Origin of the sequence: Paraburkholderia bannensis NBRC 103871 (genome assembly GCF_000685015.1) — a bacterium.
Taxonomy (GTDB): Bacteria; Pseudomonadota; Gammaproteobacteria; order Burkholderiales; family Burkholderiaceae; genus Paraburkholderia; species Paraburkholderia bannensis.
On sequence record NZ_BAYA01000010.1, the window covers coordinates 115,344 to 173,014 of the forward strand.

50 protein-coding genes (2 of these 50 cut by a window edge) are annotated in these 57,671 nt (G+C 64.5%); 27 read left to right on the forward strand and 23 right to left on the reverse strand.

Going from position 1 to position 57,671, the window contains the following annotated elements; translation table 11 throughout:
• The 3 genes from BBA01S_RS17640 to BBA01S_RS17650 all read left to right on the forward strand — a co-directional run.
• Window positions 1–187, forward strand: partial view of a glycosyltransferase family 2 protein gene (locus BBA01S_RS17640; RefSeq protein WP_027817618.1) — the 3' portion only. It extends 875 nt beyond the left edge of the window; only the last 187 of its 1,062 coding nucleotides appear in the window; its start codon lies off the left edge, out of view; it ends in the stop codon at window positions 185–187.
• Window positions 188–383: 196 nt separating this feature from the next.
• A complete protein-coding gene (locus tag BBA01S_RS41605; protein WP_052391774.1) occupies window positions 384–1,718 on the forward strand; it encodes a sigma-54 dependent transcriptional regulator in 1,335 nt (444 codons plus the stop codon).
• Between the two features lie 134 nt (window positions 1,719–1,852).
• Window positions 1,853–2,374 carry a MarR family winged helix-turn-helix transcriptional regulator gene (locus BBA01S_RS17650; protein WP_027817619.1) on the forward strand — a complete coding sequence of 174 codons (522 nt, stop codon included), beginning with the start codon at window positions 1,853–1,855 and terminating at the stop codon, window positions 2,372–2,374.
• 95 nt (window positions 2,375–2,469) lie between these two features.
• Here BBA01S_RS17650 and mhpT read toward each other — a convergent pair whose 3' ends face one another.
• From mhpT to BBA01S_RS17675, 5 genes are all read right to left on the reverse strand, one after another.
• Entirely contained in the window at window positions 2,470–3,696 is a 1,227-nt protein-coding gene (gene mhpT, locus BBA01S_RS17655) for a 3-(3-hydroxy-phenyl)propionate transporter MhpT (protein WP_407668322.1), read from the reverse strand.
• 41 nt (window positions 3,697–3,737) lie between these two features.
• Window positions 3,738–4,256: a DUF3237 domain-containing protein gene (locus BBA01S_RS17660; RefSeq protein WP_042297458.1), complete on the reverse strand. Its 519-nt coding sequence runs from the start codon at window positions 4,254–4,256 to the stop codon at window positions 3,738–3,740.
• An 18-nt stretch (window positions 4,257–4,274) separates the two neighbouring features.
• Window positions 4,275–5,819 (reverse strand): tannase/feruloyl esterase family alpha/beta hydrolase, encoded by a 1,545-nt coding sequence (locus tag BBA01S_RS41610; RefSeq protein WP_322787830.1) that lies wholly within the window; start codon window positions 5,817–5,819, stop codon window positions 4,275–4,277.
• Between the two features lie 154 nt (window positions 5,820–5,973).
• Window positions 5,974–7,065, reverse strand: a complete 1,092-nt coding sequence (locus tag BBA01S_RS45190; RefSeq protein ID WP_052391776.1) for a porin — start codon at window positions 7,063–7,065, stop codon at window positions 5,974–5,976.
• Between the two features lie 354 nt (window positions 7,066–7,419).
• Window positions 7,420–8,340, reverse strand: a complete 921-nt coding sequence (locus BBA01S_RS17675; protein ID WP_156965974.1) for a LysR family transcriptional regulator — start codon at window positions 8,338–8,340, stop codon at window positions 7,420–7,422.
• A 93-nt stretch (window positions 8,341–8,433) separates the two neighbouring features.
• On the opposite strand from BBA01S_RS17675, the gene BBA01S_RS41620 reads away from it, so the two are divergent.
• The gene (locus BBA01S_RS41620) at window positions 8,434–9,063 is read left to right on the forward strand and encodes a GNAT family N-acetyltransferase (RefSeq protein WP_084162254.1); all 630 of its coding nucleotides are present in this window, start codon (window positions 8,434–8,436) and stop codon (window positions 9,061–9,063) included.
• Between the two features lie 187 nt (window positions 9,064–9,250).
• Here the strand turns inward: BBA01S_RS41620 and infA are convergent, their stop codons facing one another.
• From infA to BBA01S_RS17700, 4 genes are all read right to left on the reverse strand, one after another.
• The gene (gene infA, locus BBA01S_RS17685) at window positions 9,251–9,514 is read right to left on the reverse strand and encodes a translation initiation factor IF-1 (RefSeq protein WP_027817623.1); all 264 of its coding nucleotides are present in this window, start codon (window positions 9,512–9,514) and stop codon (window positions 9,251–9,253) included.
• A gap of 454 nt (window positions 9,515–9,968) precedes the next feature.
• Entirely contained in the window at window positions 9,969–10,172 is a 204-nt protein-coding gene (locus BBA01S_RS17690) for a cold-shock protein (RefSeq protein ID WP_027817624.1), read from the reverse strand.
• Between the two features lie 210 nt (window positions 10,173–10,382).
• Complete coding sequence (locus BBA01S_RS17695; RefSeq protein WP_027817625.1) at window positions 10,383–11,264, reverse strand: NAD(P)H-binding protein; 882 nt, start codon at window positions 11,262–11,264, stop codon at window positions 10,383–10,385.
• Between the two features lie 130 nt (window positions 11,265–11,394).
• Window positions 11,395–12,012, reverse strand: coding sequence for a TetR/AcrR family transcriptional regulator (locus tag BBA01S_RS17700; protein WP_027817626.1), 618 nt, complete (start codon window positions 12,010–12,012; stop codon window positions 11,395–11,397).
• A 204-nt stretch (window positions 12,013–12,216) separates the two neighbouring features.
• Here BBA01S_RS17700 and BBA01S_RS17705 point away from each other — a divergent pair, with 204 nt between their 5' ends.
• The 4 genes from BBA01S_RS17705 (at window position 12,217) to BBA01S_RS17720 (ending at window position 16,635) form a co-directional block, all read left to right on the forward strand.
• Window positions 12,217–13,539, forward strand: coding sequence for a sensor domain-containing diguanylate cyclase (locus BBA01S_RS17705; RefSeq protein WP_027817627.1), 1,323 nt, complete (start codon window positions 12,217–12,219; stop codon window positions 13,537–13,539).
• Between the two features lie 147 nt (window positions 13,540–13,686).
• Window positions 13,687–15,738 carry a transketolase gene (tkt, locus tag BBA01S_RS17710; RefSeq protein ID WP_027817628.1) on the forward strand — a complete coding sequence of 684 codons (2,052 nt, stop codon included), beginning with the start codon at window positions 13,687–13,689 and terminating at the stop codon, window positions 15,736–15,738.
• 48 nt (window positions 15,739–15,786) lie between these two features.
• Window positions 15,787–16,197 (forward strand): hypothetical protein, encoded by a 411-nt coding sequence (locus BBA01S_RS17715; protein WP_027817629.1) that lies wholly within the window; start codon window positions 15,787–15,789, stop codon window positions 16,195–16,197.
• Between the two features lie 108 nt (window positions 16,198–16,305).
• On the forward strand, window positions 16,306–16,635 hold the full coding sequence (locus BBA01S_RS17720) for a DHCW motif cupin fold protein (protein WP_027817630.1): 330 nt from the start codon (window positions 16,306–16,308) through the stop codon (window positions 16,633–16,635).
• Here the strand turns inward: BBA01S_RS17720 and BBA01S_RS17725 are convergent.
• Complete coding sequence (locus tag BBA01S_RS17725) at window positions 16,622–18,196, reverse strand: FAD-dependent monooxygenase (protein ID WP_027817631.1); 1,575 nt, start codon at window positions 18,194–18,196, stop codon at window positions 16,622–16,624. The genes BBA01S_RS17720 and BBA01S_RS17725 overlap by 14 nt on opposite strands.
• 768 nt (window positions 18,197–18,964) lie before the next feature.
• Here BBA01S_RS17725 and BBA01S_RS17730 point away from each other — a divergent pair.
• Entirely contained in the window at window positions 18,965–20,437 is a 1,473-nt protein-coding gene (locus BBA01S_RS17730; RefSeq protein WP_027817632.1) for a circularly permuted type 2 ATP-grasp protein, read from the forward strand.
• Window positions 20,438–20,507: 70 nt separating this feature from the next.
• Entirely contained in the window at window positions 20,508–21,473 is a 966-nt protein-coding gene (locus BBA01S_RS17735; protein ID WP_027817633.1) for an alpha-E domain-containing protein, read from the forward strand.
• A gap of 24 nt (window positions 21,474–21,497) precedes the next feature.
• On the opposite strand, the gene BBA01S_RS17740 is transcribed toward BBA01S_RS17735, so the two are convergent.
• Complete coding sequence (locus BBA01S_RS17740) at window positions 21,498–22,568, reverse strand: zinc-binding metallopeptidase family protein (protein ID WP_027817634.1); 1,071 nt, start codon at window positions 22,566–22,568, stop codon at window positions 21,498–21,500.
• 173 nt (window positions 22,569–22,741) lie between these two features.
• Here BBA01S_RS17740 and BBA01S_RS17745 point away from each other — a divergent pair, with 173 nt between their 5' ends.
• The 4 genes from BBA01S_RS17745 (at window position 22,742) to BBA01S_RS17760 (ending at window position 30,439) form a co-directional block, all read left to right on the forward strand.
• Window positions 22,742–26,224 (forward strand): transglutaminase family protein, encoded by a 3,483-nt coding sequence (locus BBA01S_RS17745; RefSeq protein ID WP_027817635.1) that lies wholly within the window; start codon window positions 22,742–22,744, stop codon window positions 26,222–26,224.
• 120 nt (window positions 26,225–26,344) lie between these two features.
• Complete coding sequence (locus BBA01S_RS17750) at window positions 26,345–29,005, forward strand: circularly permuted type 2 ATP-grasp protein (protein WP_027817636.1); 2,661 nt, start codon at window positions 26,345–26,347, stop codon at window positions 29,003–29,005.
• Window positions 29,002–29,886 carry a transglutaminase family protein gene (locus tag BBA01S_RS17755; protein ID WP_027817637.1) on the forward strand — a complete coding sequence of 295 codons (885 nt, stop codon included), beginning with the start codon at window positions 29,002–29,004 and terminating at the stop codon, window positions 29,884–29,886. The genes BBA01S_RS17750 and BBA01S_RS17755 overlap by 4 nt, the downstream gene beginning before the upstream one ends.
• 64 nt (window positions 29,887–29,950) lie before the next feature.
• On the forward strand, window positions 29,951–30,439 hold the full coding sequence (locus BBA01S_RS17760; protein WP_027817638.1) for a cupin domain-containing protein: 489 nt from the start codon (window positions 29,951–29,953) through the stop codon (window positions 30,437–30,439).
• 31 nt (window positions 30,440–30,470) lie between these two features.
• Here BBA01S_RS17760 and katG read toward each other — a convergent pair whose 3' ends face one another.
• The 7 genes from katG to BBA01S_RS17795 form a co-directional block, all read right to left on the reverse strand.
• On the reverse strand, window positions 30,471–32,645 hold the full coding sequence (katG, locus tag BBA01S_RS17765) for a catalase/peroxidase HPI (protein ID WP_027817639.1): 2,175 nt from the start codon (window positions 32,643–32,645) through the stop codon (window positions 30,471–30,473).
• Window positions 32,646–32,744: 99 nt separating this feature from the next.
• Window positions 32,745–33,035 (reverse strand): hypothetical protein, encoded by a 291-nt coding sequence (locus tag BBA01S_RS17770; protein WP_027817640.1) that lies wholly within the window; start codon window positions 33,033–33,035, stop codon window positions 32,745–32,747.
• 63 nt (window positions 33,036–33,098) lie between these two features.
• Window positions 33,099–33,257 (reverse strand): hypothetical protein, encoded by a 159-nt coding sequence (locus BBA01S_RS47580; RefSeq protein ID WP_167336022.1) that lies wholly within the window; start codon window positions 33,255–33,257, stop codon window positions 33,099–33,101.
• Between the two features lie 86 nt (window positions 33,258–33,343).
• The gene (locus tag BBA01S_RS17780; protein ID WP_027817641.1) at window positions 33,344–33,541 is read right to left on the reverse strand and encodes a hypothetical protein; all 198 of its coding nucleotides are present in this window, start codon (window positions 33,539–33,541) and stop codon (window positions 33,344–33,346) included.
• A 444-nt stretch (window positions 33,542–33,985) separates the two neighbouring features.
• Window positions 33,986–35,155: an EmrA/EmrK family multidrug efflux transporter periplasmic adaptor subunit gene (locus BBA01S_RS41625; RefSeq protein ID WP_042297460.1), complete on the reverse strand. Its 1,170-nt coding sequence runs from the start codon at window positions 35,153–35,155 to the stop codon at window positions 33,986–33,988.
• Window positions 35,156–35,180: 25 nt separating this feature from the next.
• A complete protein-coding gene (locus BBA01S_RS41630; RefSeq protein ID WP_042297498.1) occupies window positions 35,181–36,743 on the reverse strand; it encodes an efflux transporter outer membrane subunit in 1,563 nt (520 codons plus the stop codon).
• 40 nt (window positions 36,744–36,783) lie between these two features.
• A complete protein-coding gene (locus tag BBA01S_RS17795) occupies window positions 36,784–38,343 on the reverse strand; it encodes a DHA2 family efflux MFS transporter permease subunit (protein WP_027817642.1) in 1,560 nt (519 codons plus the stop codon).
• A gap of 336 nt (window positions 38,344–38,679) precedes the next feature.
• On the opposite strand from BBA01S_RS17795, the gene BBA01S_RS17800 reads away from it, so the two are divergent.
• From BBA01S_RS17800 to BBA01S_RS17830, 6 genes are all read left to right on the forward strand, one after another.
• Window positions 38,680–39,357 (forward strand): TetR/AcrR family transcriptional regulator, encoded by a 678-nt coding sequence (locus BBA01S_RS17800; protein WP_084162256.1) that lies wholly within the window; start codon window positions 38,680–38,682, stop codon window positions 39,355–39,357.
• A 56-nt stretch (window positions 39,358–39,413) separates the two neighbouring features.
• Entirely contained in the window at window positions 39,414–39,983 is a 570-nt protein-coding gene (locus BBA01S_RS17805) for a DsbA family protein (RefSeq protein WP_027817644.1), read from the forward strand.
• 355 nt (window positions 39,984–40,338) lie between these two features.
• On the forward strand, window positions 40,339–41,487 hold the full coding sequence (locus tag BBA01S_RS17815) for a porin (RefSeq protein ID WP_027817645.1): 1,149 nt from the start codon (window positions 40,339–40,341) through the stop codon (window positions 41,485–41,487).
• A gap of 172 nt (window positions 41,488–41,659) precedes the next feature.
• The gene (locus tag BBA01S_RS17820) at window positions 41,660–42,439 is read left to right on the forward strand and encodes an amino acid ABC transporter substrate-binding protein (protein ID WP_027817646.1); all 780 of its coding nucleotides are present in this window, start codon (window positions 41,660–41,662) and stop codon (window positions 42,437–42,439) included.
• 13 nt (window positions 42,440–42,452) lie between these two features.
• Window positions 42,453–43,130 carry an amino acid ABC transporter permease gene (locus BBA01S_RS17825; RefSeq protein ID WP_027817647.1) on the forward strand — a complete coding sequence of 226 codons (678 nt, stop codon included), beginning with the start codon at window positions 42,453–42,455 and terminating at the stop codon, window positions 43,128–43,130.
• The gene (locus BBA01S_RS17830) at window positions 43,130–43,888 is read left to right on the forward strand and encodes an amino acid ABC transporter ATP-binding protein (RefSeq protein ID WP_027817648.1); all 759 of its coding nucleotides are present in this window, start codon (window positions 43,130–43,132) and stop codon (window positions 43,886–43,888) included. Before BBA01S_RS17825 ends, BBA01S_RS17830 begins: the two co-directional genes overlap by 1 nt.
• Window positions 43,889–43,892: 4 nt before the next feature.
• Here the strand turns inward: BBA01S_RS17830 and BBA01S_RS17835 are convergent, their stop codons facing one another.
• Window positions 43,893–44,768, reverse strand: coding sequence for a LysR family transcriptional regulator (locus BBA01S_RS17835; protein WP_027817649.1), 876 nt, complete (start codon window positions 44,766–44,768; stop codon window positions 43,893–43,895).
• Between the two features lie 106 nt (window positions 44,769–44,874).
• Here BBA01S_RS17835 and BBA01S_RS17840 point away from each other — a divergent pair, with 106 nt between their 5' ends.
• Window positions 44,875–45,948 carry an alkene reductase gene (locus BBA01S_RS17840; RefSeq protein ID WP_027817650.1) on the forward strand — a complete coding sequence of 358 codons (1,074 nt, stop codon included), beginning with the start codon at window positions 44,875–44,877 and terminating at the stop codon, window positions 45,946–45,948.
• A gap of 53 nt (window positions 45,949–46,001) precedes the next feature.
• Here the strand turns inward: BBA01S_RS17840 and BBA01S_RS41635 are convergent, their stop codons facing one another.
• Entirely contained in the window at window positions 46,002–46,790 is a 789-nt protein-coding gene (locus BBA01S_RS41635; RefSeq protein ID WP_245641515.1) for a TetR/AcrR family transcriptional regulator, read from the reverse strand.
• A gap of 116 nt (window positions 46,791–46,906) precedes the next feature.
• Between BBA01S_RS41635 and BBA01S_RS17850 the strand changes: the two genes are divergently transcribed.
• The 3 genes from BBA01S_RS17850 (at window position 46,907) to mhpA (ending at window position 50,512) form a co-directional block, all read left to right on the forward strand.
• Window positions 46,907–47,755 carry a fumarylacetoacetate hydrolase family protein gene (locus BBA01S_RS17850; RefSeq protein WP_027817651.1) on the forward strand — a complete coding sequence of 283 codons (849 nt, stop codon included), beginning with the start codon at window positions 46,907–46,909 and terminating at the stop codon, window positions 47,753–47,755.
• 94 nt (window positions 47,756–47,849) lie between these two features.
• Window positions 47,850–48,788 carry a VOC family protein gene (locus tag BBA01S_RS17855; RefSeq protein ID WP_027817652.1) on the forward strand — a complete coding sequence of 313 codons (939 nt, stop codon included), beginning with the start codon at window positions 47,850–47,852 and terminating at the stop codon, window positions 48,786–48,788.
• Between the two features lie 92 nt (window positions 48,789–48,880).
• Complete coding sequence (gene mhpA, locus BBA01S_RS41640) at window positions 48,881–50,512, forward strand: bifunctional 3-(3-hydroxy-phenyl)propionate/3-hydroxycinnamic acid hydroxylase MhpA (protein ID WP_042297462.1); 1,632 nt, start codon at window positions 48,881–48,883, stop codon at window positions 50,510–50,512.
• Window positions 50,513–50,559: 47 nt separating this feature from the next.
• Here mhpA and BBA01S_RS17865 read toward each other — a convergent pair whose 3' ends face one another.
• Window positions 50,560–51,690, reverse strand: coding sequence for an MFS transporter (locus tag BBA01S_RS17865; RefSeq protein WP_322787828.1), 1,131 nt, complete (start codon window positions 51,688–51,690; stop codon window positions 50,560–50,562).
• Between the two features lie 335 nt (window positions 51,691–52,025).
• On the opposite strand from BBA01S_RS17865, the gene BBA01S_RS41645 reads away from it, so the two are divergent.
• Both BBA01S_RS41645 and BBA01S_RS17875 read left to right on the forward strand, forming a co-directional pair.
• Window positions 52,026–53,258: an MFS transporter gene (locus tag BBA01S_RS41645; RefSeq protein ID WP_052391777.1), complete on the forward strand. Its 1,233-nt coding sequence runs from the start codon at window positions 52,026–52,028 to the stop codon at window positions 53,256–53,258.
• Window positions 53,259–53,409: 151 nt separating this feature from the next.
• Window positions 53,410–54,840: a hypothetical protein gene (locus tag BBA01S_RS17875; RefSeq protein WP_027817654.1), complete on the forward strand. Its 1,431-nt coding sequence runs from the start codon at window positions 53,410–53,412 to the stop codon at window positions 54,838–54,840.
• Between the two features lie 104 nt (window positions 54,841–54,944).
• Here the strand turns inward: BBA01S_RS17875 and BBA01S_RS17880 are convergent, their stop codons facing one another.
• Window positions 54,945–55,325, reverse strand: coding sequence for a hypothetical protein (locus tag BBA01S_RS17880; RefSeq protein WP_156965976.1), 381 nt, complete (start codon window positions 55,323–55,325; stop codon window positions 54,945–54,947).
• 759 nt (window positions 55,326–56,084) lie between these two features.
• Here BBA01S_RS17880 and BBA01S_RS17885 point away from each other — a divergent pair.
• On the forward strand, window positions 56,085–57,497 hold the full coding sequence (locus BBA01S_RS17885) for an undecaprenyl-phosphate glucose phosphotransferase (protein WP_027817656.1): 1,413 nt from the start codon (window positions 56,085–56,087) through the stop codon (window positions 57,495–57,497).
• Between the two features lie 103 nt (window positions 57,498–57,600).
• On the opposite strand, the gene BBA01S_RS17890 is transcribed toward BBA01S_RS17885, so the two are convergent.
• On the reverse strand, window positions 57,601–57,671 hold the 3' portion of the coding sequence (locus tag BBA01S_RS17890) for a WecB/TagA/CpsF family glycosyltransferase (RefSeq protein ID WP_084162258.1). 760 nt of this gene lie beyond the right edge of the window; only the last 71 of its 831 coding nucleotides appear in the window; the start codon falls outside the window, past its right edge — the gene reads right to left on this strand; it ends in the stop codon at window positions 57,601–57,603.

A 57,671-nucleotide genomic window follows, 5' to 3' on the forward strand; every position in this document is an offset into this window, starting at 1 on the left:
ATATGTCGGGCGCATTTACCACGAAACCAAGGGCCGTCCGGTCTATCTGGTGCGGCGGCGCTATCAGGCGAGAAAAAAGGTCAGCGCGCTGCCGATCAGCCGTTCCCCTTCGCGCACCGCGCAAGTCGTCAAGCTGGACTTCGCACTGCGCCGCACAACGCCGCGCATACGCGCAGCGGGACGCTAGTGTCGATTAAATTTAGTGCCACTTCAGCGAGATCCCCCAAAACCACTACGCAAAAACTTGATGCGGTATTGATCTGATTGAAAGTGCAGCAAGCATGAATTAAGGTAGTTCTATGTATGGCGCTGCAGCATTTAGATATCACGGGTAAACACGGTGAATTGCTGTTCGCAGGCGTCAAATAGGGTTGGGGGGATACATGGATACCTTATCGGCTTCGTTGGCGACGGAGCGCCCGGTTCTTTACGTCTCGGATAATCCGAATCGGCATATTGTCGATTTGCTTACGGCGGCCGCATGGCACGTCGTGGCGGCGACCCCTGCGGAACTGGCCGGCGACGCGACCGCGAATGCTGCGTCGCGCGTCGGCCTGATCGAGTTGCCGCACGACGTCTCGCCGGAGCAGTTGAGTGCACTGCAAAAGTGCACGCGGCGCGCGAAAGTCACGTGGATTGCGCTCGTTCATCCCGGCCAGGCCAGTGCGGCCGCGACGCGTCAATTCATCGTCGATCACTGCTACGACTTCATCACAGCGCCCTACCCCGAACAAAGCCTGTTGTTCGCAATCGGCCACGCCTATGGGCTGGCGACGCTGCGCGACGCATCGAGCACCGCTCATGACGAACCCAGGCGCATCAGCAGCCGCCGCGCGCACGGCCAGTTCGACATGATCGGCGAATGCGAATCGATGCAGGAGCTCTACCGCGGCATTCAAAAATGTGCGCGCACGGCCGCTCCGGTTTTTATCTCCGGCGAATCAGGCACCGGCAAGGAACTCGCAGCGCGCGCGATTCACAATCGTTCGTCACGCGCGCGCCAGAGCTATGTCGCCATCAATTGCGCGGCCATTCCGACCACCCTGCTGCAAGCCGAATTGTTCGGCCACGAACGTGGCGCATTCACGGGCGCGATGCAGCAGAAGATCGGCCGCATCGAATCGGCCGCGCACGGCACGCTGTTTCTCGACGAAATCGGCGACATGCCTTATTCGTGCCAGGCGGTCTTGCTACGGTTCCTGCAGGAAGGCACCTTCGAGCGTCTCGGCAGCAATACGCCTATCAAGGTAGACGTGCGCATTATTTCGGCGACCCATGTCGACCTGGAAGCCGCCGTGGCGCAGGGCAAGTTTCGCGCCGACCTCTATCATCGGCTGTGCGTGCTGAAGGTCACGAATCCGCCGCTGCGCGAGCGCGATACCGATATCGAACTGCTCGCCCAGCACGCGCTCGCGCTCTACAAAAAAGAAGCGCAGTGCAAGATTCGCGGCTTTTCCGAAGATGCCCTGGCGGCGCTGCATCAATACGATTGGCCCGGCAATGTGCGCGAACTCTTCAATTGCATCCGGCGCACGCTCGTGATGGCGGAAAACCCGCTCATTACTGCCGCCGATCTCGGCCTGCATACCCTGCCCGAATCGCTAGGCGACGCATTGAACGTGGCGCAGGCAGAGACGCATGCGAGCGCAACGACCGCTCCGGCTGCGGCGGCCAGCGCGAACAGGACGGCACGTTCCAGCACTACCGCGCACGCTTAGGAAGATCAGCCGGATAGATTGTCCGGCGCAGGCCGATCAGTGTGAATGGGCGACTGCAATGCCATCAGGTTTCCTGATACATGCAGTAGAATGAGATTTGACGCCCACACACTTCAGATCGGCTTCGATCTCCAATGGCCAGAAAATCCTCAACTGTCGAATCCGCCTCCACGCCGGCCAACCAACCGGCCAACGAGCCGGCATTGTCCAGCGCCGACGCAACGCAGCGCGCCGTTCCCTCCATGCGCCTGAGCTACCTGATTGGGCAACTGGATCGCGTCATTTCGCGGCGCCTGACCGAGGCACTCGTGCTGCATGGCCTGACACTTCCGCAATACACCGCGCTTTCCGTGCTGCGGGCGCGCGGCCGTTCGTCGAATGCGCAGATCGCCGAGCGCTCCTTCATCACGCCGCAATCCGCCAATGAAGTCGTGAAGACGATGGAAGCCAATGGCTGGGTCGCACGCGAGCCCGATCCCATGAACCGGCGTGTGGTGCTGCTGTCCTTGACCGATGCCGGCAAGACGCTGCTTGACGCCTGCGATCAGGCTGTCGATCGGGTCGAACACGCGATGCTCGACGATGTCGCGCCCGCCACTGCACAAACGCTGCAAACGCTGCTGCATACCTGCGTGCGCAATTTGCGCGCAGTGTAACGGTGCAATGTGAAACACCCATCGCAGGGCAGGCCTTGCGATGGGTGTTCGACGAAGCAAGCGCGTATAGCCCTCAACCCTGGTTGTCAGCATCCCTAATTTTTTGTCCGCCGTACAGCGAGCAATGCCCCGATGGCCGCGATTGCCGTGACGGGAATACTCGCCGCAATCACAGTAGTCGCGCTGGCGCCGCCAGCCAGGAGCTGTCCTGCCGCGAGCGGGCCCACAATCGACCCGATACGCCCCGCCGCCACCGCGGCGCCTACCCCCGTCCCGCGCATGACCGTCTCATAGCTCGCAGCGGACAGCGCATAGAGCATCGATTGCGCACCCACAACGCTCATGCCCGCCAGCAGCACCGACAATGAAAGCCACAGCATGTTGCCGGCTCCCGCCAGCATGAACAGCGACACGGCAATGCCTGCGTAGACGGCTCCCACGACTCGCACGGGGCGCACTCGATCCATCAGTGTCCCGGTCGCGAGCACGCCCACCACGCTGCCCGCATTGAACAGGATCTGTGTGATACCCGCCTGACTACGCGTGAGGCCACGCCCGACGATCAGCGAAGGCAGCCAGTTCAGCAGGAAATACAGCACGATCAGCGTGCAGAAGAAACTGATCCATATTTGCGCCGTGACCGCGGCCCGGCCATCGCCGAACAGCACGCGCAGCGTCGAGGGCGGCCCGCCGCGAAGCGCCTGCGCATTCGAACTCGCTGCGGCGTAAGCGCGCGATTCCGGCAGCCACGCGAGGATCGCCGGGGCGATCAGCAGCGGCCCGAAGCCGCCAGCGTAAAAGATATGCCGCCATTCGGTGTCGCCCGCGCTGAGTACGCCGATCAACGCAGCGAGTGCGCCGCCCAGCGGCATGCCGCAGTACATCACGCTGACCGCCGTATTGCGCAACCGTTGCGGCACCGCTTCAGCGGAAAGCGCGATCAGGTTCGGCATTGCGCCCCCCAAACCCAGGCCGGTCAACAGGCGCGCAATCAGCAGGGTCGCGAATGTCGACGTCTGGGCAGTCAGCAGCGAGAACGCGCCAAACGCCACCATCGAGATCAGCAGCACGCGCTTGCGGCCAATGAGATCGGCAAGCCGCCCTCCCAGCATCGCCCCCGGCAGCAACCCGAACACGCCCGCGCTGAACGCGATGCCCAGTTGCCTCACGGAAAGCCCGAATTCGCGGGCCATGCGCGGCGCGGCCACTCCGGTAGACTGCAAATCGAGGCCTTCCAGCACCGCTACGACCAGACACAGACCCAGCACCCACACCGTACTCGCCGTCCGGCTGGACGGCACCTGAGTTGTCGATGACGACACGATATCTCCTTGTTTTATTTCGTTATGCTACGCATAGCGGACTACTGGAGCCTGTAGATACGGATAAGCACCGCGTCGCGCGCTGGCCGCAGACTGTCGAGCGTCCCCACATACACGTTGTCGTTGATCCAGCCGTACTTGCCCTCCGGCGCGACCAGGTCGATATTCGAGAACACCGCCTGGCCGGGCGCCCTTTGCGCGGGCGCCAGCACGTGATTCGACACGCTGATGACCGCGCCATCGTCTGTCTTGAGCTCGTAGGTCGCAGACAGCTGCTTGAAGCCGTCCTGCCTCACGAGTTGACGATCGGCTCCGCCAGCCAGCACCACGCCGTGAATGCCGGGCCCGCTAAAGCTCCCGCCGACGATCGGCACCATGCGTCTTTCCCCGATCGGCGAATTGCCGAGCGACATCGTTGGCGCAAGGTCGCAGGTGACCTCCATGACGAGTTGCGCGACGGGCACATGCTGCGCAGGCGCTTCAGCCGCCGCCCCGTTCACGCAGGCAACGATCAACGGCACCGCTGCAACAAGGCGCCTGGCGTAATTACCGATATTCATGACGCGTCTCCATGCGATTCATTGGCCTGCGCAAACAAAGCTGTTTGCGTCGTTTTTATCGCCCTTCAGGTATTGGGCTCGCTGCGGATAAGGACAGAGCGGGTGCGTCATTCCAGCGGGCAGTTTCGCTCCGGCGGAAGCGCCAGCATGCGCAACGATGGATTGCGGCGCCTGCCCTTGTTCGACCCACTTGACCATCGCATCGAGCGAATCGAAGCTGTCGAGCGCGTAGTCGCCGCCGGAACAGTGATTCATGCCCGGGACGACGTAGAGGCGTGCGAAGTCCGCCGTGTGCTGGCCGTAGGCGCTTTGCAGACGCTTGAAATAGTCGATCGTGTCGAGCACCGAAAAGACCGGATCGCTGCCGCCGTGATAAATCAGCAGCTTCCCGCCGTGCGATTTGAAACTGCCTAGATCGACCGAGTCGGCATCCATGAATTCAGCCGCAGACTGGCCATATTGCGCGGTCTTTCTGTGAATCGACTGTTCGAGATCCGGCAGCGATGCGGTAAAGATGTCGAACGAACTGCGCGGCGGTGTCGAAAACACATATTGCATCGAGCCCGCACCCAGCGTTTCCGCGCGCGACGGATGTTGGTCGTCGCCCAGTTTCCATTCGCGCCAGTTCGCGCTCGCAATACCGCTGTCATAAGGCCACGGCGTATATAGCGGGTGACCGTCCGCTGTTTTCGCGCCATCGAATACGGCGTGCAAGGCCTGCACCTGAACTGCGCTCAGGCACTGATCTGTCTTTCCGGCTTTGCATTGCAAGACCACGGGGTCGAATTTGCACTCATCGGGGCGATCATTGAAACCCTCGTCTGCACCGCCGCATTGATGACGTACCGCGTCGGCCACCAGGTCGAGGTCGCCTTGAGAAAATGCGTGCGCAAGCTGTATGCGTCCGTCCTCAGAGCGCGGAGCGGCGCGGCTAAAAGCCTGCGTGTCGGCCACCTGTGCAATTGCGGCATGCGGAAGGCGGTAACCCGGATCGCCCGAAATAATGCCGTCAAATTCAGCGCCATACCGTTGCATCGCTTGCAGCGCTTCCTGGCCGCCTTTCGAGCATCCGGCGAAATAAGACCACTTTGGATTCTCGCCGTAAAAGTCGCGAATCACGCGCTTCGCAATCTCAGCGACGCGACCGATGGAAGCGTAGCCGTAATCGATGCGCGCTTTCGGGTCGACGCCAAAACCTGCGTTCTGATCCTGCGTATGACCGGCATCGGAGCTCACAACGGCGAAGCCGCGCGCCAATGCACGCGGGCCGTCGCGCCATGAAGGAATTATGCCCGTGGCGGGATTGACAGTGCCGTCGCTGCCACCGCCTCCTTGATAAAAGAAACGCCCCGCCCATTCGAGCGGCAGGCGCAGCTCGAAATGAATCGCATATTGATCGTTCGATGCGGCGTGGCCAGTACCATTCGTTGGCGCAGGCTGCCCGGTGCGTCGATCGAGTACGCCTTCGACGAGACAATGTGCCGGAAGGGCCTTGGCTGCACTTGCATCGTCGTGCGGCACCGCCTCCTGCCACTGCGCTGAAGTGATGACGCCGTTGGGCACATGGAGCCCGGTTAAACGTGCGCAGCGGTTTGCGTCAGCCGCCTGGGCCTGCGAACTGATTGCGAGAGCGAACAGCAACGCGCTGGCGCATCCACGCGAATGGATCTTGCGCTGATTGAAGAGCGACAATCGAATGTCTCCTGCGAGAGGAATGCTAGAAGCGGTGCGAAATCCCTACGCCGACCGCAACGGTATTGGTGTCCGGCACGCCGCCGGTGAGCGACGCGGTCATCAGGTTCGTCAACCCGTTCGCTTTTTTCTTCGCGTTCATCAGGCCGACGAAACCATAGACCTCCGTGGACTTCGACAGAAAATAGTCTTCGCTCAGCACGTAAGCGTTGGTCGCGTTCTGTGTATCCTTGCGATCCTCTGCCCAGTACCAGGCCAGGGTGAGCATGCTGGCCGGCGTGACGTACCAGTTCGCGCCCGCCTGGATCACGCGGATATCCGACGGCCCGGTGACGCCGAACTGGCTGATCGCATTGCCCTCGGGCTGGTTGTAGTCTGTCCACGCCGCCTTCAGCGTGACCGTGCCGAACTTGTATCCGCCGCCCAGCGACCAGACGGTCAGGTCGCGGTTGCCGTACTGATCGTTCTTCTGTACGAATGCGCCTTCGCCGATGAGGTGCGCGTCTTCGTACGCGGCGCCGACGGAAACAGTTCGGCCCTGGGCCAGGCTGCCCGCCTCATTGCCGAAGTGATAGAGCGCGCCCAGATAGACCGTGTCGGTCTTGTAGGTGTAGCCGACCGAATTGGCTTCATAGACCGTGACGCCCGAGGTCGTGCTTTTTCCTTCCAGGAAATTCCAGTAACCCGCTGCGCTGAAAGCCTGCTTGAGGGAGCGCGGATCGGCACGGCCAAAGGCGTAGTAAGCCGGATCCTGCTGGAGGCCCGCTGTGAGCTGGCCGTAGCTCGAACGCACGAATACGTTCGCGTAATGGCCGAAAATCGTATTGGACGGCGACATCGCACCGCTGCCGATGCTGAATTGCCCTTCGAGCTGAAAGCCCGCACGCACGCCACCACCCAGGTCTTCCAGGCCGAGCAAGCCCCAACGGTTGCTGCTGTTGCCGCCCGAGCTGAAGAGGAAATTGCTGTGCGACGAAGGGCCGCCGGCACCGGGGCCGCCATTCTTGTTCTGGTACAGGAGACTCGCATCGACGAGGCCATAAAGCGTAACGCTGCTCTGGGCGTGTGCAATGCTGGCTCCGACTGCACATGCCGCCATACAGGCAAACTTCTTCATTGGATCTCCGTGTTTTTTATTCAGTATTCCTACTTTATGACGAGGCAATGGCAAGTCTCGTTGGCCTCCTGGGCGTGCGCTGGCTCTTGTCCGGATCGGCTCCGCGTGACCGCCAGCGTTCAGGTTTTTAACAATCTTATTATCAGGTAGCCTGATTTGCAATCGACGTTGCCGAGTTTACGTGCAAACACCTAGAACGTCTGGCCGAACGTTCGTTCGATGGTTGAGCAGGGATTCGAACATGACAAAGGCCGCTGTCCTCACCGACAGCGGTCTTCGTTATTGAGTGATTGCAGCTTTAGCCGCACTGATGCGGTTTGAACGATCTGGTTAGCAACCGCGTACCAGCCGCGTTCATCGACGCTGGATCGCGGCCTCGATCTGGTCTCGCATCCAGCGGTGCCACGGACTGTGCAGATTGCGGCGCTGAAAGAAAATCCGGAACGTGAAGCGCGGCGTATCGAACGGCGCGTCGTAGACGCTGATGCGCGCGCTGGCGGCAAGCTGGCGCGCGGCACGCCGAGGCAACGTGATGAGCAGGTCGGAACTGGCGACAATGAACGGCGCGGCCATCACGTCGGGCAACTCGACCGCCACGTTGCGCGCCACGCCCAGTTTCGCGAGCGACATATCGATCACGCTGCGCTCCTCGGGCCACTGCGCGACGACCACATGGCGCTCGGCCAGATACGCGCTCAGGGACAGCGGCACGCGGATGCGTGCATGCCTGCTGCGCGCGACCACGACATAGTCGTCCTCACCGGCGTCGAGCGACTCGATCCCCTCGGCGGCGGCATGAAACTCATCGGAGAAACCCAGCACGAAATCGGCGCGGCCCGAGTTGAGGTCTTCCTGCGCATCGCGGTTGCGCGAAGGCACGACCTTGACGCGCACATGGGGCGCGCGCTTTTCGAGCCGGCCCACGATGCCCGGCAACAGCGCAAACGCCGTGAAATCGGTAGCGGCAAACGTCACAGTGCGTGTACTGCTTGCGGGATCGAAGCGCTCCATTTCGCCCAGACGCTCGGACAGGACGTCGAGTGCTTCGGCGACACCCTCTGCAATCAGGTCGGCACGCGGCGTCGGCTGCATGCCGGCACCGGCGCGAATAAATAATTCGTCATGCCAGGCATCCCGCAGGCGACCCAGCGCGTGACTGCATGCCGATGGGCTCATCGCCAGCTCGTCGGCGGCGGCAACAACACTGCGCCGACGATAGACAGCGTCGAAAACGAGTAGCAGGTTCAGGTCGAGACGGCGCAGAGTATCGTGCATGCGGTGCAGTATAGTCTGAACAGAATGCAGCGCCGACATTTCCCGATTTCGGTAGCATGCCGGCTCGACCTTACTTCCTTCTGTTCCTGAATCATGAGTGCAACTGCTTCGCCCCAATCAACGCCGCAGCCGACGCTTCACGACACCGCCACCACCGCCGTCGCGCGCTCGCTCGCGCAGGCGCTAATCGAAGACCCGTTCTATCTGGCGGTCACGGTCGAGGCGCAAGCCGACGACGCACAGCGACTGGAGATGCTCGCCCGCTATTGCGAACTGGCAATCGACGAGGCCAACGCGGTCGGCGAGGTTCACTACGCCGGCACCGATGGCGCGGCGATCTGGGTGATGCCGGAAGCCGGCGCAGAAGCCATCGCCCATCATGGCCGGGTGCGCGGCACGGCGCTCAAGACGCTGCTCGGCGAGCGCGGCTATGCGAACTACAACGGGATTTGCGAAGCGATGGCGCAGCATGTCCCCGCGTCGCTGGACGACGCATGGTATCTGTCGATTCTGGGGGTGCAGCCGGCAGCAAGAGGACGGCGACTTGCGCACGATCTGCTGCAATTGACGCTAGGCCGTGCCGATCAAGCCGGCGCGACCTGCTTTCTGGAAACGTTCAATCCCCTGAGCCTGCCGTTCTATCGGCGGCTGGGTTTCGAAGCGGAGCTGCATTGCGTCGAGCCCGTGACGGGCAGCGACTACTGGCTGATGGCCCGCCGATAAAGGTGACGAGCCTACGCCGTGCGCACAATGTCCAGCCGTCGAGCCGGATGCGGCCGACGGCTGGACATTGCATGACAGCCAGTGAATGGTCACGGTGCGCGGCGCGCAGCGGCACCGAGGTGACACCTAAGCGGCACCCGAATGGCGCGCCCGGGGCGCATCGTGAACACTCCAGCCGGACGGAGTATTACCGGCGGCGCGCGGCTGCAGGGCGCGGGCCACTGCTGCTCGCATCCTTGTGGCGGAAATTGATCCGACCCTTGGTCAGATCGTAGACCGACAACTCGAGCGTGACCCGGTCGCCAGCGATAATGCGAATATGATTCTTGCGCATGCGGCCCGAAGCGTAGGCGTTCACGACAACGCCGTTTTCGAGCGTCACGCGATACTTGCTGTCCGGCAGCACTTCGTCGACGACACCGTCGAGTTCAAGCAGTTCTTCCTTCGCCAAATCCAATCCTCCTGAAATACACAATGCCGCGCTTACGCGCAGCGCAGATAGTGACCCCGCGCGAACGCCATCGGCCCGATCCTGATGCACCATCGGCGACCCTGAAGGCCGGCCAGATCAGCAGATACAGTCGGGAACAGGAAACGACATGGCCCTCGGCGCGCCAGAGTCAAGCGATCCGACACCGCGACAAGCAATGTGCCAACGCACAGGGCAATTCGTGCTCTTGATGAGCCAATCGGAGACACGGATCGTCGGCGTTCGCCTGGTCAATCCGCAGAGACGAACCTCGAACGCGCATGCCCGCAGGATGTCCGGTCTGCGAGCGCAGTGAACACCAATGCGGGACACACGAGATACGCGTGGCGTACGACTGCCACGGTATGAGACAGGGCATTCGCGCCGCCCGTTGAGCTAGTGAACTAGCCCCAGAGGCGGCTGCGGTGCAAACAGCTTACAGCGGGGTGATGTTCGAAGCCTGGAGGCCCTTCGGACCACGCTTGACTTCGTAGCTGACCTTCTGGCCTTCAGCCAGCGTCTTGAAGCCCGTGCCACGCACTTCCGAGAAGTGAGCGAACAGATCGTCGCCACCCTTGTCCGGAGTGATGAAGCCAAAGCCCTTGCTGTCGTTAAACCATTTGACGGTACCGGTTTCCACTAAAAAATCCTCAAAACAAATAAAAACACACGCGCCCAGGAAAAGGGCGAATACAAAAATCGAGCGGGAGAGGTCAACGAAAGCCGTGAATCACGGCAATTGATGAGCAGACACAGCTAGAAAATTAGCAGATTGAACTTACGCGCTATTTCGAAGCACGTCAAGCACTTTCGTTCCAACCGGCCTCAAAACCCGTCCCGCCGCCCCCAATCAGCGCCCGAACAGGGAGCGATGCGCCTGGACAAACTCCGCGACGGTTTGCGGCGCCCTGCCCGTCACCTGCTCGATCACCTGATCCGTGCCCTTGAACACCCCGTTCCGATAGTCGATGGCGACTTCGATGAAGTGCTGGATGGCGAAATCGGGCTGATCGTATTTTTGCAGATGCGCGCGGTACTCGTCGAGCGTGGACGGACTGTAGACGATCTTGCGGTCGATCACCCTGCTGATTTCGTCCGCAATGCCGTGGTGATCCATTTCGACGGGGCCGCACAGCTCGTACGATTTGCCGATATGCCCCTGCGGCTGCGTGAGCACAGCGGCGATGAACCGGGCCTGATCCTGTCCCGTAATCGGCGCGTGACGCCCCTCGCCATATGGCAGCGTGATCCTGCCCTCCTTGACGATGGTGTCGAGCACCCACGGAAAGACCAGCCATTCGGCGAAGAATGTCGGGCGGATATGGACGGTCGGCACACCCGACCAGTCCAACACGCGTTCTGCAATCCAGTGGTCGCGCGCGGCGTGGCTCTTCGCGTCCTCGCGAGCGGAGATCTGCGACATTTCGACCACCACTTCCAGCCCGGCGCGGCGCGCAGCATCGGCGAAATAGGCCGTGCCCTGAATAAAGCCCGGACGCACCGGATAGCAGAGATACGCGCCCGTCACGCCTTCCGTGGCGCGAAGCAGGTCGTCGTGATCGAGCAGGTCGCCGACCACCACTTCCGCGCCCGCCGCCCGCAGCGCCGCGCTGCGCGCGTCTTCGGTGCGCACCATGGCGCGCACGGCGTGCCCCGCTTCGAGCAGATAGTTGACGGTATGAACGCCGGTCTTGCCGGTGGCGCCGGTGATGAGGTATTTGCGCTGTTGCATGACGATTCTCCGTTACATGGGTTCAAAGGCACTGCGTTTGGGTCTTCGGGCGGGGCGATTTCAAGCGCCATCGCTTACTGTGCATATGCACTTATGCGGACAAACGGCGAAGGTACTCGATGCCTTGCTTTTAAACTTCGATAGCGGCAAGTTGCTGGCGCACGTCGGCCAGCAGCGATGCGGACGTCTGCGGATCGGTCGAGATGCGCGCCAGCGTGAGCGCACCGACCATCGCCGATAACGCGAACACCGCGCGCGATCGCACTGTGTCACCCTGCGCGTCGTTCAGCGGATCGGCAGGCTCGGCGGGATCAGAGGGACTGGCGAGGCGCCGCGCCAGCATCGCGATCAAATCATCGGCGCTCTGCGACGCGACGGCGCGCGTGCCTTCGTCCGCGCGGGCGAGTTCGCTGCCCATGCTCGCGAGCGGGCAGCCGTTTCCTGGTGCGTCGCGATGGGCAGGGGAAAGATAGGCCTCGACGAGCGCACGAAATCCGTCCCGCCCCGCGCAGCCACCGGCGGCCGCTTCGAGCGCTGCGAGAATGTCGGCCGTGCCCGCCTCGCACGCCTCGGCCACCAGTTGATCCTTGGATTCGAAATGGCGGTAGAAACCGCCATGCGACAACCCCGCGGCGGCCATGACATCGGCCAGCCCTGTCGCGTGTATGCCATTGGCGCGGAACATGCCAGCCGCGACCTCCACGATGCGGCGGCGCGTTTCGGCGGTTTCGGCTTTCGACTTCCTCATGATGGCCTGCGTCCGGTAGTTCGTCGTTGATTAGATGGTAGTCATCATCTAAATGGAAAGCAAGCAGCGCGTTCAAATATTCTTTGCCCCGTCTTTCAGCCTCTGCAGGCGCAAAATGTGCTGAAAAACAGGCTGTGCAACAATGCGCCACGAACATCGGATACATCTGATGAATTTCGTGTAACGCTTTTGTAGGGTTAGCGTATGGCCGAATCGCCCCTCACAACGCATGAACGTGTGGCAAGCAGCGCAATCGGCGTCGCCGTCGTCCGGCGCGACGAGCACGGCGAGTGGATCGCGACTGCTGCGAACCGGCACTTCTTCAAGCCGTTGCAGGCACAACGAATCGAATCCCCCGCGCCTGCGGTTCCCGTCAAAACGCTGGTGCCCCCCGCCGCATGGCCGGGCTTTCAGGAGGCGCTTGAGGCATGTTTCACCGATGCCGATGCAAACGCAGCAGAGCGCGTCGGCATCGCGCATGGAAGCGGCGACCTCAACTGGCGCTATTCGCTCACCGCGCTCACCCCGCTCGCTTGTGTCAGCTATGTCAGCGGCACGGCGACGCCGCTGGACATTCTCGCTACCACGGTCGCAATCGGCCCGGCCCCGTCCAGCAGCACGCACACGCAAGCCAGCAACGCCTCGCGCTACCGCGCAGTGGTCGATTCCGCCTACGACGCCATCGTCACCATCGATCAGTCGCACAACATCACGCTGTTCAATCGCGCGGCGGAAAACCTGTTTGGCTATTCAGCCGCCGAGGTACTGGGCCAGCGCATCGAAACCCTGTTGCCCGAATCGGTGCGCGCGCATCATTCCCAGAACGTGCGCAAGTTCGCCGATTCGCCGCTCACCGACCTGCGCCCGATGAGCCCGCCGCGCATGGACGAAAGCAACAGCGTGTTTGGGCGGCATCGCGACGGTTCGATCATCCCGGTCGAGATCGCGATTTCCAGAATCGACGTCGACGGCCAGATCGAATTCACGGCGGTCGTGCGCGATATCACGAATCGCGCGCAACTCATGGACAGCCTGAAAAAGCAGGCCGTCACCGATGCGTTGACGGGCCTGCCCAACCGTCGCGAATTTCTGGCGTTCGTCGACAAAGTGCAGCACACGCAGGATGCGCTATCGGTGTTCATTCTCGACATCGATTTTTTCAAGGAGATCAACGACAACTACGGGCACCATGTCGGCGACGAAGTGCTGTGCGTGCTCGCGAATGTCGGCGTGAGCCAGACCGGCGAGCCGAGTCTCTTTGCACGCTGGGGCGGCGAGGAGTTCGTCGCGGCGCTGCCTGGCGCCGATGCCGCGACGGCGCACCGGATCGCCGAACAGTTGCGCCTGCGCTTCGAGCATCAGGACTTCGAACACGCGTGGCGTCTCCAGCCCGTTCCGTTCACGGTCAGCATCGGCGTGGTCACGCGCGAGGCCGGCGAACATGACGTGGAAGCGTTGATGAAGCGGGCCGACCGCGCGCTCTATCGCGCGAAAAATTCGGGCCGAAATCGCGTCGAAATCGGCTAGCGCAAGCTGCCGAAGCCACCTGGCCGATCCTGATTTCGCCGTTGCGCTACGGTATGGGGATTGCGCCTCAACGAGCTGTCACGCGTTGTCGTCCAACGGCAAGCCCGTGCGCCACCCAAGTCTGCCCACACGGAACAAGGAAGCCCCATGACCGAGCAAGCGACCCAAGCCCCTTCGCCATCGCACCCCGTACCGGCGCCCCGCGACCCGCATCTGCGCGCCATGGCGAACTGTATCCGCTTCCTTTCGATGGACGCGGTGCAGCAAGCCAATAGCGGCCACCCTGGCGCTCCAATGGGCCTCGCCGATGTCGCGACGGTGCTCTTCAAGGAGTTCATGAAGTTCGACGCGTCCGATTCCCATTGGCACGATCGCGACCGCTTCGTGCTCTCCAACGGACATGCATCGATGCTGCTGTACAGCCTGCTTTACCTCACAGGCTATCGGGACATGACCCTCGACGAGATCAAGCGTTTCCGGCAGGTCGGCAGCAAAGCCGCCGGCCACCCTGAATATTCGCATGCCGAAGGAATCGAAACGACCACGGGGCCGCTAGGGCAAGGCATCGCCAACTCGGTCGGCATGGCGCTTGCCGAGCGCATCATGAACGCGCATTTCGGCGACGACCTGGTCAATCACCATACCTATGTTTTTCTCGGCGACGGCTGCCTGATGGAAGGCATCAGCCAGGAAGCCATTTCGCTGGCAGGCCACCTCAAGCTCGGGCGCCTGATCGCGTTCTGGGACAACAACTCCATTTCCATCGACGGCGCGACGAGTCTCGCCGTATCGGACAACGAGATCGAACGCTTCCATGCCTCGGGCTGGCGTGTGCTCGAAATCGACGGCCACGATACCGATGCGATCCGCCAGGCCATCGAGACCGCCCGCGCAACGGAAGACCGTCCCACGCTGATCGCCTGCAAGACCATCATCGGCTTTGGCTTTCCGACTAAATCGGGCACGCAGAAAGCGCATAGCGACGCGCCCGGCGAGGCCGAGATCGCGGGCGCGCGCCAGATCCTCGACTGGCCTTCGCCGCCGTTCGAGATTCCCGACGACCTGATGAAAGCCTGGCGCGAAGTCGGCGCACGCGGGCGCGATGCGCGGCTCGCCTGGGCCGATCGCGTCAAGCAGGCACCGCAGCCCTTGCGCGCCGAATTCGAGCGCCGCACCGCGGGCAAGCTGCCGGAGAACTGGAAACAGGCGATCGTGGCGGCACGTCGCGCCTTTGTCGCCGATGGCAAGGCGACGGCCACGCGCAAGGCCAGCGGCGACGTGCTCAATCACCTGTTCGACGCGATTCCGGAATTGCTGGGCGGCTCAGCCGATCTCACGCCGTCGAACAACACGAAAACCAGACAACAGGTCGAAATCAAGCCGGGCCAATACGACGGCTCCTACGTTCACTACGGCGTGCGCGAACACGGCATGGCGGCCGCGATGAACGGCATCGCGTTGCACGGCGGCCTGGTTCCCTACGGCGGCACTTTCCTGTGTTTTTCGGACTATTGCCGCCCCGCGATCCGCCTGAGCGCGCTGATGCGGGTGCGCACGATCTACGTGATGACGCACGATTCGATCGGCCTTGGCGAAGACGGGCCGACGCACCAGCCCGTCGAGCAACTGGCGGCGTTACGCGCCATCCCGCAGCTAGCGGTCTTCCGGCCCGGCGATGCCATCGAAACGGCCGAATGCTGGGAGTTGGTGCTGGACGCGCCGCACCGCGCTGCATTGCTGGCGCTTTCGCGCCAGCCCTTGCCGCTGCTGCGCAACGAAGCCGAGGGCGAGAACCGCAGCGCGCGCGGCGCGTACATCCTGCACGATGCCGAAGGCGGCCCGCGCCAGGTGACGTTGCTGGCAACGGGATCGGAGCTGCAACTGGCTGTCGAGGCACGCGCGATCCTGCAAAGCGAAAGCGTGCCCACCGCGGTCGTTTCCATGCCCTGCCGCCTGTTGTTCGAAGAGCAGGACAAGGCTTACAAGCGCGCGGTGCTGGGCGAGTCGCCCGTGCGGGTGGCCGTGGAAGCCGCGGTCGAACTCGGCTGGGATCGCTATATCGGCCCGGAAGGCAAGTTCATCGGCATGCACAGCTTCGGCGAGTCCGGGAAGATCCAGGACGTCTACGACAAGTTCGGCATCACGACGGATGCGGTCGTACGCGCCGCACGCGAGATCCTGAAGGACATCGCGGTGTGATGCTTGCTGTCGCGAAGATAAGCCAACGGCACGAGCAGGAGGACGGCGATGTTGCTGACCGATGACGAAATCGCTCACATCCGGGCGTTCGAGCCGTTCCTGCTGAACGAGGCGCGCGCGGCGCTGCACAATGCGCCGCGCTACGACCTGTCGCTCGAACTGGCGACGGATCTCGAACCGGGGCTGCGCATTCGTGCGCCGCATGCACCGTCGCAAGGCGACGCTCCCGCTGAGCCGCCCTTCCCGCTCAACCTCTACGTCGCGCTTCCCGCCGACGAATTGCGCGAATTAACGACGCTGGAAGACTCGTCACGCGCGACGGCGATCGCGCATTTCGGCAAGACCCTGGTTTCGCGTTTGCGACACGCGATCCAGTCGCAACTGGCGCATGAGGTCGATCTTTACGCGGGCGTGCAGGGAGAGTCCGGCACGCTCACGGTCACGCTGGGCGAAGTGTGAGCGAAGGCGGCTGTATCGGTCGAACCAGGTGGCGGCTGCCTCTGTCGTCGAACGTTTCGAGTCGTTACGCTCCCTGCAACGAGAGACCGACAACGCAGGGAACAGAACATGCACATCGCCGCCTTACCTTTCGAAACTACGCAGTGGGACGCTGTGGAGCGCACGACGCACGCGGGTGCGACCGGCACGGCCTCGTGGCACACGCAACGATTCGGCGAGATTCGCGTGCGCTTCGTGGAATACAGCGCGGGCTATGTCGCCGATCATTGGTGCTCGAAAGGGCATGCGTTGATGTGCCTGTCCGGCGCACTGATCACGGAACTCGCTGATGGACGTCGCTTTACGCTCACGCCAGGCATGAGCTACCAGGTCGGCGATGACGCCGAAGCGCACCGCTCGTCCTCGCCGCAAGGTGCGACGCTCTTTATCGTCGACTAGACAGATTCCCTGGCATCCCAAACCATCTCACCAGAGCCTGCTCTGCGCCTGCGAAGTCATTTACGGCCTCACTGGCCCACGCGACGATGCCGTCCGGACGCACCAGCAACGCGCTCAACCCCAGTCCCGCCTTGACGTCGCCCGACACGTAAGCGACGCGTTCGCGCCAATGGCTCGCGATGGCCGCAAGCGAAGCGCAACGTCCGAAATCCAGCAGCAACGCGCGCCCTTCGCGCAGCAAGGCACCCACGCGCCGTCCATCGGCGAACACAAAATCCGGCGCGCTACGGCCCACAAGTGCATGCCCCGGCTCGCCGTCGTCGTAAGCTAGCTCGACGCCCCATACGCGCCCCGCAAAGTAGGTCGCGCCGTCTCGCGTCTGCATCAGGTCGCCGACGATATCCGCGAGCGCACGCGTTGCAGGCGTGGGCCGCATGAGCGCGACTTGTGCACGCGACCAGTCGAGTACACGCGCGCCTGCCGGGTGCCGCTCGCGCTGATAGCTGTCGAGCAAGCCTTGCGGCGCGTCGCCGCGAATCGTGGCCGCCAGCTTCCAGCCGAGGTTGAGCGCATCGGCGACGCCCAGGTTGAGCCCCTGGCCGCCCAGCGGCGAATGAATATGCGCGGCGTCGCCCGCCAGCAGCACGCGCCCCTGGCGATACGTCGACGCCTGAAAGGCGCGATCCGTCCATGTCGTCGCGAGCAAAAGGCGCGTCACGGCGACATCGATCCCGCAAACGCGGCGCAAGACCGCCTGCACGTGCGCAAGCGTCACCGGCGCACGGCGATGAAACGCGCCGCCGTCGAAATCGACCATCGCGATCGTGCCGGGACGTGCATACGTGTACATCCCCATCGCCGTGTAGTGACGTCCCGGCAGCAGCGCCTGGGGGTCGACCAGTTCGACCTCGACGCTATAGCCGGTGAACTCCGGATCGGTGCCGGTGAAGTCGAAGCCAGCCGCCTTGCGCACCGCGCTGCGCCCGCCATCGCAACCGACGAGCCAGCGCCCGCGAAACGCCTGGTCTCCCGCATGCACCGTCACCTCATCGTCGGAGGCGGCAAAGGTTTCGACACGGATGCCGCGCCGCACCTGCACGCCCATCGCGCTTGCCCGCCGCGCGAGCACGGTTTCGAGCGTCTCCAGCGTCACCGGCATGCTGGTTCCCGCAGGCCCCGGCAGCCGATAGGGCCATTGCGTAGCGTCGATATCGTCGTGATGGAACGCCATGCCCGCGAAGTGACCTGCGGGCCGTCGCGCCTGCTGCATCCAGTGCGCGCCTGGCGCGGGACGCGTCGGGTCGCCTTGCGTCGCGGCCAATTCGTCGACTAATTCGTCGAGCATATCGCGCCGATCCAGCGCTTCGAGCGTCGGCGCCGACAAACCACGCATGCCAAATGGCAACCGCTTGAACGCCGAGCGCGGATCGCCATCCTGTTCCAGCACGAGCACCGAAAGGCCAAAGAGCCGCAATTCGCAGGCTAGAAACAAGCCAACGGGGCCAGCGCCGGCAATGACGACGTCAAAAATAGAGGAAGAATTAGAAAGGGATTGGGGCATGAACGGCTCCTGGTTGTCGATGTTCGACCGGAGCGTTCCCCACCTGGAACCCGCACGGACGAACGAAGGGACGCATCGATGCGTCCGCTGTTCGTCGTGGGGATCTCCTGCGCGAGGCCAAAGACCAGAGCTTTCGTTACCGAAAGGACTTGGGCTTACCAGACCAAGTCTGCCTTTTCCGACACGGCTTTATAACATCGCGGAAACGGTCTTGTCATCATGCTGAAATGTCCGGCGCGTTTTATTCAGGTCAAACACTCAACGCGCGTCGAGGCCAACGACCGCGCGCACCCGGCGCCAGCCAATGCGCCGTTTCTTCGAATATTCGTCGCCCCATGACTGACTTCGCGATTTCGAACCGCCCTGCCTCACCCCGCATCGTCCGCGCCGCGCGCACCATTTTCGCGCATGACGGCCCGTGCCCCCTTCTCCCTGTCCCCGGTTCACGCATCGATTTAGTGCTTCGCGAGCGCCAGGCGCCTGCGGGCGTGCGCGCCCCGAATGCGTGACGCATCGGCATGGAAGTTGCATTGCCCTTCGTGCCCGATCACCCAGCGTAGCGATTAGCTGCAACGTGCATGGCCTGCCAGTCGTCAGGTCGCGCACCGAAGTTTCGATCAGGCGAATCCGCCGGCGCAGCGTATATCGTGTGCCGACGGAATTCAGGCGTCACCGATCGAGAGCAGCGTCCTTGCGCACAACAAGCCGCGCCAGGCAGGATCGACCTGCCCGGCATGGCGAACGAAAGCCGCGAACGGAAGAACGGATATGACGCAAACATTCTTCAACGAGATGTTCGAGTACGGGGAATTCGATGTGCGGGGCGTGGCCGCCACGGCCTTCGCCGAGACCGGCGAGCCGCGCGCGCACTACCGCGAATTCCTCGCGTGGATGCGCGCGCAGAGCGAGCAGCAGATGCACAAGAAGCGCGCGGAAGCCGACACGATCTTCCGCCGCGTGGGCATCACCTTCGCCGTCTATGGCGAGAAGGATGTCACTGGCGCGGGCACCGAACGCACGATTCCCTTCGACGTGATCCCGCGCATTTTCCAGCGCGACGAATGGAGCAAGCTCGAACGCGGCCTGCGCCAGCGCGTGAACGCGCTCAACCGCTTCATCCACGACATCTATCACGATCAGGATATCGTGCGCGCGGGCATCGTCCCGGCCGACCAGATCCTGCGCAACGCGCAATATCGCCCTGAAATGCAGGGTGTCAACGTCGCGCGCGATATCTACGCGCATATCGCCGGCATCGATATCGTGCGCGCTGGCGAGGGCGAGTTTTACGTGCTCGAAGACAACCTGCGCGTGCCCTCCGGCGTGTCGTACATGCTGGAGAACCGCAAGATGATGATGCGGCTTTTTCCGGATCTGTTCGTGCGCAACCGCATCGCCCCCGTCGCGCACTATCCCGACCTGCTGCTCGACACGCTGCGCGCCGCCGCGCCTGCGGGCACCGACAATCCCACGGTCGTGCTGCTCACGCCGGGCATGTATAACTCGGCGTATTTCGAGCACGCGTTTCTCGCGCAGCAAATGGGCATCGAACTGGTCGAAGGCCAGGATCTGTTCGTCGAGAACGACCACCTTTACATGCGCACGACGCAGGGGCCGCAGCGCGTGGACGTGATCTACCGGCGCGTGGACGACGACTTTCTCGATCCGCTCTCGTTCCGCGCCGATTCGACGCTGGGCGCGGCGGGCCTCATGAATGTCTATCGCAAAGGCAACGTCACGCTCTGCAACGCGGTCGGCACCGGCGTCGCCGACGACAAGTCGATCTACCCCTACGTGCCGGACATGGTGCGTTTCTATCTGGGCGAAGAACCGTTGCTCAACAACGTGCCCACGTGGATGTGCCGCAAGCCCGACGACCTGAAATACGTGCTCGACAACCTGCACGAACTCGTCGTCAAGGAAACGCACGGCGCGGGCGGTTACGGCATGCTGATCGGCCCGGCCGCGACGCGCGCGGAGATCGAGGACTTTCGCGCGGCGCTGGTCGCGAACCCGGACAAATACATCGCCCAGCCCACGCTGTCGCTGTCCACCTGCCCGACCTGGGTCGAGAGCGGCATTGCACCGCGCCATATCGACCTGCGCCCGTTCGTGCTGTCGGGCCAGGAGGTGCGCATGGTGCCGGGCGGCCTCACGCGCGTCGCGCTGCGCGAGGGTTCGCTCGTCGTCAATTCCTCGCAGGGCGGCGGCACGAAAGATACCTGGGTGCTGGAACGTTAGCGCGCCACGCCATAACGATTAGCGATCCAAAACATCTGAATCCGCACGCACGCGCCACACCGGAGGCCCCATGCTGAGCCGCACTGCCGAACATCTGTTCTGGATGACCCGTCATACCGCGCGTGCCGACCATCTCGCGCGCCTGCTGGACGCCTGCTACCAGCGCTCGCTGCTGCCCGATTCCGACGATGTCGCGCAGCACGGCGCGAGCGGCTGGCTCACGGCGCTCGCGACCGTCGGCGTTGCCGATCAGTACCGGCTTTCGCATCATGGCATCGAGCCGCACGAAGTCATCGCCTTTCTCGCCACCGATGCGGCGAATCCTTCGTCGATCCTCAGCAGCCTGCGTTTTGCGCGGGAAAACGCGCGCGCGGTGCGCAGCTGCCTGAGCGCGGAACTGTGGGAGTCGCTCAACGCCACATGGCTCGATTTGCAGCGCCATGTCGCGGACGGTCTGCACGAAAGCGATCCTTACGCGTTCTTCGAGTGGATCAAGCAGCGCCTGCATCTTGCGCGCGGCGTGCAGCTCGCCGCGCCTGTCCAGAATGAGACCGCCGGCTTCCTGCACCTGGGCGTGTGCGTGGAGCGAGCGGATCATATGGCGCGCATGCTCGAAGCGCATTGCGAACTCCTGCAACCAGCGCAAGGCGCGCGGCGCAGCTTCGATTTTCACGGCGCGAATGCGCTGCTGCACGCCGTATCGGCGCATGACGCTTATCGCGAGGTGTATCGCGACGCCATCGCCCCCGCGCGCATCGCCGCGCTGCTCGTTCAGTGTGCGGAATGGCCGGGGTCGCTTGCTGCGAGCCTGGAGGAGATCCGCCGCCTCGCCGTGCGGCTGCGCAACGGGCAATCGGCGCAAACGGAGCGGCTCGCGCTGCAACTCTGCGAAGAAGTGCGCCAGGCGCCGCTCGATAGCGTCGCGCTGCAAGCGTGGCTCGTCGCCATGATCGGCCGTGTCAACGAACTCGCCCGCCGCGTGGGCCGCGACCTCGTGCGCCCCGCGATTCCCGAGCCCGTCGCGGCCGCCGCCTGACCCGCGACGCCATGGAACCGCACATCAGGGCCGCGCCGCCGCCGAGATCACGCGATGAACAAAACGCAACTTGTCGATGACGGGCGGCGCCAGCGTGAACGGATACCCGTCCGGCATGCCCAGGCTGCGGTTCAGGCTGTTGAGCGCATAGGTCAGCGCAAACCAGCGCGCCATCAGGTTGTCGAAGCTCGCTTCGTCGACGGGCGTCTGGTCGAGCAGCACCGGCTCGTCCGGGCTGTCGGGCAGGAGCGCCAGGCCGCAGGCCGCCGCCGTATCGAGCGTATCGACGAGATGCAGATAGTGCGCCCAGGTCTCCGCCCAGTCCTCCCACGGATGCACCGACGCATACGCGCTCACGTGGCGCTCGGCCCAATCGGGCGCGGGGCCGTCGGCGTAATGAGCGGCCAGCGCCGCGGCATAGTCGGCGCGCTCGTCGCCAAAACAGGCGCGGAACGGCTCGATCCAGCGCGTACCGGCCACGAGCCGATCGAAATAATAGTGGCCGACCTCGTGGCGAAAATGCCCGAGCAAGGTGCGATACGGCTCGTGCAGCGAGACCCGTGTGCTCTCGCGATGCGCATCGTCGGCTTCGGCGATGTTCATGGTGATGAGGCCGTGATCGTGCCCGGTCAGCACGTGCTGACCGTCGCCCAGTTCTTCGAGAAACTCGAATTGCAGGCCGTGTTCGGGATCTTCCGCGCGCGTCGCGAGCGGCAGGCCCAGCGCGCCCAGCGTGTAAAGCAGGCGGCGCTTGGCCACTTCCAGCCGGTACCAGTAAAGCCGGTTCTCGGGCCGCGTGAGATTGGGGATCGTGCGCGTGAACTGGCAGGCGCGGCACAGCGTATCGGCGGCGTGCGCTTCGTCGTCGGGGATCATGCCGTTGCAGACGTTCTCCACCGCGTAGTTGTGGCACTGGCGAAACAGCGCGCCGTTCGAGCCCGCGTGCAGGCTGCGCCAGCGAGCGTCGCCCGCGTCCTCGAAAGCGTGCATCTCGCCGCTTTGGGGCACGTAGCCCAGCCGCGAATCGCAACGCTCGCAGCGTTCGTTTTCGAAGAACACCAGTTGATTGCAGTGGTCGCAGTGAAACGTCTTCATGGCCGCTTTCCTGTGCGTAGCGTTGATGGCGTGAATGCCGTGCCCGGCGCGTCAGGCACAGCACGCCGCGTGCCACGCCGTCGCCATCATTGTCATCACCACCACTCGCGCCGTGCGCATCATGGGCGCGTGTCCAGTCTTCCATTCCATCCCTGTCGAACGAGGAGTCGGGTGTGTCCATCCGTGTCGCGTTAAACCATGTCACGCAGTATCGCTATGACCGGCTCGTGCATCTCGCGCCCCACGTGGTGCGCCTGCGCCCGGCGCCGCACTGCCGCACGCCCATCCTGTCGTATTCGATGCGCGTGGAGCCCGCCGATCATTTCGTGAACTGGCAGCAGGATCCGTTCGCCAACTATCAGGCGCGCCTGGCCTTTCCGGAGCCGACCCGCGAATTCCGCGTCACGGTCGACCTGGTCGCGGAAATGGCCGTCTACAATCCGTTCGACTTCTTTCTCGAACCAAGCGCCGAGCAGTTCCCGTTCGCCTACGCGCCGGAGCTGGCCACCGAACTCGCGCCCTATCTCGTGCGCAGCGAGCCGACGCCGCGCTTCGCCGCCTTCGTCGAGAGCATCGACCGCGCCCCGCGCGCGACGGTGGACTTTCTCGTCGAGCTGAACCAGCGCCTGCAACACGATATCGGCTACCTGATCCGGATGGAGCCGGGCGTGCAGACGCCCGAGGAAACGCTGGAAAAAGGCTCGGGCTCGTGCCGCGACTCCGGCTGGCTGCTCGTGCAGACGCTGCGGCAACTGGGACTGGCGGCGCGCTTTGTCTCCGGCTACCTGCTTCAGCTGACGCCCGACGTCAAGGCCATCGACGGCCCGCAAGGCGCCGAAGCCGATTTCACCGACCTGCACGCCTGGTGCGAAGTCTATCTGCCGGGCGCAGGCTGGATCGGCCTCGATCCGACTTCGGGGCTGCTTGCGGGCGAAGGGCATATCCCCGTCGCCTGCACGCCGGAGCCGGGCAGCGCCGCACCGATTTCGGGCTCGCTGGACGACTGCGAAGTCGAGTTCTCGCACTCGATGACGATTTCGCGCGTGCAGGAGACGCCGCGCGTGACCCTGCCCTATACCGACGAACAATGGGCGCAGATGCAGGCGATGGGCGTGCAGGTGGACGCGGCGCTGGAGCAGGCCGACGTGCGCCTGACGATGGGCGGCGAGCCGACCTTCGTGGCCGCGAACGACCGCGACGCGCCCGAGTGGAACACCGACGCGCTCGGCCCGACCAAGCGCCGCTACGCCATCGCGCTGATGGACAAGCTGCGCCAGCAATACGGCGCGCGCGGCTTCCTGCATATCGGCCAGGGCAAGTGGTATCCGGGCGAGCAACTGCCGCGCTGGGCGCTCTCGCTCTACTGGCGCGCCGACGGCCAGGCGTGCTGGCACGATCCGTCGCTGTTCGCCGACGAGCGCACGAGCACCCATCACACCGCCGCCGACGCACAGCGCTTCCTGACCCACCTGGCCGCGAAGCTCGCGGTCGAGCCGAAGCACGTGCAGCCCGGCTACGAGGACACCTGGTATTACCTGTGGCGCGAGCGCCGCCTGCCGGTGAACGTCGACCCGTTCGATTCGCGCCTGGACGACGAAATGGAGCGCGTGCGCCTGCGCCGCGTCTTCGATGCGGGTCTCGACACGGTCACCGGCTACGTGCTGCCGCTCGCGCGCGAGCAGGGCCAGCCCGCGCTGCAGGGGCCGCGCTGGGTCAGCGGCCCGTGGTTCTTCCGCGACGAGCGCATGTACCTGATCCCCGGCGATTCGCCGATGGGCTACCGGCTGCCGCTCGACTCGCTGCCGTGGGTGTCGGCGGGCGACTATCCGTGGCAGCACACCCACGACCCGTTCGGCGCGCCCACGCCGCTGCGCAGCGCCGCCGAGTTGCGCATGCAGTACCGGGGCGAAGGCACAGCAGCGGGCGAAGCGGCGCACGCGGCTGGATCGCCTGGATCGCCTGGATCGTCGGCCTCGCACGCAGCGAATGCGGCGAATGCAGCGAACACCGATTCCTCCCGCCTGCCCGCACGCGGCGAATCGGCGTCGTGGGTTCACCGCACGGCGCTGTGCGTCGAAGTGCGCAACCCCGCGCGCGCAGCCGGCCCGCAGGTGGAAGCCCGCTCCATCGGCAGCGGGCAAGGCCAGCTCCACGTCTTCATGCCGCCGCTCGCCGCGCTCGACGACTACCTCGACCTGCTCGCCGCCGTCGAAGCCACGGCCGCCGATCTCGCGCTGCCCGTCGTGATCGAAGGCTACCCGCCGCCGCGCGACCCGCGCCTGAAGATGCTCCAGGTCACGCCCGACCCCGGCGTGATCGAGGTGAACATCCACCCTTCGGCGAACTGGGACGAACTGGTCGAGCGCACCGAATTCCTCTACCAGGCCGCGCACGAAACGGCGCTCTCCACCGAAAAGTTCATGCTCGACGGCCGCCACACCGGCACGGGCGGCGGCAACCACCTCGTGCTGGGCGGCGCCACACCCGCCGACAGCCCGTTCCTGCGCCGCCCCGACCTGCTCGCGAGCCTCGTGGCCTACTGGAACAACCATCCGTCGCTGTCCTACCTGTTCTCGGGGCTCTTCATCGGCCCGACCAGCCAGGCGCCGCGCGTGGACGAGGCGCGCAATGACCAGGTCTACGAACTCGACATCGCCTTCGCCGAGATCCAGCGCCAGGTCGACCTGCTGCGCGGCTACGGCGCGAGCGGCGACACCGACAACGGCGCACGCGTGCCGCCCTGGCTGATCGACCGCGCGCTGCGCAACATCCTCATCGACGTGACCGGCAACACGCATCGCGCCGAGTTCTGCATCGACAAGCTCTATTCGCCCGACGGCCCCACGGGCCGCCTCGGCCTGCTGGAGCTGCGCGGCTTCGAAATGCCGCCGCACGCGCGCATGAGCCTCGCGCAGCAACTGCTGCTGCGTGCGCTGGTCGCGCGCTTCTGGGCCAAGCCTTACACCCAGCGCCTCACGCGCTGGGGCACGGCGCTGCACGACCGCTTCATGCTGTCGACGTTCGTGAAGATGGATTTCGACGATGTGCTCGCGCAGACCACCGCGGCGGGCTTTGCGCTCGACCCCGCGTGGTTCGCGCCGCATTTCGAGTTCCGCTTCCCGCTGGTCGGCGAGCTCAACGTGAGCGGCATGGCGCTCACGCTGCGCCATGCGCTCGAACCGTGGCACGTGATGGGCGAGGAAGGCTCGGCGGGTACGACGGTGCGTTATGTCGATTCGTCGGTCGAGCGGCTGGAAGTGAGCGTGCTGGGCATCAACGAAAGCCGCCATCTGGTGACCGTCAACGGGCATGGGCTGCCGCTGCAACCGACCGGCCGCGCGGGCGAAAGCGTGGCGGGCGTGCGCTATCGCGCGTGGCAACATGCGTCGTCGCTGCACCCGACCATCGGCGTGCATGCGCCGCTCACCATCGATATCGTCGATGGCTGGAGTGGCCGCGCGATCGCCGGATGCCAGTATCATGTTGCGCATCCGGGCGGTCGCAATTATCAGACGTTCCCGGTCAACGCCTACGAGGCGGAAAGCCGGCGCCGCGCGCGCTTCTTCACGAGCGGGCATACGCCGGGCGCGGTCGATGTCGCGCCGCCCACGCGCAGCCTGGAATTTCCGTTCACGCTGGATCTGCGGCAGCCGTAAAGCCGCCGCGGTTGTTTTACGAAGTTGTTTTAATCACCACGCCCCACTGCGAGCGCGCCCGGAAGACGGGCGCGCCACCCGATCTTGCCGCTTAACCTGCCGCTTAACTTCCCGATCATCTTGCCGACCCAGACCACCCTGCCGTTCGATGCCGCCGCCCACGAAGACGAGGCGCGCGCGCCGCTGCGCACCTTGCCCGTGCGCAGCGGGCACTGGGACGAGCTGAGCGCGCCGGACGGCAACCTGCGCGAGCCGTGGCAGCAGTTCTTCGGCCTGCTCGACAAGGATGGCGTGGAGGGGCTGGACAGCGCGGCGGCGTCGGTGGCGCGCCAGGTGCGCGAAAACGACATCACCTACAACGTCTACGCCGATCGCGGCGGCCCGCGCCCGTGGGCGCTCGACGTGCTGCCGCTCCTGATCGGCGAGGACGAATGGGCGCTGATCGAGCGCGGCGTGGCGCAGCGCGCGCGCCTGCTCAACGAGATCGTCGCCGATGTCTACGGGCCGCAAACGCTGCTCGCGCGCGGCCTGCTGCCACCCGCGCTGGTGTTCGGTCATCCGGGCTATTTGCGCGCCGTGAAGGGCTTCGTGCCGCCCGACCGGCAGTACCTGCAGATCGTCGCGCTGGATCTCGCGCGCTCGCCTGAGGGCCAGTGGACGGTGGTGTCGCACCGCACCGAAGCGCCATCGGGCCTCGGCTATCTGCTGGAAAACCGGCTGATCGTGTCGAGCCTGTTCGCCGAGCCGTTTCGCGCGATGCGCGTGCACCGGCTCGCGCCCACCTACTCGCAACTGGTCGCCACGCTCGCGGCGGCCGCGCGCACGCTGATGCGCAACGGGCCTGACGACGGGCGCGGGCCCAACGCCTCGCCGCACATCGTGCTGCTCACGCCTGGCCCCTTCAGCGAGACCTATTTCGAGCACGTGTTCCTCGCGCGCTACCTGGGCCTCACGCTGGTCGAGGGCAAGGATCTGACCGTGCGCAACGACATGCTGTACCTCAAGACGCTCGGCGGCCTGGAGCGCGTGCATGCGGTGCTGCGGCGCCTGGACGACACCTTCTGCGACCCGGTCGAGCTGCGCGCCGATTCGACCATCGGCGTCCCCGGCCTGCTGCAGGTGATGCGCGCAGGCAACGTGATGGTGTCGAACGTGCCAGGCGCGGGGTTCGCCGAATCGCCCGCCCTGCACGGTTTCATGCCGGCGATGGCGCAGGCGCTGCTGGGCGAGCCGCTGGCGCTGCCGGGCGTGTCGACCTGGTGGTGCGGCGAGGACGCCGCCTGGCGCGACGCGCAGGCGCAACTGGGCGAGGCCCTGCTGCTGCCCACCTGGCCGCGCGGCCCGCAGGGCGCCGCCAGCACGCCGCCGGGACTCGCGGCAGGGCCGCAATCGCTGGCCGGCTGGCGCGAGCGCATCGAACGCTTGCCCGACGCCTTCACGATCCAGCAGCCGCTGCGCTACAGCTACACGCCGCGCTACGAGAGCGGCGCGGGCATGCTGGGCGCGCGCCCCGCCGTGCTGCGCGTCTACGCGATCGCCGACCCGGAATGCGGCTGGCGCGTGCTGCCAGGCGGCTTCACGCGCCTGGCGGCGGAGCATCAGGAATCGGTGTCGATGCAGGCGGGCGGCAGCAGCGTCGATACCTGGGTGCTGTCGAGCCAGCCGGGCACGGCGTTTTCGATGCTGCCGAGGCCGATGCAGCCGGGAGACCTGCGCCGCGAACAGCGCCGCGTGCCGAGCCGCTCCGCCGAAAACCTCTTCTGGGCAGGCCGCTACGGCGAACGCGCCGAAAACGGCGTGCGCCTGTGCCGCCTGATCCTCGGTTCGCTCGAAGGCAGCGACGCGGGCGAGCTGTCCGGCACCTTCATCGAACTGGCGGCCGCCAGCGGCCTCGTGCCGTCGGCGAGCGGCGACGTGCGGCGCGGACTCGACGCGTTCGAACGCCTGCTGGTGGCCAACCTGCACGAGAGCGCGGGCGGCGCCAGCATCGGCCAGACGCTCGCGGGCCAGGCGTATGCGTGCGGCGAGATTCGCGGCCGCCTGTCGAGCGATCACTGGCGCAACGTGCTGGCCTCGCGCAACGATTTTCGCGATGCGTTGCAGGCGTTGTCGCTTGCGCCCGCGCCAGCTTCTACGTCGGCAGCCACGCGTACCGACGCCGTCACGCCGCTGCGCCGCCCCACGCCCTACGACCGCATGGCGCTGATACGCGCACTCGACACCCTCACGACGCAACTGAGCGCCATCAGCGGCTGCCAGGGCGACCGCATGACCCGCGACGAAGCGTGGCGCCTGCTGTTCGCCGGGCGCCATATCGAGCGTGTGGCCGCGATGGCCACGATGCTGCGCATCGCCGCGCAGCAGCGCACGCTCGCCACGCCTGCCGGTTTCGACGTGATGCTGCAACTGTTCGACAGCACGCTCACCTATCGCTCGCTCTATCCTGGACGCCTTGAAGTGCCCGCCTTGCTCGACCTGATCGTCACCGACCCGACCAATCCGCGCGGCCTCTATGGCGTCTACGCGCGCCTGCGCACGCGGCTCGACGAGATCGCGCAGGCGGCGGGCGGCCCGCGCCGCGAACCGTTCGCCTCGCAGCTCGCGCCGATCGAGGCCTTGCCCACGCTCGAAGAACTATGCGAACCCGGCGACGACGACCGCTATCCCGCGCTCGTCGCGCTGTGCGACAGCCTGGCCGCCCGCATGGCCGCGACCTCGAACGAAATCAGCGCGCGCTGGTTCAGCCACGCCACGCCGCCCGCCGCGCAGGTGTGGTCATGAGCGGCACGCGCCTGACGGTGACGCACCGCACGACCTACCGCTATTCCACGCCGGTCGAGACGGCGCAGCATCTGGCGACGATCAAGCCGCTCGAATTGCCGTGGCAGCAGGTGGCCGGGCATCGCTCGGAGATCGAGCCGGCGCCGTCGTACCAGACCAGCCGCCACGACGCGTTCGGCAACGAGGTGCTGTATTTCTCGTTCGATGCGCCGCATGACGACTTGCAGATGACGAGCGAGACGACGGTGCTGCTCGCGCCGCGCTACGAGACGCTCGATGTTGCCGCTGCGCCTGCGTGGGAAAGCGTGGCCCACGCGCTGCGTTACGAAGCGGGTGGCACGTTTTATCCGGAGTCCGAATTTTGTTTCGCGTCGCCGAACATCGCCCTGCTGCCTGCGTTGCGCAAGTACGCGCTGGAGAGCTTCGCGCCTGAGGTGAGCGTGCTGGAAGGGGCAATCGACCTGATGCACCGGATTCACGCGGACTTCGACTACAAGCCCACGGCGACGGCGTTTGACACGCCCGCTTCGCGCGCCTTCGAATTGCGTCATGGCGTCTGCCAGGACTTCGCGCAGGTGATGATCGGCTGCTTGCGTTCGCTTGGGCTGGCGGCGCGTTATGTCAGCGGCTATCTGCGCAACGATCCGCCTGCGGGCGCCGCACCGATGATCGGCGCAGATGCGTCGCATGCGTGGGTGTCGCTGTATGTGCCGGACGTGGGTTGGGTCGACCTCGATCCCACCAACGATGTGCTCGCCGACCAGGGCCATATCACGCTCGCCATCGGCCGCGACTACACCGATGTGTCGCTCCTGCGCGGCGTGATTTTGGGTGGCGGCGCGCATCAGGTCGAGGTGGCGGTGCAGGTGAAGGCGCAATGACGCGCGGCGTGCCGCGCAAACGCCTGTGCCATACTGCCCCTCCGATCCCACCGGAGACGACCGCATGCAACGCCCCAGCTTTATCAAGCATTGGACTGAGCTAGAGAACCCGGAAGCAGGCCACTATCAAGGCGACACCGAATTGATGGGCCTCGGCGCACCGCTGGCCCAGAAACTCGGCCTCACGCGCATCGGCATTCATCACGTGCGCCTGTTGCCCGGACGCAGAACCTCCTACCCGCACGCCGAAAGCGCGGAAGAAGAGTTCGCCTATGTCGTCGAAGGCACGCCCGATGTGTGGATCGACGGTCACCTGCACCGCCTCCAGCCCGGCGATTCCGTGGGCTTTCCCGCGGGCACGGGCATCTGCCACACGTTCCTCAACAACACGACCGAGGAAGTGCGCCTGATCGTGATTGGCGAAACGCCGAAAGACGAAAACCGCATTCGCTATCCGCTCAATACGGCTCATGAAGCAACGCGCAAAGACAAATGGACCGATTGGCCGGACAGGCCAATCGGTCCACATGATGGCAAGGCGAAGGTCGAATAACTGAACTATCGACCTACGCTAATGCTGCAAATCAAGCCAGGTCGAAGCGATCCAGGTTCATCACCTTGGTCCAGGCCGCGACGAAGTCCTTGACGAACTTCTCCTTGGCGTCGGCGCTCGCATAGACTTCCGCGAGCGCGCGCAGCACGGCGTTCGAGCCGAACACCAGGTCGGCGCGCGTGCCCGTGTACTTCACTTCGCCGCTCTTGCGGTCGCGCCCTTCGAAGCGCTCCGACGTCGCATCGGCTGCCTTCCACGCCGTGCCCATGTCGAGCAGGTTGACGAAGAAGTCGTTGCTCAGCACGCCCGGCTTGTCGGTCAGCACGCCGTCGTTGCTGCTGTCGGCGTTCGCACCCAGCACGCGCAGGCCGCCGACCAGCACGGTCAGTTCCGGCGCGGTCAGCGTGAGTTGCTGCGCCTTGTCGATCAGCAGCGTTTCGGTCGACGGGCCTTCCTGCACGTTGCGATAGTTGCGGAAGCCATCGGCGTGCGGTTCGAGATGGCCGACCGATTCCACATCGGTCTGGTCCTGGCGCGCATCCACGCGGCCTGCGATGAACGGCACGCTCACCTTCACGCCCGCCGCTTCAGCAGCCTGCTCGACACCGACCACGCCGGCCAGCACGATCACGTCGGCGAGCGAGGCCTTGCCCGACGCCTGCTGGATCGCCTGCAGCTTCGGCAGCACGGCGACCGCGGCCTTGTTCACGTCCCAGTCCTTCTGCGGTGCGAGCGCGATGCGTGCGCCGTTGGCGCCGCCACGCTTGTCGCCGCCACGGAACGTCGATGCGGACGCCCATGCGATCGACACCAGTTCGCTCACCGACAGGCCCGACGCCGCGATCTTCGCCTTCAGGTCGGCGATATCGGCAGCGCTCGGGTGATGCACCGGCGCGGGCAGCGGGTCTTGCCAGAGCAGATCCTGCGCAGGCACTTCGGGGCCGAGGTAACGTGCCTTCGGGCCCATGTCGCGGTGGGTCAGCTTGAACCATGCACGCGCGAACGCTTCGCTGAAAGCCTGCGGGTCGTTGAGGAAGCGGCGCGAGATCTTCTCGAATTCCGGATCGAAACGCAGCGTGAGGTCGGTGACCAGCATGGTCGGCTTGCGCTTCTTCGACGGGTCGAACGGATCGGGGATGATGTCCGGCGCGTCCTTGGCTTCGAACTGGATCGCGCCAGCCGGGCTGCGCGTCTGCACCCATTCGTACTTGAACAGGTTCTCGAAGAAGTAGTTGCTCCACTGCGTCGGCGTCTGCGTCCAGACCACTTCGAGACCCGAGGTGATCGCGTCCGCGCCCGCGCCCGAGCCGTAACCGCTATGCCAGCCGAGGCCCTGCGCTTCGAGCGGCGAGGCTTCCGGATCCGTGCCCACGTTCTCTGCCGAACCGGCGCCGTGGGTCTTGCCAAGCGTGTGACCGCCGGCGATCAGCGCGACGATTTCCTCATCGTCCATCGCCATGTTGCCAAAGGTCGCGCGAATCGCGGGCGCCGCCGATACCGGGTCGCCGCTGGCGTTCGGGCCTTCCGGGTTCACGTAGATCAGGCCCATTTCCGTGGCCGACAGCGGGTTCTTTGCGAGCGTTTCCGGATTGCGGTGCGTGAGCCACTTTTTCTCAGTGCCCCAGTTCACGTCCATGTCCGGTTCCCACACGTCTTCGCGGCCAGCCGCGAAACCGAAGGTGCGGAAGCCCGCGTTTTCCAGCGCGACATTGCCTGCGAGCACGATCAGGTCGGCCCACGAAATCTTCTGGCCGTACTTCTGCTTGACCGGCCACAGCAGGCGGCGCGCCTTGTCGAGGCTGACGTTGTCGGGCCAGGAATTGAGCGGCGCAAAGCGCTGCTGGCCACGGCCTGCACCGCCACGGCCGTCGATCATGCGGTAGGTGCCGGCGCTATGCCAGGCCATGCGGATAAAGAGACCTGCGTAGCTGCCCCAGTCGGCAGGCCACCACTCCTGCGAGTCGGTCAGCACCTTGCGCAGGTCGGCCTTCAGTGCGCTGTAGTCGAGCTTCTTGAACTCCGCGCGATAGTCGAAACTTTCGCCAAGCGGGTTCGAACGGTTGGAATGCTGGTTGAGCAGGTCGACGCGCAGCTGGTTGGGCCACCAGTCGAGGTTCGCAGTACCGCCGCCGGCAACCGGTTTGGCAGCGGCATGAAACGGGCATTTGGCTTCATCGGGCGTGGGTGTATCGATGGGCGTGCTCATGTGTACTCCATTCGCGTGGGGAAACGCCTTAATATATCCGTTACCGAAGACAGACCCCAATTGAACGTCTGTATCTGAGCGATAGGCCTTTGACGCGCCTCAGTACATCGACGCCAGCGAGCGCGTTTCGGCCTTTGATCCCGGCGTGGCCCGGCTTGCTTGCCGCGTGCTTTCAAGGTGATCGAGACGCAGCATCAGCTCTTTCGCCTGCTTGTCGATATGCATGGGCAACTGCGGCATGACCTGAATTGCCCGCACCCGCGCACGCCAATAGCCGAGGCTGACCACGGCGTTGGCTTCGGTCTGGCGCACGAAGTCGGTCGAGCGCTCCAGATAGCCGAGAACATTGCGGATATGTGTCAGATCCCGCTCAGCAAATTCAAAGCTCACGATGCATTCCCCGTTTTTGGTATCGATTCAAAGCGTGTCGATCGCGTGTTGATCCAGCGGTCATTAGCGACGCGAGCGTGACCACTGCAACCACTCGTGGTGGTCGAGATTGCGTAAAAGATCGGCACGCCGGCGCTCGCGGCGGTAATGCGCGACCACACCCACAGCAGCGACGAAGAGCACGATCGTGCCCACGCTCATACCCAGCCAGGACTGTTCCACTTCAGCCTCCTCGGGTTATCTGGATCGCCGCCGCATCGATTCGTGCAGCGGGCAGCACGCTCAGGCAGCACGTTCAGTCCGCACAATCACGCGGCGCGCGCGAACGCCCGCAGTACGGCATGGCCACGCGGCGTCACGCGCAGCAGCGGCTGGCCCGATTCCGGTGGCGCTATCGCGACCAGTTGCAGGTCGCGCAGCACGCCTAATTCGACACAATCGGGCTCGATGTGCTCGGATGCGTCGTTGAGCAGCAGCAATGTGGAAAGTTCGTGATGGCTCAGCATGACCGCTCCTTCGCCAACATCGATTGCGCTGCTGCGCCGCCAATGGCATGCACGATACTGCATGCAGTGGGCAGGGTGGCAAAGTGGTTTAGTTCAGGATTACTCATGAATTAGGCTCCATTGGAGTCATCAACACGCTGGCCGCTGCCACTGCGGCCGACGACCGGCATGACGTCATTCACGAGCGCGTAAATCCGCTTATTTACGCTCCCAGCGCCACCTTCGCCGATCTAGAGATTTCATTCTAACTTTGTTAAATCTTCGTTTTTATGACCCGCGCTCCAGGAGTTTCCCCAATGTCCTATAAGGATTTCCTGAGCGTTGCCGACTTGCGGGCTGAAGCGTACGTTTTAGCAAAATGAAAAAGAACATCCGGTCAAAAATGCACCGGATGTTCTTGTATCGATTGACGCGAATTGCTGGTCAGACGAAAGCGCGCGGGCTTTATTTCCCGGCGTTTTCGGCGATGATGCGGGCGATTTCCGCATCGGCTTCGTCGCCGTACTTTTCGAACACATCGGTCTGGTAGACCGTGTTCTGCGCGTTGCCGAGCTGGCTGCCGGAATCGTCCTTGATATTCACGTCCACCTGCATCGACAGGCCGATGCGCAGCGGGTGCTTCTCCAGTTCCGCCGGGTCGAGCGCGACGCGCACCGGCAGGCGCTGCACGACCTTGATCCAGTTGCCCGTGGCGTTTTGCGCGGGCAGCAGCGAGAACGCCGAACCCGTGCCCGCCGAGAAACCCACGACCTTGCCGTGATAGACCACCGACGACCCGTACACGTCCGCCGTCATCTCGACCGGCTGGCCGATGCGCATGTGCTTGAGCTGCACTTCCTTGAAGTTGGCGTCGACCCACACGGCATTGAGCGGCACGACCGACATCAGCGGCGTGCCCGGCGACACGCGCTGGCCCACCTGCACCGAGCGTTTCGCGACATAACCGGTGACCGGCGCGGGCAGCGTGTTGCGCGCGTTGGCCAGGTACGCATCGCGCACGCGGGCGGCGGCGGCCATCACGTTCGGGTGATCGGCGATCGTCGTGTTGGCGGTCAGCGCGCGGTTGGCGGCCAGTTGCTGCTGGGCGGCGTCGAGTGCGGCTTGCGCGCTCTTCACGGTGTCGCTCGCATGCGAGACCTCTTCCTGCGAGACCGCGCCCGTCTGCGCAACCTGCATGCGACGATGCAAATCGTCCTGCGCGCGTGAAAGATCGGCCTGGCGCACGGCCACCTGCGCCTGGTACTGGCTGTCGTTGGCGAACAGGCCGCGCACCTGGCGCACCGTCTGGCCCAGGTCGGCTTCGGCCTGCTGAAGCGCGATGCGCGAATCGGCGGGATCGAGCTGCACGAGCGGCTCGCCAATCTTGACGGTCTGCGTGTCGTCGGCGTTCACCGCGATCACCGTGCCGGTGACCTGCGGGGTGATCTGCACGACGTTGCCGTTCACGTAAGCGTCGTCGGTGTCCTCGCTAAAGCGTGCGACGAGGAAGTAGTACAGGCCGTAGGCAATCGCGGCAATCACGATCGCGACGACCAGCAGCGTCATCATGCGCTTGCGCTTGCCGTTCTGTTCAGTGCCCTGCTCTTCTGCAACGGGCCGTTGTGCGGTGTTCATTTCGGATTTCTCTTTGCAGTGTGTTTTATCGTTGCGCCGGGTTTGCAGCGACTGTCGCTGGCACGCTTGCGCCGTTCCAAGGCGCACCGTTCGCACCTTTCGCATCGCTGCCGATTTGCGACGGGGCGACCAGATTCGTTGTGTACGCATCGAAACCGCCGCCGAGCGCCTTGATCAGCGCGATCTGCTGGTCGCGGCGCTGGGCTTTCAGGTCGGCAACCGATTGTTCGGAAGCCAGGCGGTTCTGGTCGGCGTTGAGCACCTGCAATTGCTCCGACAGACCCGCCTTGTAGCGGATCACCGCGAGCTGGTAGGCCTTGGTCGAAGCATCGAGCGCGTTCTGCGCATCGACCAGTTGCCTGTCCGCCGAGTGGATCGACGACACCGTGGTCGCCACGTCCTGGAACGCGCCGATCAGCGTCTGGTTGTAGTTCGCCACGTCCAGGTCGAAGTCGGCGTAACGGCCCTTCAACTGCGCGCGCAATGCGCCCGCGTCGAAGATCGGCAAATGTACGGCGGGGCCGAACTGCGCCTGGCGGCTCGCGACGTTAAGGAATTTGCCCCAGCCGAAGGCATCGAAACCAAAGCCCGCGGCAAGATTCACGTCGGGGTAGAACTCGGCCTTCGCTTCCTTGACGTCGTGCATCGCGGCTTCGACCTGCCAGCGCGCGGCGACGATGTCCGGGCGGCGCGCCACGAGATCGGCGGGCAGGTTGTCGGGCAACGCGATTTGCGCGACCGGATTCAGCACGGGGTTGGCGATCTGCAAACCCCGATCCGGGCCCTTGCCGAGCAGCGCGCCCAACTGATAGCGCACCGTCTCGATCTGGCCGTCGATCTGCGTGAGGTTTGCCTGGCTCGTGGCAATATTGCCGTTGGCCGTCTGACGCTCGACGTTGGTGTCGAGGCCCGCCACCACGCGACCATTCGTGATCGAGCCGATAGTCTTGCGGTTGTCGATTTCGCGCGCGGCGATATCGCGCTGCACATAAAGCTGCGCAAGCTGGTTATACGTGCGTGCAACCGAAGCGGCCAGCGTCACGCGCGCCTGCTCCATGTCGGCTTGTGCTGCGCGCTGCTCCGATACGGCCTGCGCGAGACGCTGACGGTTCTTGCCCCACAAATCCAGATCCCAAGACGCACTGGCGAGCGCGTTGTTCTCGCTATACCAGCTGCCGCCGTACGGCGTCGGATACAGCGCGTTGGACGAGTAAAGCTCGCGCGTCCACGAATAGCTGGCGCTGACCTTGGGCGCGAGCGCCGCCTTCGACGTATCGATATACGACGAGGCCTTGGCGATGCGCGCCTGCGCCTGGGCGATGCTCGGGCTGCCGTCGAGCGCTTCGTCGATCAGCTTCGGCAATTGCGGATCGCCGAACTGCTGCGCCCAGTCGAGCGTGGGCCACTGCCCGCCCTGTGCCGGGATGCTCTGCGAGGACTCGAACTGTTGCGGCTGCGCGAGGGTCTTGTCGCTCTTGATGCCCGCGTAATTGGCGCAGCCGGCCATCAACGTCACCGTTGCGCCCGCAACTAAGACCGCCAGCGCACGCGGTGTCGCGCGTGGACGAAGGTTTGAAACGCTAGTCATGTTTTCCTGATGATCCTGATGATGCGAAAGCGCTGCCGGCTCAATGCGCGGCCGAATCGGCGCCGCCACCTTCCGGTTTGCCCGCACGTGTGATCCAGATGAGCGGGATGATCGCGATGAAGATCACCGCCGAAATCCAGAACACGTCGTTCAGGCCCAGCATTGCCGCCTGGGTATCGACGAGTTGCCCGAATACGGTGTGCGAAGCCGACGTATCCAGGTGCGCCGTTCGCGCAAGAAAGTCGAGAAATTGCGTGAATGCGGGGTTTTCCGGCGTGGCCTGTTCCGTCAGGCGCGCGTGGTGCACGACGGTGCGGTTGTACCATTCGTTCGCGCCCAGCGACGTCCCCACCGCCCCGCAAAACACGCGCGCGAAATTCGATAGCCCGGCCGCAGCGGGAATGCGCTGCGGCGGCTGCCCCGCGAGAATGATCGCGGTGAGCGGCACGAAGAACATCGCCATCGGAATGCCTTGCAGCAACGTTGGCACAACGAGGTGATACGTGTCGATATCGACGATGTAGTTCGAGCGCATCCAGAACACCACCGCGAAGCCGATAAACGCGAGCGTGGCCATTAAACGCGCGTCGGAACGCGGCAACACCTTCGCGATCACGGGCGACAGCAGCACTGTGAAAATGCCGATTGGCGCGATCACCAGCCCTGCATCCACGGCGCGATAGCCCAGATATTCCTGCATCCATTGCGGCAGCAGCACGAGGTTGCCGAAGAACACGCCATAGGCAATCGAAATGGCAATCGTGCCGCCAAGAAAATTGCGCTGGCCGAACAGGCGCAGGTCGACAATCGGATGTTCTTCGGTCAGCTCCCAGATCACGAAGGCCGTGAAGCTGACCGCGGCGGCAATCGTCAACCCGACAATCACGGGCGAATGAAACCAGTCGAGATCCTTGCCCTTGTCGAGCATGACCTGCAACGTGCCCACCCAGGCGACCAGCAGGCCCAGCCCGACCAGATCGATGGGCGGCTTGCGCGTGGGCGTCTCGCGCGAACGGTAGATCATCCACGTCGTCACGGCCGCGAAAATGCCCACCGGAATGTTGATGTAAAAAATCCACGTCCAGCTATAGCTATCGGTAATCCAGCCGCCCAGCGACGGGCCCGCAATCGGCCCGACGGTCGCCGTCATCGCCCAGAGCGCGAGCGCGGTCGACGACTTCTGCTTCGGCCACGAACTCAGCAGGATCGCCTGCGACATCGGGATGAGCGGGCCTGCCGTCAGGCCCTGGAACACGCGCGCGGCCAGCAGGACAGGCAGGTTCGGCGCCATGCCGCACAGCCATGACGCGATGGTGAACAGCACGATCGCGCCGACAAACAGCCTGATCTGGCCGAGCCGCTGCGTGAGCCAGCCGGTCAGCGGAATCGACACGGCATTGGCCGCCGCGAAGACCGTGATGACCCACGTGCCCTCGTCCACCGATACGCCAAGACTGCCCGACAACGTGGGAATGGCGACGTTCGCAATCGACGAATCGAGCACGTTCATGAAGGTCGCTAGCGCCACAGCGAGCGTGCCGAGCGCGAGCTTGCCGCCGGTCAGCGGCGCTGGCGCGCTGGCCGCAGCGGGCCCGCTCATCGGGCACCTCGGGGGCGTGTCGTGCGCTGTTCCATAGTCATTTTGCAATCCTGATTAACTTGATGTGCGCGGCCGCATGAGTTCCCAGCCCGCTCCGCCCCGAGACAGGCAAACGCGCCGCGCAGGTTCGCGCAGCAGCATCCGATCAATAAAGGGGAAGATCAAATCGGAGATAGAGTACCGAACGGTACTGCATAATAAGAGCGCAACACTACCGAGTCAACTAAAATCGAACCGATCGGTACTGCTACGTTGACAGGCAGGTAAGGCGGGGAAATACGCCACCGCGCTGTGTTACGATCCCGCGACACCGTTATTGCAACCCAATAGAAAGACATGGCGACGCAAAAGGAACCCGGCGCACCGGCGCGCCGCGCTCGCAACATCGATACGACACCCACACCCAGCCGCGCGGACATCGTCCTGAACGCGGCGCGTTCGGTATTTCTCGCGCACGGCTTCAGCGCCGCCACGACGGACATGATCCAGCGCGAGGCGCGCGTCTCCAAGTCCACCGTCTACGCGAGCTGGCCGACGAAGGAAGCGCTGTTTGCCGCCGTGATCCAGCGTGAATGCGGCCAGTTCGCGAATTCGCTGCGCCACATGGAATTCGAGTCCGACGACATCACGCGCTCGCTCACCACGCTGGCGCGCGCGTACCTGACGCTCATCGTCTCGCCGATGGGACTCGCGCTGTTTCGCGTGATCGTTGCCGAAACGCCGCGCTTTCCCGAACTGGGGCGCACTTTCTATGCAGCCGGGCCCGAGGTTGTGGCAGGCATCGTCGGCCAATTTCTCGAACGCGCGGCCGCGCGCGGCCAGATCGACGTGCAGGCCGTGGGCTATACGAGCGCGGCGAATCTCTTCATCAGCATCGTGCGCGGCGAGGCGCAACTGGAATGCCTCACGCACCCCAACGCCCGGCCCTCGGACGCGCAAATCGACCGCTGGGTCGAAGCCGCCGTGCATACGTTCGTGAGCGCCTTCGTCAAGCGCCCGGAAGCGGGCCAATAACGGGGCATGTGTTATGCGAGCCCGCACAAAGTAACCTCTAAGACCCGGAACACCCGATGACCCAAGCCGATTCCACCACGCCCGCCTGGCGCGCCGATCCGCTCACGTGGGGCCACGGCCCGCACGTTTTCGAAGTCTTCCTTGAGCCGACCTGCCCTTTCTCGGTGCGCGCGTTCGGCAAGCTCGACGCGCTGCTGGAGACCGCGGGCGCCGATCGCGTCACCGTGAAAATCCGCCTGCAGTCGCAGCCGTGGCACATGTATTCGGGCGTGGTCGTGCGCTGCATTCTCGCGGCTTCGACGTTGCCCGGCGGCAAGGAGAGAGCAAAAGCGGTCATGGCCGCCGTGGCCGCGCACCGCGAGGAATTCGAGTTCGAGCGTCATTGCGGCGGCCCGAACATGGATGCGACGCCCAACGACATCATCGCGCGCATCGAGCGTTACAGCGGCCTCGCCCTGCGCGAAGCGTTCGCGATCCCCGGTCTCGACAGCGAGGTCAAATGGCACGCTAAATACGCCCGCCAGAACGGCATTCATGTTTCACCGACGTTCATGATCAACGGCATTGTCGATCCGAAAATCGGCAGCGGCGATGACGTCGAGTCATGGGCTGCACGTTTGCGCTAGTCGCGCGCCAGCTTGCCCACGCGTGCCGGAATGTGCCAATCGCGCCACGCGCAAACTGGAATTCAATCTTCCGCGAAATCAAATAACGCGCGCGCGGCGCGATGCGCTGCCGCCATTCACGCGCGCTTCGCGCCGCACGGCAGCGCATCGAAATAGCTGATCCTTAACGCTTTATTCACGAATCGCCCATTTCACTTTCAACGCGACAATCCCTTTCCCGCACGCGTGAAATGCAAATCAGCGCGCTCGCAATGAGCTTTGCGCAATCGCTCCGTTAGAGAAACACGCGCCCCTCCCTAGCATCGGTCATGCCTTGCACATCGCAAGGTTTGATACACGCATACAGGGGTTTCGCTTGAAAACAACAACATGGCTCGGCGCATTGGCCGCAGCGCTGCTCTCGTCTTCCGCCTTCGCACAGAACTCCGTGACGCTCTACGGCATGATCGATGCCGGCCTCATGTACACCAACAACGTGAGCAAGAGCGGCGCACACGGCGCGCTGTTCCAGGCCACCAGCGGCAACATCAACGGCAGCCGCTTCGGCATTCGTGGGCGCGAATCGCTCGGCGGCGGCGTCAATGCCGTCTTCGTGCTCGAAAACGGCTTCAACGTGCAGAACGGCAAGCTGGGCCAGGACAATCGCCTGTTTGGCCGCGAGGCTTGGGTCGGGCTCACAAGCGATCGTTGGGGCTTCGCCGCCGTGGGCCGCCAGTACGATTCGGTCGTCGATTACGTCGCGCCGCTTTCTGCGGAAGCGGGTTCGTTCGGCAAGTCCAGCTTCGCGCACCCTTTCGATAACGACAATCTCGCGGATTCGCTGCGTTTCAGCAATGCCGTGAAATACGCGAGTCCCAGCTTCGCGGGCCTGCAGTTCGGCGGCCTATACGCGTTCTCGAACAGCACCGGCTTCAGCGCAAATCGTGCGTGGACCGCGGGCGCAAGTTATGCAAACGGGCCCTTCAGCCTGGGCGCGGGCTACTTGCAGATCGACCATGCCGGCGGCTCGACTGGCAACGGCGCAGTCGATATCGCCGAATCGTCGGCCAACGGCGTGGGCGGCTTTACGCTGGCCGCCAACGTGCAGCGCGTCGCCGCAGCCGCGATCCGTTACAAGGCGAACGGCGCATCCGTGGCCTTCGTGTATTCGCACAGCCAGTTTGAAGGCAGCACGGCTTTTGGCTCGACGGGCGGCAACGTGAGTTTCGACAATTACGAACTCAGCGGCCAATATCCGCTCGCGCGCCATCTCGCGCTGGGCCTCGCGTATGCCTACACCGACGGCCACACTTCGTACACCAGAACATATTCCGCCGATCCCAAGTGGCAGCAGGTCGACGCGCAGCTTGTCTATTCGTTCTCGCGGCGCACGGACGTGTATGTCGAAGGGATCTACCAGCACGTTGCCGGTCACCACTACGTCGCGTTCATCGATACGGCGGGCGGCGCGTCGTCCACCGCCACGCAGGTCGTTGCAACCGTTGGCCTGCGCTCGCGCTTTTAAGACCTGCCTTAATACCGGTGCCCCTTCGCGGGGACGCCGGTTTCGCCGTTATATTCCGCCACTGTATATCGATAGCGAATCATCGCTTTTGTGCCTGGACGCGCGCTCAGTAGAATCTGTCGACTCCTTGAAACAACCCCATACCAAAGACCACCTACCGCGAGTTCCGACCATGAAAGCCATTCGCTCAGTACTGCTCGCCGCCCTCGTGTCGGCTGTCACCGCCGCGCCCGCGTTCGCCGCGGACGAGCTTGCACAGATCAAGTCGTCCGGCGTGTTCCGTGTCGGCACGGAAGGCACCTACGCACCGTTCACCTATCACGACGAGACGGGCAAGCTCACCGGCTTCGATGTCGATATCGCCTCGGCCATCGCACAGCGACTGGGCGTCAAGCCGCAGTTCGTCGAAGGCAAATGGGACGGGCTGATTGCGGGCCTCGACGTGAACCGCTACGACGCCGTCGTCAACGAAGTCTCGATCACGGATGCACGCAAGGCCAAGTACGATTTCTCGACGCCGTATATTGCCACCCACGCCGTGCTGATCGTGCGTTCCGACAACACGACGATCCATTCCTTCGACGACCTGAAAGGCAAGAAGTCGGCGAACACGCTGACCAGCAATTTCGGCAAGCTCGCGGCTTCCCACGGCGCCGATGTCGTGCCGGTGCAAGGCTTCAACGAATCGATCGACCTGCTCGCGTCGGGCCGCGTCGACGCCACGGTGAACGACTCGCTTTCCTTCCTCGACTTCCAGAAGCACAAGCCCGATGCGAAGCTCAAGGTCGCGGCCAGCGACACCAGCACCGCCGACGATCAATCGGGCGTGCTGATCCGCAAGGGCAGCCCCGCACTGCGCGAAGCCATCGACAAGGCGCTCGCCGACATCAAGGCGGACGGCACCTACGCGCGCATTTCGCAGAAGTACTTCGGCAAAGACGTTTCGCAATAAGGCGGGTTGAACGATGCCGGCATGGCTGCACCTGATGGGGCAATCGCTTTGGCCCCTGCTTTACGCGGGACTCGTCTTCACCGTTCCGCTCACCCTGGCATCGTTCGCGCTGGGTATCGTGGTGGCGTTCTGGGCCGCAATCGTGCGGCTGTTCGGGCCGCGCTGGGCGGTCGCGATCGTGCGCTTCTATATCTGGCTGTTTCGCGGCTCGCCGCTGCTCGTGCAGCTGTTCGTCATTTTCTACGGACTGCCTAACGTCGGCATCGTGCTCGATCCGCTGACGGCGGCGATCATCGGCTTCTCGCTCAATGTCGGCGCCTATAACGCCGAAGTGATTCGCGGCGTGATCGAATCGATCCCGCGCGGGCAATGGGAAGCGGCTTATTCGATGAACATGACGCGCGCGCAGGCACTGCGCCGCGTGATCCTGCCGCAAGCCACGCGCGTCGCGCTGCCTGCATTGTCCAATTCGTTCATCTCGCTCGTGAAGGACACGTCGCTTGCGGCCGTGCTCACGGTGCCCGAGATCTTTCAGGCCGCGCAGCGCATCGCGGCCGTCACCTACGAGCCGCTGATTCTTTATTCCGAGGCCGCATTGATCTATCTGGTTTTCAGTTCCGTGCTCTCGCACGCACAAGGGCGGCTCGAAGCGCGCTTTGGCCGTCATGCGCTGTTTTCGGCGGGGCGCTGATGATCCGGCTCGACAACCTCAGCAAGTCGTTCGGCGATCATCGTGTGCTGGACACCATCGACCTCACGCTGGCTGCCGGCAGCGTCACCGCGCTGATCGGCCCATCGGGCAGCGGCAAAAGCACGCTGCTACGCTGCGTCAACCTGCTGGAGACGCCGGACGAAGGATCGCTGGCGATTGGCGACGCACGCATCGACTTCAGCCCGCAACGCCGCGTCACGCACGCGGAAGTCGCCGCCATACGCCGCCATACCGGCATGGTGTTCCAGAATTTCCAGCTGTTCGCGCATCTCAGCGTGATTGAAAACGTGATGGAGGGACTGGTCACCGTGCTCAAGTGGGATCGTGCGCGCGCCCGCGAACGCGCGGCGGCGCTGCTGGAGAAAGTCGGGATCGCGCATAAGGCCGACGCCTGGCCCTCGACGCTTTCCGGCGGACAGCAGCAGCGCGTGGCAATCGCACGCGCGCTGGCGCCTTCGCCGCAGGTGCTGCTGTGCGATGAGCCCACGTCGGCGCTCGATCCGGAACTGTCTGCGGAAGTGGTCGACGTGCTGCGGCAACTGGCGCAGGAAGGCACGACCATGCTGATGGCGACGCACGATCTGCGGCTCGCGGCGTCAATCGCGCACGACGCCGTTTTTCTCAAGGACGGCGCAATCGTGGAAGCGGGGCCATCCAGCGCATTGTTTTCGCGTCCGCGCGACGCACGCACGGCACGCTTTGTTTCCACGCTGACGCAAAGCATTGCGATTCACTAAGCGGCTAGCGCGCGAGACGCGCTTGCAGGAATTCGATAAAGCGCTGCACCTTGGCCGGTAAAAGCCGGGTCTCGGTGATCGCATAGATCTGCACGGCCTCGCCGTGCCATCGCGGCAGAACCGGGCGCAATGCGCCGCTCGCCAGGTCGTCGGCAACGACTTCGTGCGGCATCAGCACAATGCCCCGGTCGAGCACCGCCAGCCGGCGAATCATGCCCACGCTGTTGAGCGCGAAGCGTCCGCCCACCGGCACCGTGACGGAGCGCTTGCCTTCGCGCAACGTCCATCTGGAGGCCTTAAGAATCGTCAGGCATTCGTGATGCGCCAGATCGGCGGGCTTCGCGGGTTCACCGGCGCGTTCCAGATACGCGGGCGACGCATATAAATTAGGCGTCAGCGAAGCCAACGGCCGCGCGATCAACTGCGAGTCTTCCGATTCGCCGATGCGCAATGCCACATCAAAGCGCTCGCTCACCAGGTCGATACGCCGCGAAGTGAGATCGAAGTCGAAGCGGATACCGGGATAAAGCTCGGCGAACTCCACCATGAGCGGCGCCAGATAGGTCACGCCGAAATCCACCGGCAACGACACGCGCAGCACGCCGCTCGGCTGCGCGAGCATGTCGCCAAGCTGTTCGTGCGCAAGCCGCGCTTCCTCAACGATGCGCTTGCAGCGCTCGAAGTAAAGCTGCCCCGCCTCGGTCAGCTCGATTCTGCGTGTCGTGCGATGCAAAAGGCGCAGGCCGATGGTCTTTTCGAGCGCGGTGATCCGTCTGGACAGCGTCGAGTTCGGAATGCCCACCGCCTGCGCCGCGTTGCGAAAGCCCTTCGCCTTGACGACCTCCACAAACAAGGCCATGTCATTGAGGTAATCGTCCATGCAGATTGCTCCATTAATGGATCAATGATATCCGATAGAGCGTATTTATCTTTCCTGCGAAGCAGACGATGATGCTTGCGTCACCCTCCCATCCAAGGAATTCATCGTGAGCACCGTGTTCGAACCCGTTAGCGTTGGCCGCTATACCCTGCAAAACCGCCTGGTCATGGCGCCGATGACCCGCTCGCGCGCGCAGTTCGACGGCACGCCGGGCGCGCTGGCCGCCGAGTATTACGCGCAGCGCGCGAGTGTCGGCCTGATCGTCACCGAAGGCACCCAGCCTTCGGACGACGGCCAGGGCTACCTCATGACGCCGGGCATCTATACCGATGCACACGTGGCGGGCTGGAAGCACATCACGAACGCCGTGCACGCCAAAGGCGGGCACGTCTTCATGCAACTGATGCACGCCGGGCGCATGTCCCATCCCGACAACACGCCCCACCACCGTCAGGCCGTCGCGCCGTCGGCGATCGCACCGGGCACGGGCATGTTCACCGCGAAGGGCATGCAGGACATTCCCGTGCCGCGCGCGATGAGCACCGAAGAAGTCCGCCAGACGGTCGCGGAGTTTGCGTTCGCCGCACGCCGCGCGATCGATGCAGGCGCGGACGGCATCGAAATTCACGGCGCCAACGCGTATCTCGTGCAGCAATTCATCGCGCCCAGCGCCAACACGCGCACGGACGAATACGGCGGCTCCATCGAAAACCGCGCACGTTTTGCCATCGAGGTTGCAACGGCCATTGCGCGCGAAATCGGCGCGGATCGCACCGCGATCCGCCTGTCGCCGGGCATGGCGTTGTGGGGCATCGACGAAGGCGCTGAAGGCCCGGCGCTCTATCGTTATCTCGTCGCCGAACTCGACAAACTGGGTCTCGCGTACCTGCACATTGCGCATCAGGGCAATGAGCCGCTGCTGGCGGAAATCCGCGCGCTTTGGCGCGGCGCGTTGATCGTGAACCGTCCTGGACGGCCGCGCGAGCAGGTAGGTGCGGATACGGCAGCAGGCGTCGCCGATCTCGAATCCTACGGCGCCATGGTGCTCGCGAACCCCGACTTCGTGGAGCGCATCAAGACCGATGCGCCCATGAACGAACCGCGCCGGGAAGGCTTTTTTGGCGGCACGGAAAAGTTCTATACCGACTATCCGACGCTGAGCGAAGCGAACGTCGCTTGAAGCCAGCCAACGGGCCGGCCCGTTAAAACCAGCCTGGCAATCAATCCGGCATCCTAATCATTGTCCGTTGGGTCGCCGCCGTTCCGCCCGGTCCCCGGATCTTTCTCGAAGATCGCGCCTTGCGGCTCGCCGCAATCCGCGATCGGCGCGAAGGCCAGCGCATGGGCCTCCTCTTCTTTCACGCCAAAACCGAGCAATAGCGTGAACATCACCGTTTCGGTGTAATCGTCGGGGGCCTCGCCCGACAGCAGCGTCTCGATCCCGTACATGATCGCGCCCAGCGCGATATCGCGCGCCACGCTCACGTGCTCGATGCGGAACTTCCCCGTGTCGATCGCCAGTTGCAGGTCGCGCGTCAGGTACTCGTCGAGCAAACGCCCGCGCGAGCCGCGCCGCGTCCCTACCCGCGTGATGAACGCGCCCCACAGCGGATAGCGCGCCGCCATCGTCATGTACAGCCGCGAACCCACGACCAGCCGCCGCACGGGATCGTCCTGCGCCAGCACGAGCGGATCGATCACGCCCAGCACCTGGTCGCTGCTCTCGCCCGCGACCGCCACCAGCAGCTCGCCCGTGGTGCGAAAGTAGTTGTAGAAGGTGCCGCGCGCGACCCCGGCGGCCGCGATGAAGTCATCGATGACCGGCAGATCCGGGCCCTTCTCGGCGAACACGCCAAGCGCCGTCTCGATCAGCCGGTTGCGCGTCTTCTCCCGGCGCGCCGCGCCCACGCGGGTCTGATAGTTCTCTTCCGATGCGTCCATGTGTGTCCAGCGGGTATCCAGCAGGGTGTCCAGTCGGCGGCCGTTTGCAGGGTCGCCGGGCTGGCGATTGTCTCCCGCCATTCTAGGGTTTGTCCTGTATCGAATCTAGTTGACGATTTTGTCAAAACGCCTAATATACGAACTGACAAAAACGTCAATTCAACGGTTTCGACCCCCAGCAACGTCCGGAGACACACATGCGACTGGTAAGTTTTGAGCGAAATGGCAAGGCGGCAATCGGTGTTCGCGAAGGCGATCACATCACGATCATCGGTAATGAAACGCTGGAGTCGGTTCTCGCGAGCGGCGCGAAGCTGGCCGATTACGCACGCCAGCACGCCACCGACGAGCGCGTCGCCGTCGCCGACGTCAAGCTGCTGCCGCCGCTGTCGCGCCCGCCCAAGATCATCTGCGTCGGCCTGAATTTTTCCGATCACACGTCCGAGAGCAACTACGCGCAGCCCGACTACCCGACGCTGTTTTTCCGCGTCGCCACCAGCCTGATCGCCCACGACCAGCCGATGATCCGGCCGCGCGTGACGGACTCCGCGGGCCTCGACTACGAAGGCGAAATCGCCGTGGTGATCGGCAAGGGCGGCCGCCATATCGCGCGCGCCGATGCGCTGTCGCACGTCGCCGGTTATTCGCTCTTTAACGACGGATCGGTGCGCGAGTATCAGTTCAAGACGCCGCAATGGACGGTCGGCAAGAATTTCGACGGCACGGGCGCATTCGGCCCCGACCTCGTCACCGCCGACGAACTGCCGCCGGGCGCGAAGGGCCTGCGCCTCGAAACGCGCCTGAACGGCCAGGTGGTGCAATCGGCCAGCACGGACGAAATGGTCTTCGACGTCGAAAGCCTCATCAGCATCATCAGCGAAGCCATCACGCTGGAAGCCGGCGACGTGATCGTGTCGGGCACGCCCTCGGGCATTGGCTGGGCGCGCGAGCCGAAGCTGCTGATGAAGGCCGGCGACGTGTGCGAAGTCAGCGTCGAGAAGATCGGCACGCTGCGCAACGTGATTGCGGACGAAGCCGCCCGCTGATCGACGCGTTTTCCAGGCAAAAACGCCAAGGCGCCATCGCGCAAACAGGTCACGACAGCCCGCCGCCCGAGCGGGCCGCCTGAAGGAGACAAGCATGTCCGAAGACAACGCGCCTCGCGACCCCGCGAGCATTCACTCGATCGATCACTTCGCGCTCAACGTCCCGTCGCTCGACGAGGCGGCGCGCTTCTTCGACAGTTTCGGTCTGCGCGTGGAGCGCAGCGACGGCCCGTCGCCGGAACTCGCGCTCTACGCCGCGGACGGCCATCGCTGGGCGCGCATCCTGGCCAGCGATCACAAGTCGCTCGCGTATCTCGCCTTCAACTGCTACGCCGCCGATCTCGACGCGCTGCGCAACCAGGTCGCCGCGCGCGGCTGCACGGTGCTCGACGACCGCGGCAGCGAAGGCTTCTGGTTCCACGATCCGGACGGCAATCTCGTGCAGGTGAAGGTGGGCCGCAAGACCAGCCCGTCGGTCAAGATGCCGTTTCATCTGGACGGCAGCCCCGCCGACACGCGCGGCTCGCATACGCGCTCGCAGTCGCTGATCGTGCATCCCCGCCGCCTGTCGCACGTGCTGCTGTTCACGCCCGACGTGCTGCGCGCGCTGGACTTCTATCACGCCGCGCTCGGACTGCGGCTTTCCGACAAGTCGCGCGACCTGATCGCCTTCACGCACGCGCCGCACGGCAGCGACCATCACCTCGTCGCGTTTGCGAAGAGCGCCGCGCGCGGCTGGCATCACGCGGCGTGGGACGTCGACAACGTCAACCTGGTCGGCGAAGGCGCGTCGCAAATGGCCGCGGCGGGCTACACGAAAGGCTGGGGCACGGGCCGCCATGTGCTCGGCTCGAACTACTTCCACTACGTCGAAGATCCGTGGGGCTCGTTCTGCGAGTATTCCGCCGATATCGATTTCGTATCGGCAGGCTCGCAGTGGCCCGCAGGCGACTACGACCCCGAAGATTCGCTCTATCTCTGGGGCCCGGCCGTCCCCGAGAACTTCATCCGCAATACCGAAGCGCCCGCCTAGCGGCTCCTCGCATTTTCATCAAACACCAGCTTCATGGCTGCCGGCGTCCGCCGGTGGCCAGGGCAACACTCGCTCGTTTGAAGGTGAATCACATGGCTTCCCAGAATATTCTCGATGTCGTCGTGGTCGGTTACGGGCCCGTTGGGCAGACGCTTGCCATCCTGCTCGGGCAGCGCGGCTACCGGGTCGCGGTCTACGAACGCTGGCCGTCGCTTTACCCCTTGCCGCGCGCGGTCTTTCACGACCACGAAATCCGCCGCGTGTTTCATGCCATGGGTATTGGTCAGGATGTCGAATCGATTTCGCAGCCTTCGGCAACCTATCAATGGTTCAATGCCGACTGGAAGACGCTGGTCGAAATCGACTGGTCGTCGGAGTCGATCAGCGACGGCCCGGTCGGCTATCTGTTCAACCAGCCCTCGCTCGAAGCGCTGCTCGACAGCAAGGCGAAATCCGTGCCCAGCGTCGCGGTTCATCAAGGCTGGGAAGCGATCGAGCTGCACGAACGCGCCGATCATTGCGAGCTGAAACTCGAACGCGTGACGATGCAGGACGGCAAGGTCACGCGCAGCGGCGAAACGCAGACAATCAAGGCGAAATACGTGATCGGCGCGGATGGCGCCAACAGTTTCGTGCGCAAGGCGAGCGGCATTGCGTTCGAGGATCTGGGCTTCCAGGAGGACTGGCTCGTCATCGACCTGAAGCCGAACGAAGGCGTGAAGCTCGACGTGCCCGATATCGGCCAGTGGTGCAATCCCGCCCGCCCGACGACGATGGTGCCGGGCGGCCCTGGTTATCGGCGCTGGGAATTCATGCGCCTGCCGCATGAAACGCGCGAAGACATGCAGCGGCCCGAGAAGGTCTGGGAACTGCTGTCGCCGTGGGTCGGCCCGGATCAGGCGACGCTCGTGCGTTACGCGCTCTACACCTTCCGCTCGCTGATTGCGGACAACTGGCGCAAAGGGCGCGTGCTGATCGCCGGCGACGCGGCGCATCAAATGCCGCCGTTCATGGGCCAGGGCATGTGTTCGGGCTTGCGCGATGCGTGGAACCTCGCGTGGCGGCTCGATCTCGTGCTGCGCGATGTCGCTGCGCCCGCGCTGCTCGACGGCTATACGCCGGAGCGCCGTCCGCAGGTGCGCGCCGTGATCGACGCGTCGATTGCGATGGGCCAGGTCGTCTGCACGTCCGACCTGCAGAAGGCCGCCGAGCGCGACGCGGCCTATCTGGCGGGTAACGTACCGCCGCTGCCGCCCTTCCCCGGCCTGACCGACGGGCTCATCGTCCACGCCCAGAACAGCGCCGACGGCGGCATCGCCGGGCAGTTGAGCGTGCATGGCCAGGTGCGCAACGGCGGCACGACGATGCGGTACGACGAAGCGGTGCCGACGGGCTTCCATCTGATCGGACTCGACATCGATCCGCAGGCGTACCTGAGCGAGGCGGCGCGCGCGGCGCTCGACCGGCTTGGCGCCCATACGATCGGCGTGACGCGCGACGCGTCGAAGGTGGTGACCGACCGCGTGCTCTATGACGTCAGCGGCAAGTACCAGCAGTTCTTCGCGCAGCACGATGCGAAGGTCGTGATCGTGCGGCCGGACTATTACGTGTTCGGCGCTGCGCACACGGCCGAAGAAGCGAACGCGCTGGTCGCGGCGCTCATGGCAGGTATCGGCCTCGTTCAAACCGAAGCGTGCGAATCCCAGGCAAGCGCCCTGGCATAACGGCTGGACAAGGCGGGGCGGCGCGTACCTGGCGCGCCGTCCACGCTTCAGACGGCCACCATCCCCAGCCGCCGGTCGCGCACCACCGACAACGCAAGCGCCAGCAACCCGCACGCGGCAATCAGCACGAGCAGCGCGCCCTTGCCGCTGTGCACCAGCACCCAGCCGCCGAGCGCGGGAAAGCCGAACGCCCCCACGAAATACGCAGCGACGAACCACGTGAGCGCCGCGCGCCGATGCTCGGCAATCGAATCGTTGACGGCCTGCAGCTGCACGATCGGATACGCCAGGCCATAGCCCGTGCCGAGCAGCACCGCCGACGCCGCCTGAAATCCCGCGTGATAAGGCACCGCGAACATCGCCGCGCTGCCGAGCACCATCATCGTCAGCAGCACCTTGGTCGCGGTGGCGGAGCGCAGCTTGATGACGAGACGCGAGAGCAGCCAGCGCGTGGCCACCACCGTCACCGTGTAGACGCTGAAGAAGGTGCCCGCCTGCGCGTGCGTGCCGTTCACGAGCGAGCCCTGAAACGTCATCAGCCCCGAGAACACGCAGCCGCCCAGCGCAATGATGACAACCGGAAAGACCGTGCGCGTGCGCGCCACCGCGCCGATGCTGCGCAGCCAGCTGTCGCGCTGCGGCTGCACATGCGCGAGCCGGCCAAACGCTTCGAGCAGGAACGCCGCGACCACGCACAGCGCGCCTATGCCGTAGAGCATGCTGTCGAGCGGCACGCGCCACCAGCGGATCGCGAGCGCGGCCAGCGCGGGCGCGCCCCCGATCCCCGTCATCTGCACCGTGGCGAAACGCAGGAACCAGAGGCCACGGTCGGCGTCGCTGGTGCGCTCGGCGAGCGACATCGGCGCGGCGAGGCAGAACGCGCCCCAGCCAAAGCCGACCAGAAAGCCCGGCAGCGCCTCCAGGTCGCTCGCGCCCCCGGCAGCCGCGAAACTCGCGACGCCCGCGCCCACCGCCAGCGCCGCCAGCGCGGCCATGCGCGCGGCGCCGATGTGCCGCACGGCCCAGCCCGTGAGCGGCACGCCGATCAAGGTGCCGAGCGCCGCGCCCGCCAGCGCCACGCCGGTCTGAAAATCCGTCCCGCCCAACAGGCGCACGTGCATCGAAAAGAGGAACGTCGCCCCATAGCCAGCCGAAGCCAGCAGCACTCCGATGAGCATGAACAGGGCGTTGAAAGGGCGCACGGGACGAACCGGTCGAGGGAGGAATTCCGCAGCTTAGCAGGCACCGCTCAAGCCGTTATCGAAGCAATCCTTCGTCGAATCGCTTTGTCACCAAATGGTTAATTCTGGCGAGATACCACGCGAACGGTCGCTCCAGGCATGCGCCTGAAAAATCGCGTTTATTACTGGCTTTGAAATGCTCTGTTGCGCGATTTCGGTGATATGCAAGGCCCTCACGTAAACCCCTATCGGTAACTACTTGGTTAATTTCATACACTGCGGGCTTCAGTACGGAAGCTGCGACGCCACGTCGCGGCCAAGCAAGACCTACGATGAACACCCGCCTCCTCCCGCCCACGGCCCAACCGGGCGCACGCACCGGGCACCCGGCCCGCAGCCTCCTCGCCATCGCCGGCATCCTGCTCGTCGCCGCCAACCTGCGCGCCGCCGTGGCGGCGCTCTCGCCGATCTACGATCTCATCTGCAAGAGCTTCCTGGTTTCGCCGCAGGCCCAGGGCATGCTCGGCTCGCTGCCTGCGCTGGCGTTTGCGGTCTTCGGCTGCTGCGCGCCCGCGATCAACCGGCGGCTTGGCCTCGAACGCGGCATTGCGCTCGCGATGATGCTGGTCTGCGCAGGCGACATGGGCCGCGCATGGCTGTCCGGCTCCGTCTGGAGCCTGGGCCTGTTTTCGCTGATGGCGCTCGGCGGCATGGGCATGGCCAACGTCCTGCTGCCCGCGACGATCAAGCGCTACCTGCCGCAGCACGTCGGCACGATGACGGCCGCCTACTGCATCATGTCGGCGATCGGCGCGGCCGCGCCCTCGCTGCTCGCCGTGCCGGTCGCGCATCTGTTCGGCTGGCGCGTGTCAGTCGGTGCGTGGTCGCTGCTGGCCGTGGCCGCCGCGCTGCCGTGGCTTCTGTTGCACCGGCCGCAATCCGGCGCGCAGGCCACACGCGATGCGAGTCTCACGCGCCTGGCGCTGCGCTGGCCGCAGACCTGGGCGCTGGTCGTCGTGTTCGCGGGCGGTGCGTGGGTGATGTACGCCCTGCTCGCGTGGCTGCCAACGATGCTCGTGCAAACGGCCCACGTCGCGCCCGCACACGCAGGCGCGATGCTCGCGCTCTATAGCCTCGTCGGGCTTGCGCACAACCTCGTGGTGCCCAGTCTGCTCGCCACCACGCGTCGGCCCGAGCGCGTCGTGATCGTCGCGGCCGCCTGCACGGTGACCGGCACGCTGGGGCTGGCGTATTGCCCGCAACTGGCGTTGCTGTGGGTGATTCCGGCGGGCCTGGGCGCAATGGCGATCACCATTGGCCTCACGCTCATCAATCTGCGCACCCGCACCGAAAGCGGCACCACGGCGCTCAGCGGCGTCATGCAGGCAATCGGCTATCTGATCGCATCGGCGGGGCCGTGGGTGACGGGCAAGCTGTTCGCGCTCAGCGGCGGCTGGCTCGTGCCGTGCTGGCTGATGGCGGCAACCGGCGTGCTGATCGGCGTCGCGGGCTTCGCGGCGACGCGTCAGGGCTTCCTGGAAGATCGCGCCGGGCAGGCGGGCTAAAGTTTCAGGCGCGTTCATGCGGGTTCAAGCGCGTTCAAGCTGATTCAAGCGGGCGCAGACGCACACAGATTCATCGACCTGAAGCGGGCAATTCTTATACCATCGTCGAATCGTCGGCTTTACGAAACGCCGGATTCCCGTCCGCTCCCGCATGACGCTGCCCCCGCCACCGCTTTTGCTTGTCGAAACGCTGCGCCGCGTCGAGCGGCGCTATCGCCTGCCGCCGCTCGCCACGCCCGCGTCGCTGACCGAGGCCGACACCCCCGCGACGAAGCTCGCCGTCGTCATCGAAGCGGCCCGCAAGGCGGCCGCCAGCGCGCACGTGCCGGATGCAGCGTTCGAACGCCTTTTCGCCGACGCGCTCGCGCAGATGATCCGCCATGCGATGCGCCCGGAAGGCGGCGACGCCATGCTGCAGGCCACCGTCCTGCGCCATCGCGAATCGCAAGTGCGCGAATACGCCGAACTCGCCGCCAGCGCCGACCAGGACAGGCGCACGATCCACGCCGCCGTCAACGCCATCGCCCATCCCGCGAAACTGGAGCGCCAGCCGCCTGGCGCTCAACGCGACGGGCTCGCCCGCCTGCAGGCCGCGGCGGCCTCGGCCTCATGGCCCGAACTGAAGCAGGAACTGGGCAGGCTGCATGAAAGCCCCGACATTGCGGCTTCGCCCGCGCTCGCGCGCGATATTGCGAAGCTTGCTGCCCAGCCCGCGCTTGTCCACTTGCTGCGCCTCGACGCCCTGACGGCGGACGCGCGCGTGCGCCAGTACCGTGCGCTGCTCGAACGCAACGGCCCGCGGCCCGGCAGCGCCCAGGCCATCGCGCAAGGCACGCGTTCGCAACAGCGCGGCGCGGCCGTCGAAATGCTCGCCATGCAGGCGCTCGACGCGCTCGCCCAGCGGCTTAACGCAGCGCACCCGAGCAACCCGCCCTACCGCGTCGTGACGTCGATGCGCGTGCCCTCCGCGATTCCCGGCAGCCACGAACGCGCCAAGACCGAGTGGGATGCAGTCCTGCTCGAACGAGCGACGGCCGGCACCCATGCCGCCGATACAGCCAATGCAGCCGACGCCGCCGAGGTCTGGAATATCCGCCTGCTGCTGGAAGCCAAGGCGTCCGTCGACGCGGCGACGACCGACCTGCCCCGCTTGCTGCGGGGCCTGCGCCTGCTCGCGCACGCCGACGTCGATCGGGTCTACACCTTCGAAACGCAACAAGGGAGCGTGAAGTTGAGCGGCGCATCGCTGCACGCGCTATCGACGGACGACGCCGCCTTGCGCGACGCCGTGCTCTATTGCTGCGACGCGCCCGCCGAAACGCCGCCGCGCCTGCTGGGCGCCGCGAGCCGCATGCAGCTTTTATCGGCGCATCCCAGCGTCGGCTTCGCCAATGCGCTGGCCGAGCATCGCAGCGCCAGCGCTCACGCGCTCGACACGATCTGGCAGGCGCTGCTGGAGTCGCCGCATTGGCACTCCGTGCTGCACCAGTATCCGATGCTCGTCCAGGTGCGCGACCTCATGGTGCACACCGACGACCTCATGGCGGCGATTCGTTCGCTGCCCCAAAGCGGATTGCCCTGAATCGACCGGGCCTTTAGAAGCGCCTTTAAATCACGCGTTATTTATATTGAAGCGCAAACGTTTTGCGCGAGTTTCGCGCAAGTCCTGCGTGAATGAAATCGGAATTAATTACAGCCCGTCGCCGTGCAATAGTGGGTATAAACCACGCCATTGCCATCCATACCCGAAATCGTGCGCGTGCCGTTGCCGTAATCGGTCACGGTTTCGTTCCACGTAGCACCATCCGACGCGACGCCGTTGACGTATGACGAACTGCCCGCCGTGGTGGGAATGCGATCGGACGCACCGCCCGTCATGGGCGGCTTTTCGTTGATCGGCACAGTATTGCCGAAGTGCTGAACCGAGTAATTATTGCCGGAAGCATCGATGCAATCCGGAAACGCGAGACTGCCCGAGCAACCGGCGGAAGTCCCCAGCGCAGCAGCGTTCGCCGTCGAAGCGCAAGCCAGGACGACCATGCAAAGGCTCAGTGCAATACGCTTCAATTCAGGCTCCGGCGAAGGGGCGCGGCACATTTGCGGGCCACGGGTTGATCAGATGCTTGCCACACGATACAAGGCGACTACAACGCTAATAACGGCGCGCCGGATTGTACCTTGAGGCCCGCGCGCCCCACGCATCGAACGTTGGTCGAACGCAGCGCGAAATCCATTCGTCGGAACAAAACGTTCTGGGCTGGATAAAACGTTTGCGCATGCTCGAAAAGCTAAATCGCCAGGCCAATGCGGCGCTAGCATTTTCAAAAAAACGACACGCCGGGATTTCGATTTCTACACGCTAAAACTGCGTGCGCTAACGCATAGTGACGAAATGGCTACACATGCACGTCTTTTTATCGAAGCCGCCATTTGAAGCTAAGCAAAATACATAAGTCGCTGGTAAGATAAGCGCGAATAAAGGATGGCAGCGCGCTGCTCCGGAATCACGCCCGAATTTAGACCACTCGGGTTGCCGGAATGAACAGTGTGCGCCATCGGCCATCGGGGAAGGCCAACCGCCCGCATGCAATGACACAAGGCGCACCACACGGAAAGAGTGCTCCCGTTCACTGCATGCATCCGAGCGCAAGTCGTACAGTCGCGAGTTTCGTCGCGCAGGTCAGACACCTGCCCGGCTCGTGCCTGCCCGCGACTGCTTCGCGCAGACGTACTCCCCGTGCACCACCCGAGCCCCGGCCGCATTTGCGTTGCCGGGCCTGATGAACGCTGTCGAGTCGTTAGCTGCACGAACCAGCCGAAGCCGCCATGTCCACCCAGTCTAGCCACCATCACCGCCTTTTCATGGCGCTGGCCGGCGGCCTCAGCGCGACCCTCAACGCGGGCGCCTGGCTCGCCGTGCTGCCGCCACACGTTTCAGGCGGCGAGCTGCTCTATCTGCGCGCGCTTGCAGGCCTGCTCGCCGTTGCCGCGTTCATTCTGTTCATGAGCTTCCATCTGCTCTCCAGCGCGCGCGACCTCTGGTGGATGCTCGGGCGCGGCGCGATGCGCTGGTCGCGCCTGTTTGTCGCGGTTGCCCTGCTCACGCTCGTCTCGCGCCTGGGTGGCGCAAGCGGCCTGACGCTGCTCGCCAAATGGACGGTGCTCGCGCTGCCCCTGCAGCTTGCAGGCCTCGCTTTCCTGCGCGGCGCCGCGCACAGCATCAACAATGCGCCGGGCAACCAGCGCGACGCCGTGTTCTTCGGCATGGGCAGCGAAGCACGCAAGCTGAACCTGCGCCTCTTGCGCTCGCCGATTCTGGGTGTGCGTGTGATTGGCTATTACAACGACGCGCCCGTGGTGCCGCGCGCCGGCGAAACACTGCCGCCGTATCTTGGCCACTTTGCCGACGCCACGGCCCGCATCCAGGCCAACGATTTCGAAGTGGTCTTTATCGCCACCGGCAAGCTGGACGGCGAAAGCATGACGAGCGAGATCGTGCAGCAACTCTACGATTCGACGGCCGCTATCTATTTCGTGCCCGAATCGCGTTTTGTCGAAGACCTCGCGACCTACAGCACGGATCTCGCAGGCGTGCCGCTGCTCGCACTGCACGACATGCCGATCCTGGGCCTCTCGCGCATGCTCAAGCGCACCGTCGATATCATTGGCGCGCTGGTGATGCTGTTGCTGCTCTCGCCGATCATGGTGACCATCGCCATCCTGATCCGCCTCGATTCGCCGGGCCCGATCCTGTTCCGCCAGTTGCGCTACGGCGAACGCGGCGAGCCCATCGTCGTGCACAAGTTCCGCTCGATGCGCGTCTTCACGCGCGACGAGGAAGCAGCAAACAAAGGCATCGTGCGCCAGGCCGTGGCGGGCGACGACCGCATCACGTCGATCGGCGGCTTTCTGCGCCGCAGCTCGCTCGACGAACTGCCGCAGTTTCTCAATGTGCTGGGCGGTTCGATGAGCCTGGTCGGCCCGCGCCCGCATGCCGCCGAACACAACGAACTCTATCGCCGCCTGATTCCCGGCTACATGCTGCGTCATAGCGTGAAGCCCGGCATCACCGGCTGGGCGCAGATCAACGGCCTGCGCGGCATCACCGACACGCCCGACAAGATGCAGCGCCGCGTCGAATACGACCGCTACTACATCACGCACTGGTCGCTGTGGCTCGACCTGCAGATCCTGGTGCGCACGATTCCCGAAATCATCTCGGGCCGCAACGCGATCTGAGACAGCGGACGAGGCCTTAAACAGGGCCTCAAATGCAAAACGCCGGTACCTGAAAAGGCACCGGCGTTTTTTATTGGCAGATCCGTTGGCTATCAGTCCGCGTTCACGCTGCGCTGCGCGACTGCACGCGGCCAAGACGCCATTGACGCCAGCAGATGCGGATAAAGCGGCGGT

Excerpts from the sequence above, each read along its gene's own strand:
- BBA01S_RS41605 (WP_052391774.1), top strand. The coding sequence starts at position 384 with ATGGATACCTTATCGGCTTCGTTGGCGACGGAGCGCCCGGTTCTTTAC.
- BBA01S_RS17650 (WP_027817619.1), top strand. The coding sequence starts at position 1,853 with ATGGCCAGAAAATCCTCAACTGTCGAATCCGCCTCCACGCCGGCCAAC.
- BBA01S_RS17660 (WP_042297458.1), bottom strand. The coding sequence starts at position 4,256 with ATGAATATCGGTAATTACGCCAGGCGCCTTGTTGCAGCGGTGCCGTTG.
- BBA01S_RS45190 (WP_052391776.1), bottom strand. The coding sequence starts at position 7,065 with ATGAAGAAGTTTGCCTGTATGGCGGCATGTGCAGTCGGAGCCAGCATT.
- BBA01S_RS17675 (WP_156965974.1), bottom strand. The coding sequence starts at position 8,340 with ATGCACGATACTCTGCGCCGTCTCGACCTGAACCTGCTACTCGTTTTC.
- BBA01S_RS41620 (WP_084162254.1), top strand. The coding sequence starts at position 8,434 with ATGAGTGCAACTGCTTCGCCCCAATCAACGCCGCAGCCGACGCTTCAC.
- BBA01S_RS17695 (WP_027817625.1), bottom strand. The coding sequence starts at position 11,264 with ATGCAACAGCGCAAATACCTCATCACCGGCGCCACCGGCAAGACCGGC.
- BBA01S_RS17700 (WP_027817626.1), bottom strand. The coding sequence starts at position 12,012 with ATGAGGAAGTCGAAAGCCGAAACCGCCGAAACGCGCCGCCGCATCGTG.
- BBA01S_RS17705 (WP_027817627.1), top strand. The coding sequence starts at position 12,217 with ATGGCCGAATCGCCCCTCACAACGCATGAACGTGTGGCAAGCAGCGCA.
- tkt (WP_027817628.1), top strand. The coding sequence starts at position 13,687 with ATGACCGAGCAAGCGACCCAAGCCCCTTCGCCATCGCACCCCGTACCG.
- BBA01S_RS17715 (WP_027817629.1), top strand. The coding sequence starts at position 15,787 with ATGTTGCTGACCGATGACGAAATCGCTCACATCCGGGCGTTCGAGCCG.
- BBA01S_RS17720 (WP_027817630.1), top strand. The coding sequence starts at position 16,306 with ATGCACATCGCCGCCTTACCTTTCGAAACTACGCAGTGGGACGCTGTG.
- BBA01S_RS17725 (WP_027817631.1), bottom strand. The coding sequence starts at position 18,196 with ATGCCCCAATCCCTTTCTAATTCTTCCTCTATTTTTGACGTCGTCATT.
- BBA01S_RS17730 (WP_027817632.1), top strand. The coding sequence starts at position 18,965 with ATGACGCAAACATTCTTCAACGAGATGTTCGAGTACGGGGAATTCGAT.
- BBA01S_RS17735 (WP_027817633.1), top strand. The coding sequence starts at position 20,508 with ATGCTGAGCCGCACTGCCGAACATCTGTTCTGGATGACCCGTCATACC.
- BBA01S_RS17740 (WP_027817634.1), bottom strand. The coding sequence starts at position 22,568 with ATGAAGACGTTTCACTGCGACCACTGCAATCAACTGGTGTTCTTCGAA.
- BBA01S_RS17755 (WP_027817637.1), top strand. The coding sequence starts at position 29,002 with ATGAGCGGCACGCGCCTGACGGTGACGCACCGCACGACCTACCGCTAT.
- BBA01S_RS17760 (WP_027817638.1), top strand. The coding sequence starts at position 29,951 with ATGCAACGCCCCAGCTTTATCAAGCATTGGACTGAGCTAGAGAACCCG.
- katG (WP_027817639.1), bottom strand. The coding sequence starts at position 32,645 with ATGAGCACGCCCATCGATACACCCACGCCCGATGAAGCCAAATGCCCG.
- BBA01S_RS17780 (WP_027817641.1), bottom strand. The coding sequence starts at position 33,541 with ATGCTGAGCCATCACGAACTTTCCACATTGCTGCTGCTCAACGACGCA.
- BBA01S_RS41625 (WP_042297460.1), bottom strand. The coding sequence starts at position 35,155 with ATGAACACCGCACAACGGCCCGTTGCAGAAGAGCAGGGCACTGAACAG.
- BBA01S_RS41630 (WP_042297498.1), bottom strand. The coding sequence starts at position 36,743 with ATGACTAGCGTTTCAAACCTTCGTCCACGCGCGACACCGCGTGCGCTG.
- BBA01S_RS17795 (WP_027817642.1), bottom strand. The coding sequence starts at position 38,343 with ATGAGCGGGCCCGCTGCGGCCAGCGCGCCAGCGCCGCTGACCGGCGGC.
- BBA01S_RS17800 (WP_084162256.1), top strand. The coding sequence starts at position 38,680 with ATGGCGACGCAAAAGGAACCCGGCGCACCGGCGCGCCGCGCTCGCAAC.
- BBA01S_RS17805 (WP_027817644.1), top strand. The coding sequence starts at position 39,414 with ATGACCCAAGCCGATTCCACCACGCCCGCCTGGCGCGCCGATCCGCTC.
- BBA01S_RS17820 (WP_027817646.1), top strand. The coding sequence starts at position 41,660 with ATGAAAGCCATTCGCTCAGTACTGCTCGCCGCCCTCGTGTCGGCTGTC.
- BBA01S_RS17825 (WP_027817647.1), top strand. The coding sequence starts at position 42,453 with ATGCCGGCATGGCTGCACCTGATGGGGCAATCGCTTTGGCCCCTGCTT.
- BBA01S_RS17830 (WP_027817648.1), top strand. The coding sequence starts at position 43,130 with ATGATCCGGCTCGACAACCTCAGCAAGTCGTTCGGCGATCATCGTGTG.
- BBA01S_RS17835 (WP_027817649.1), bottom strand. The coding sequence starts at position 44,768 with ATGGACGATTACCTCAATGACATGGCCTTGTTTGTGGAGGTCGTCAAG.
- BBA01S_RS41635 (WP_245641515.1), bottom strand. The coding sequence starts at position 46,790 with ATGGCGGGAGACAATCGCCAGCCCGGCGACCCTGCAAACGGCCGCCGA.
- BBA01S_RS17850 (WP_027817651.1), top strand. The coding sequence starts at position 46,907 with ATGCGACTGGTAAGTTTTGAGCGAAATGGCAAGGCGGCAATCGGTGTT.
- BBA01S_RS17855 (WP_027817652.1), top strand. The coding sequence starts at position 47,850 with ATGTCCGAAGACAACGCGCCTCGCGACCCCGCGAGCATTCACTCGATC.
- mhpA (WP_042297462.1), top strand. The coding sequence starts at position 48,881 with ATGGCTTCCCAGAATATTCTCGATGTCGTCGTGGTCGGTTACGGGCCC.
- BBA01S_RS17865 (WP_322787828.1), bottom strand. The coding sequence starts at position 51,690 with ATGCTCATCGGAGTGCTGCTGGCTTCGGCTGGCTATGGGGCGACGTTC.
- BBA01S_RS41645 (WP_052391777.1), top strand. The coding sequence starts at position 52,026 with ATGAACACCCGCCTCCTCCCGCCCACGGCCCAACCGGGCGCACGCACC.
- BBA01S_RS17875 (WP_027817654.1), top strand. The coding sequence starts at position 53,410 with ATGACGCTGCCCCCGCCACCGCTTTTGCTTGTCGAAACGCTGCGCCGC.
- BBA01S_RS17885 (WP_027817656.1), top strand. The coding sequence starts at position 56,085 with ATGTCCACCCAGTCTAGCCACCATCACCGCCTTTTCATGGCGCTGGCC.